General features: G+C 40.5%; 47 protein-coding genes and 1 riboswitch (1 of these 48 running past the window's edge). Of the genes, 13 read left to right on the plus strand and 34 right to left on the minus strand.

All coding sequences use genetic code 11. The features are described from left to right. Positions 1-1427: the 5' portion of a transporter substrate-binding domain-containing protein gene (locus tag A33I_RS11760; protein WP_022628615.1), read on the minus strand. 577 nt of this gene lie to the left of the window's left edge; 1427 of the gene's 2004 nt are visible here — the first part of the coding sequence; the start codon lies at positions 1425-1427; its stop codon lies off the left edge, out of view. A 151-nt stretch (positions 1428-1578) separates the two neighbouring features. On the opposite strand from A33I_RS11760, the gene A33I_RS11765 reads away from it, so the two are divergent. Further along, positions 1579-3336, plus strand: a complete 1758-nt coding sequence (locus A33I_RS11765) for a B12-binding domain-containing radical SAM protein (protein WP_022628616.1) — start codon at positions 1579-1581, stop codon at positions 3334-3336. A gap of 135 nt (positions 3337-3471) precedes the next feature. Next, on the plus strand, positions 3472-4221 hold the full coding sequence (nfsA, locus tag A33I_RS11770) for an oxygen-insensitive NADPH nitroreductase (protein WP_022628617.1): 750 nt from the start codon (positions 3472-3474) through the stop codon (positions 4219-4221). 33 nt (positions 4222-4254) lie between these two features. Here nfsA and A33I_RS11775 read toward each other — a convergent pair whose 3' ends face one another. The 8 genes from A33I_RS11775 to A33I_RS11810 all read right to left on the minus strand — a co-directional run bounded on the left by A33I_RS11775 (position 4255) and on the right by A33I_RS11810 (position 14639). Next, the gene (locus A33I_RS11775) at positions 4255-5310 is read right to left on the minus strand and encodes an EAL domain-containing protein (RefSeq protein WP_022628618.1); all 1056 of its coding nucleotides are present in this window, start codon (positions 5308-5310) and stop codon (positions 4255-4257) included. Positions 5311-5478: 168 nt separating this feature from the next. Then, positions 5479-6477, minus strand: coding sequence for a methylmalonyl Co-A mutase-associated GTPase MeaB (gene meaB, locus A33I_RS11780; RefSeq protein WP_022628619.1), 999 nt, complete (start codon positions 6475-6477; stop codon positions 5479-5481). A 57-nt stretch (positions 6478-6534) separates the two neighbouring features. After that, entirely contained in the window at positions 6535-8700 is a 2166-nt protein-coding gene (gene scpA, locus A33I_RS11785) for a methylmalonyl-CoA mutase (RefSeq protein ID WP_022628620.1), read from the minus strand. Continuing rightward, on the minus strand, positions 8697-10730 hold the full coding sequence (locus tag A33I_RS11790) for a methylmalonyl-CoA mutase family protein (RefSeq protein WP_022628621.1): 2034 nt from the start codon (positions 10728-10730) through the stop codon (positions 8697-8699). The genes scpA and A33I_RS11790 overlap by 4 nt, the downstream gene beginning before the upstream one ends. 69 nt (positions 10731-10799) lie before the next feature. After that, positions 10800-12350 (minus strand): acyl-CoA carboxylase subunit beta, encoded by a 1551-nt coding sequence (locus tag A33I_RS11795; RefSeq protein ID WP_022628622.1) that lies wholly within the window; start codon positions 12348-12350, stop codon positions 10800-10802. 113 nt (positions 12351-12463) lie between these two features. Beyond that, positions 12464-12970 (minus strand): acetyl-CoA carboxylase biotin carboxyl carrier protein, encoded by a 507-nt coding sequence (accB, locus tag A33I_RS11800; RefSeq protein ID WP_022628623.1) that lies wholly within the window; start codon positions 12968-12970, stop codon positions 12464-12466. Positions 12971-12992: 22 nt separating this feature from the next. After that, positions 12993-13631, minus strand: a complete 639-nt coding sequence (locus A33I_RS11805; RefSeq protein WP_012959837.1) for a TetR/AcrR family transcriptional regulator — start codon at positions 13629-13631, stop codon at positions 12993-12995. Positions 13632-13805: 174 nt separating this feature from the next. Further along, the gene (locus A33I_RS11810; protein ID WP_022628624.1) at positions 13806-14639 is read right to left on the minus strand and encodes a dimethylarginine dimethylaminohydrolase family protein; all 834 of its coding nucleotides are present in this window, start codon (positions 14637-14639) and stop codon (positions 13806-13808) included. A 126-nt stretch (positions 14640-14765) separates the two neighbouring features. On the opposite strand from A33I_RS11810, the gene A33I_RS11815 reads away from it, so the two are divergent. Further along, positions 14766-14978 (plus strand): hypothetical protein, encoded by a 213-nt coding sequence (locus A33I_RS11815; RefSeq protein WP_022628625.1) that lies wholly within the window; start codon positions 14766-14768, stop codon positions 14976-14978. 397 nt (positions 14979-15375) lie between these two features. Here the strand turns inward: A33I_RS11815 and A33I_RS20600 are convergent, their stop codons facing one another. Both A33I_RS20600 and A33I_RS11820 read right to left on the minus strand, forming a co-directional pair. After that, the gene (locus tag A33I_RS20600; protein WP_012959840.1) at positions 15376-15516 is read right to left on the minus strand and encodes a lmo0937 family membrane protein; all 141 of its coding nucleotides are present in this window, start codon (positions 15514-15516) and stop codon (positions 15376-15378) included. 136 nt (positions 15517-15652) lie between these two features. Continuing rightward, positions 15653-16852 (minus strand): GTP-binding protein, encoded by a 1200-nt coding sequence (locus tag A33I_RS11820; RefSeq protein ID WP_022628626.1) that lies wholly within the window; start codon positions 16850-16852, stop codon positions 15653-15655. A 129-nt stretch (positions 16853-16981) separates the two neighbouring features. On the opposite strand from A33I_RS11820, the gene A33I_RS11825 reads away from it, so the two are divergent. Continuing rightward, positions 16982-18154 carry an FAD/NAD(P)-binding protein gene (locus A33I_RS11825; RefSeq protein WP_022628627.1) on the plus strand — a complete coding sequence of 391 codons (1173 nt, stop codon included), beginning with the start codon at positions 16982-16984 and terminating at the stop codon, positions 18152-18154. A 50-nt stretch (positions 18155-18204) separates the two neighbouring features. Here A33I_RS11825 and A33I_RS11830 read toward each other — a convergent pair whose 3' ends face one another. Both A33I_RS11830 and A33I_RS11835 read right to left on the minus strand, forming a co-directional pair. Then, a complete protein-coding gene (locus tag A33I_RS11830; RefSeq protein WP_022628628.1) occupies positions 18205-18501 on the minus strand; it encodes an IDEAL domain-containing protein in 297 nt (98 codons plus the stop codon). Positions 18502-18665: 164 nt separating this feature from the next. After that, on the minus strand, positions 18666-19454 hold the full coding sequence (locus A33I_RS11835) for a hypothetical protein (protein WP_022628629.1): 789 nt from the start codon (positions 19452-19454) through the stop codon (positions 18666-18668). Between the two features lie 225 nt (positions 19455-19679). Between A33I_RS11835 and A33I_RS11840 the strand changes: the two genes are divergently transcribed. Next, positions 19680-20045, plus strand: coding sequence for a YhjD family protein (locus tag A33I_RS11840; RefSeq protein ID WP_012959845.1), 366 nt, complete (start codon positions 19680-19682; stop codon positions 20043-20045). Positions 20046-20123: 78 nt separating this feature from the next. On the opposite strand, the gene A33I_RS11845 is transcribed toward A33I_RS11840, so the two are convergent. The 7 genes from A33I_RS11845 to A33I_RS11875 all read right to left on the minus strand — a co-directional run bounded on the left by A33I_RS11845 (position 20124) and on the right by A33I_RS11875 (position 27437). Further along, positions 20124-20402, minus strand: coding sequence for a DUF3006 domain-containing protein (locus A33I_RS11845; RefSeq protein WP_022628630.1), 279 nt, complete (start codon positions 20400-20402; stop codon positions 20124-20126). A gap of 25 nt (positions 20403-20427) precedes the next feature. Continuing rightward, a complete protein-coding gene (locus A33I_RS11850) occupies positions 20428-21507 on the minus strand; it encodes an MBL fold metallo-hydrolase (RefSeq protein ID WP_022628631.1) in 1080 nt (359 codons plus the stop codon). 115 nt (positions 21508-21622) lie between these two features. Next, the gene (locus tag A33I_RS11855) at positions 21623-21982 is read right to left on the minus strand and encodes a response regulator (protein ID WP_012959848.1); all 360 of its coding nucleotides are present in this window, start codon (positions 21980-21982) and stop codon (positions 21623-21625) included. Positions 21983-22029: 47 nt separating this feature from the next. Further along, the gene (locus tag A33I_RS11860) at positions 22030-22476 is read right to left on the minus strand and encodes a chemotaxis protein CheW (protein WP_022628632.1); all 447 of its coding nucleotides are present in this window, start codon (positions 22474-22476) and stop codon (positions 22030-22032) included. 23 nt (positions 22477-22499) lie between these two features. Further along, a complete protein-coding gene (locus A33I_RS11865; protein WP_022628633.1) occupies positions 22500-24587 on the minus strand; it encodes a chemotaxis protein CheA in 2088 nt (695 codons plus the stop codon). A 248-nt stretch (positions 24588-24835) separates the two neighbouring features. Further along, positions 24836-26521, minus strand: a complete 1686-nt coding sequence (locus tag A33I_RS11870) for an EAL domain-containing protein (RefSeq protein WP_161808684.1) — start codon at positions 26519-26521, stop codon at positions 24836-24838. A gap of 100 nt (positions 26522-26621) precedes the next feature. Continuing rightward, positions 26622-27437 (minus strand): HAD family hydrolase, encoded by an 816-nt coding sequence (locus tag A33I_RS11875; protein WP_022628635.1) that lies wholly within the window; start codon positions 27435-27437, stop codon positions 26622-26624. Between the two features lie 231 nt (positions 27438-27668). Here A33I_RS11875 and A33I_RS11880 point away from each other — a divergent pair, with 231 nt between their 5' ends. The 4 genes from A33I_RS11880 (at position 27669) to phnE (A33I_RS11895) (ending at position 31103) form a co-directional block, all read left to right on the plus strand. After that, positions 27669-28637, plus strand: a complete 969-nt coding sequence (locus A33I_RS11880; RefSeq protein ID WP_022628636.1) for a phosphate/phosphite/phosphonate ABC transporter substrate-binding protein — start codon at positions 27669-27671, stop codon at positions 28635-28637. 93 nt (positions 28638-28730) lie between these two features. Further along, positions 28731-29507 carry a phosphonate ABC transporter ATP-binding protein gene (phnC, locus tag A33I_RS11885; RefSeq protein ID WP_022628637.1) on the plus strand — a complete coding sequence of 259 codons (777 nt, stop codon included), beginning with the start codon at positions 28731-28733 and terminating at the stop codon, positions 29505-29507. Then, on the plus strand, positions 29500-30303 hold the full coding sequence (gene phnE / locus A33I_RS11890) for a phosphonate ABC transporter, permease protein PhnE (RefSeq protein WP_022628638.1): 804 nt from the start codon (positions 29500-29502) through the stop codon (positions 30301-30303). The genes phnC and phnE (A33I_RS11890) overlap by 8 nt, the downstream gene beginning before the upstream one ends. Further along, complete coding sequence (gene phnE, locus A33I_RS11895; RefSeq protein ID WP_022628639.1) at positions 30303-31103, plus strand: phosphonate ABC transporter, permease protein PhnE; 801 nt, start codon at positions 30303-30305, stop codon at positions 31101-31103. The genes phnE (A33I_RS11890) and phnE (A33I_RS11895) overlap by 1 nt, the downstream gene beginning before the upstream one ends. A 36-nt stretch (positions 31104-31139) precedes the next feature. Here the strand turns inward: phnE (A33I_RS11895) and A33I_RS11900 are convergent, their stop codons facing one another. The 3 genes from A33I_RS11900 to A33I_RS11910 are packed head-to-tail and all read right to left on the minus strand — an operon-like array spanning position 31140 to position 37893. After that, positions 31140-34547, minus strand: coding sequence for a UvrD-helicase domain-containing protein (locus A33I_RS11900; protein ID WP_022628640.1), 3408 nt, complete (start codon positions 34545-34547; stop codon positions 31140-31142). A 3-nt stretch (positions 34548-34550) separates the two neighbouring features. Next, positions 34551-37424 carry a PD-(D/E)XK nuclease family protein gene (locus tag A33I_RS11905; RefSeq protein ID WP_022628641.1) on the minus strand — a complete coding sequence of 958 codons (2874 nt, stop codon included), beginning with the start codon at positions 37422-37424 and terminating at the stop codon, positions 34551-34553. A gap of 7 nt (positions 37425-37431) precedes the next feature. Continuing rightward, a complete protein-coding gene (locus A33I_RS11910) occupies positions 37432-37893 on the minus strand; it encodes a GNAT family N-acetyltransferase (RefSeq protein WP_022628642.1) in 462 nt (153 codons plus the stop codon). A 123-nt stretch (positions 37894-38016) separates the two neighbouring features. On the opposite strand from A33I_RS11910, the gene A33I_RS11915 reads away from it, so the two are divergent. Further along, positions 38017-38415 carry a nucleoside 2-deoxyribosyltransferase gene (locus tag A33I_RS11915; protein WP_022628643.1) on the plus strand — a complete coding sequence of 133 codons (399 nt, stop codon included), beginning with the start codon at positions 38017-38019 and terminating at the stop codon, positions 38413-38415. A 50-nt stretch (positions 38416-38465) separates the two neighbouring features. Here the strand turns inward: A33I_RS11915 and A33I_RS11920 are convergent, their stop codons facing one another. From A33I_RS11920 to A33I_RS11930, 3 genes are all read right to left on the minus strand, one after another. Continuing rightward, positions 38466-38852 carry a YisL family protein gene (locus tag A33I_RS11920; protein ID WP_235806188.1) on the minus strand — a complete coding sequence of 129 codons (387 nt, stop codon included), beginning with the start codon at positions 38850-38852 and terminating at the stop codon, positions 38466-38468. A gap of 135 nt (positions 38853-38987) precedes the next feature. Continuing rightward, positions 38988-39887, minus strand: a complete 900-nt coding sequence (gene rocF / locus A33I_RS11925) for an arginase (protein ID WP_022628644.1) — start codon at positions 39885-39887, stop codon at positions 38988-38990. Positions 39888-39966: 79 nt separating this feature from the next. Beyond that, entirely contained in the window at positions 39967-41157 is a 1191-nt protein-coding gene (locus A33I_RS11930) for an ornithine--oxo-acid transaminase (protein WP_022628645.1), read from the minus strand. 207 nt (positions 41158-41364) lie between these two features. Here A33I_RS11930 and A33I_RS11935 point away from each other — a divergent pair, with 207 nt between their 5' ends. Next, on the plus strand, positions 41365-42789 hold the full coding sequence (locus A33I_RS11935) for a sigma-54 interaction domain-containing protein (protein WP_022628646.1): 1425 nt from the start codon (positions 41365-41367) through the stop codon (positions 42787-42789). A 30-nt stretch (positions 42790-42819) separates the two neighbouring features. Here A33I_RS11935 and A33I_RS11940 read toward each other — a convergent pair whose 3' ends face one another. The 8 genes from A33I_RS11940 to A33I_RS11975 all read right to left on the minus strand — a co-directional run bounded on the left by A33I_RS11940 (position 42820) and on the right by A33I_RS11975 (position 51997). Beyond that, positions 42820-43737 (minus strand): proline dehydrogenase family protein, encoded by a 918-nt coding sequence (locus A33I_RS11940; RefSeq protein ID WP_031311602.1) that lies wholly within the window; start codon positions 43735-43737, stop codon positions 42820-42822. Positions 43738-43804: 67 nt separating this feature from the next. Continuing rightward, the gene (gene pruA, locus A33I_RS11945) at positions 43805-45349 is read right to left on the minus strand and encodes an L-glutamate gamma-semialdehyde dehydrogenase (RefSeq protein WP_022628648.1); all 1545 of its coding nucleotides are present in this window, start codon (positions 45347-45349) and stop codon (positions 43805-43807) included. Positions 45350-45550: 201 nt separating this feature from the next. Then, positions 45551-46201 carry a phosphate signaling complex protein PhoU gene (phoU, locus tag A33I_RS11950; protein WP_022628649.1) on the minus strand — a complete coding sequence of 217 codons (651 nt, stop codon included), beginning with the start codon at positions 46199-46201 and terminating at the stop codon, positions 45551-45553. 12 nt (positions 46202-46213) lie between these two features. After that, the gene (gene pstB, locus A33I_RS11955) at positions 46214-47047 is read right to left on the minus strand and encodes a phosphate ABC transporter ATP-binding protein PstB (protein WP_022628650.1); all 834 of its coding nucleotides are present in this window, start codon (positions 47045-47047) and stop codon (positions 46214-46216) included. Positions 47048-47063: 16 nt separating this feature from the next. Further along, positions 47064-47984 (minus strand): phosphate ABC transporter permease PstA, encoded by a 921-nt coding sequence (gene pstA / locus A33I_RS11960; RefSeq protein ID WP_022628651.1) that lies wholly within the window; start codon positions 47982-47984, stop codon positions 47064-47066. Between the two features lies 1 nt (position 47985). Next, positions 47986-48942: a phosphate ABC transporter permease subunit PstC gene (pstC, locus tag A33I_RS11965; RefSeq protein WP_012959871.1), complete on the minus strand. Its 957-nt coding sequence runs from the start codon at positions 48940-48942 to the stop codon at positions 47986-47988. Between the two features lie 95 nt (positions 48943-49037). Next, the gene (locus A33I_RS11970) at positions 49038-50033 is read right to left on the minus strand and encodes a PstS family phosphate ABC transporter substrate-binding protein (protein WP_022628652.1); all 996 of its coding nucleotides are present in this window, start codon (positions 50031-50033) and stop codon (positions 49038-49040) included. A gap of 221 nt (positions 50034-50254) precedes the next feature. After that, entirely contained in the window at positions 50255-51997 is a 1743-nt protein-coding gene (locus tag A33I_RS11975; protein WP_022628653.1) for a methyl-accepting chemotaxis protein, read from the minus strand. 203 nt (positions 51998-52200) lie between these two features. Beyond that, positions 52201-52411: riboswitch (cobalamin riboswitch) on the plus strand. A gap of 182 nt (positions 52412-52593) precedes the next feature. Between A33I_RS11975 and metE the strand changes: the two genes are divergently transcribed. Next, positions 52594-54879 (plus strand): 5-methyltetrahydropteroyltriglutamate--homocysteine S-methyltransferase, encoded by a 2286-nt coding sequence (gene metE, locus A33I_RS11980; protein ID WP_022628654.1) that lies wholly within the window; start codon positions 52594-52596, stop codon positions 54877-54879. Further along, on the plus strand, positions 54876-55349 hold the full coding sequence (locus tag A33I_RS11985) for an acyl-CoA thioesterase (protein ID WP_022628655.1): 474 nt from the start codon (positions 54876-54878) through the stop codon (positions 55347-55349). Before metE ends, A33I_RS11985 begins: the two co-directional genes overlap by 4 nt. Positions 55350-55525: the final 176 nt, after the last annotated feature.

Consider the following 55525-nt stretch of genomic DNA (forward strand, 5'->3'; position numbering starts at 1 on the left):
TCCCGTTGAAATCGTTCGTTATGAAGTTTTTTGGGAATCAGTTCTGCAAATGTTTTTATAGAAGTAAGCGGGTTCCGGATTTCATGGGCGATACCAGCTACTACTCTGCTTAGTGCCTGACTTTTTTCTTGTTCAAACACTTGAAGCCTCATCTGCCGCTCTTCTGTTATATCCTCAAACGTTACAATGACCCCAATCATTTCTCTTTGTATATTGAATAAAGGGTAAATATAATACCGTAAATAATAGACGCGGCCATCCTGCCGTCTCCACGTTGTCTCTTTTCCTAGGATGGATTCCTGCTTTTCAAATACTTGATGAAACGCCGCTTGTAACAATTGTGATATAAGCTCTACTGATTGATACGATTTGGTGAGAATACTCTTATCTTCACCTGCAATAGTTAAAGCTTTTGAATTAAGAGAAGTTATCATACCCTCTTCATTCACTGTCACAATTCCCCTTGGTGAGCTGTCTAATATTTGACGTTGGTACTCATCACTATTTTTCGTCTGAGTGATTTGCTCTTGCAATGTTTTATTTAAGTTTTTTAAGACATGTGTTTTTTTATCTACTTCTGCTTGGAGCCTTCTATTCCACCTGATTGCTAAAAACGTAATAATTAATACAACGAGAAGCAGTCCGGCTGTTACTTTTACTGCAAGCCATAAACGGTCGGTTAAGAGGTTTTCATTACCAAACCACTGTTCATGTATTTCGGCATACGTTCCGTTTTGTTTGACGGTTGTGATTGCTCGGTTTAATTCATCGACTAAATCAGGCCGCTCTCTTTGAACAGCCATAGCATAATCAATTGGCAGAAGATAATTTCCGACAATTCGGAATTCAGAGTCCGTACCGCTTTCTTTAAGCAGATAATCAGCGGTTAAGACATTTCCAACAAAAGCCTCCGCACGTCCCATTAATAATAATTGCATCGCTGTTCTTTGATTGCTTGTCACATGATATTGAATCCGTCTAATTGTTCGCAGGAATTCATATTCTGTTGTCTCTTTTTGCAGTGCTGTCTTCACATTTGTCAGCTGCGAAATCCCTTCGATCGTTTCATCTGCTTCTTCCGCTACAACAAGACCGACAGACGTGTTCAGCACCGAATCAGTGTAATTCATTGTCGCTGTTCGCTGCTCATGAAACGAAGCGGATAAAACAATATCAACCTCTTGATTTTCAAGAGCATGATAGGCTTCTTCTTGTGTCATCGGCTCATAAATGAGTTCTTTTCCGAGATAGTGATTTAACTCCTCCATCAAATCAATGAGAAAACCCTCATGCTGAATTCCCTCTAACATATGAAGGGGAGGCAAATTAGGGTCATATGCGATCCTGAGTGCTTCTTCTGCTCTTACGCTTTGGCTCAATAGAAGCATGGCCGCTAGGAGAAATATAAGTAGTTTAGGTGCATTCATCCTGGTGTCTCCTTATGTATTATGCTTGCGATTACGCTTATCCTTTTGACTCGTTGAAAAATGACTCAACACTCATGATTATTTCGCAACATGCCTAGTCGTATGGTATCATACAGTACGTAAGGAAAACAGAGAATTGAGGGATAAACCAATGAAAACCGTCGTTACGACGTTGAATGCCAAATATATCCACACTTGTTTGGCACTTAGATGTTTAAAAGCTTATGCAGAACCTGAATTTCCAATTGAAATGGTTGAATATACGATAAAAGATCCTGTCATGAATATTGTTTCTGATTTGTTTGAACGTAAACCAGATGTGATCGGCTTCAGCTGTTACATTTGGAACATAGAAGAAACACTTAAAGTCATTGAAATGCTTAAAAAGGTCATGCCTGAAGTAAAAATCGTATTAGGCGGACCAGAAGTTTCTTATGACACGAAAGATTGGCTTGAGATGACCCCTGATGCAGACTTTATTGTCGTTGGTGAAGGGGAAGAGACCTTTAAACAGCTGCTTGAAGAATTATCGACAACTGCTAAGTATCACATGGTCTTTGGCCTTGCTTATCGAAAAGGGGAAGAAGTGATCATTAATGCTCCCCGTCCGAAGTTAAAGTTAGAAGAGGTTCCTACTCCTTATCGCTTTGATGAGGATTTAGACGGGTTGTCAAAAAGAGTGACCTATTTTGAAACAAGCCGCGGATGCCCATACAGCTGTCAATTCTGTTTATCTTCTATTGAAGTAGGCGTGCGATATATTGATATAGATCGGGTAAAAAGTGATTTATTGTACTTGATTGAAAACGGGGCTAAGCTGATCAAATTTGTAGACCGCACGTTTAATATAAAAAGAGACTATGCGCTAGAAATCTTCCAATTCCTAATTGATAACCATCAAGGCTGCGTCTTTCAATTTGAAATCACCGCAGATATTATGCGTCCGGAAGTATTATCCTTTTTAAATGAACATGCTCCTAAAGGCATTTTCCGTTTTGAGATCGGTGTTCAGTCAACAAATGATGCGACAAATGAACTTGTACAACGCCGTCAAAACTTCCAAAAGCTCACACGTACTGTAACGATGGTTAAAGAAGGCGGCAAAATTGATCAACATCTAGACTTAATCGCTGGCCTTCCTGAAGAAGATTATAACTCTTTTAGGAATACTTTTAATGATGTATTTGCTCTTCGTGCTGAGGAACTGCAGCTAGGTTTCTTAAAGATGCTAAGAGGTACCGGTCTTCGTCTTCGTGCAGATGACCATAATTATGTGTATATGAACCATGCGCCATATGAAATTTTAAGCAATAATATCCTGCCGTTTTCTGATATTGTGCGTATTAAGCGAGTAGAAGATGTATTAGAGAAGTATTGGAATGCCCACCGGATGGATACAACAGTCGAATACCTTGTTGAAAAAGTATTCGACTCTCCTTTTGACTTCTTTCAAGAGTTTGGTGACTTCTGGGAATCAAAAGGCTGGTCTAGAATCGGCCATCAATTAGAAGACTTATTTACACGTCTTTATCAGTTTTTAGAAGCGAGATCGATGCCTAACCTCGATTTCATTAAAGGGCTCATGATGATTGATTACTTCAAAAACCATAAACATAAACCTCGTAAAACATGGTGGGGCTTTTCTTTACCTAAAGAGCAGCAAAGTGCTATTTTACGCCGCTTAGCAGAAGCACCAGAGCAAGTAAATGAAGAGTTCAGCTCACTTAAATTAAATGAAAAAGAACTTCACAAGCATACAATGATTGAAGTACTGCCATTCTCCTTGAAATCGTACCTAGAAGATGGCACGATTGAAGCGACTGAAGAGCTGTTAATTGCCTATTTTAACCCTAAGGTAGAAAAAAGCTCATTGTATACTGCACCTCTCCATTCAATGGCAGTACATTAATCTCACATAAAAACACTGTAAAAAACCAATGTCTTAGTGGCATTGGTTTTTACGTTTGATTGCTTTTGATTTGGGTTAGCCGTTTATTTATGTAATAATAAAACAATTAACTTATTCGTTCAGGAGGCAGATATAATGAATACAATTATTAACACTCAGTTAAATCATCGTTCTTATCGTTCTTACACTTCAAAAAAAATAGAACCAGAAAAATTAGATGCAGTTATTAAAGCTTCACAAGCTGCCCCTTCATGGATCAATGGCCAGCAAGTATCGATTATTGCTGTTTTTGACGATCAAAGAAAGAAACGCTTGTCTGAGTTAGTTGGCAATCAAGCCTACGTTGCTGAAGCACCTGTTTTTCTCATCTTCTGTGCCGATTTTTATAGAGCTCAACTTGCAGGAGAGGTGCATGGTAAAACGCTCGAAGCCATCGATGATGTCGATGCCCTTCTAGTAGGTGCCACAGATGTTGGACTAGCTATGTCAAATGCCATTACTGCTGCTGAATCTCTTGACCTTGGCACCGTGCCGATCGGAGGCATCCGCAAAAATCCGCTTGAGGTGATTGAATTGCTAGAACTGCCAAAGCATGTCATCCCTATTGCGGGCTTATGCGTAGGGTATCCTAGTGAAGACCCCGGCTTAAAACCTCGTCTCCCAAAAGAAGCGATCTATCATGAGGAAAGCTACCAAACAAATGTAGCGGCATTGATTGAATCATATGATCAGTCTATGAGTGCATACATGCATAAGCGGACGAACGGAGCCCAATCTACCTCGTGGACCGAGCGGGTTTCAAGCTTTTACGAGAAACCTTACTATACGTCTATTGCCCAAATGCTTGAGAAGCAAGGCTTTACATGTAAAAACATTAAAGAATAATGATTAAAGAAAACCCGCAGAGCTCTGCGGGTTTTAATTTGCATATGGGTATACATTTGTAACAGGATTTTTTTGAGGCCTCCCAAAATAGTACCCCTGAGCAAGTGGAATGTTTATGTCCAAACAGAACTCTGCCTCTTCCTTCCTTTCAATTCCTTCTGCAAGTAATGTAATGCCGTACGCGTCTGCCACACTGACTATTTCTTTGATTTTAGCCTGGTTGGTTTCATTTTGATCACAGTAATCGATAATAGCACGATCAATCTTGGCAAAATTAGGCTTAAGTTCTTTTAACACTTCAACTGTTGCGAAACCAGCTCCTAAATCATCTAGAGCCACATGAATTCCCTCACTTTGATAAACCGTAAAAATCTTTTTCAAATGGTTTACATCATGAATCTTTTCTGTCTCCACCACTTCAAACACTAAATCTTCCGGACGAACTTGATGACGTTCTACTGCTTTTAACGTGCTCTTCAGACAGTGAGCAGGATCATAAATTGAAGAAGGCAGAAAATTAATAAATCGTTTCATCCCATTTTCTAACAATTTTGCGCTGATTTCAATTGAAGAGATCCGTGCTTGGCTGTCTAGAATAGATTGTAAACCTGCTTTTTGAGAGAAAGAAAACAGACTGCCTGGATTAAATGATAGATGAGGCGGTGTAGACCTGACTAGAAATTCATACCCGTACACGTCATTCGTTTGTAATTTGATGACAGGCTGAATATGCTGGGTAAATAACCCTTCGTTAATAACTTTGACTAGAGGCCACTGCATAATCCGTTCTCTTAACTGGAGATAGGGTATAAATCGGGCAAAATGTGCCTCCCCGTATGCTGAATATGTCGCTTGCACTTCTTCACTTGAAAGTAACTCTGCATCTAGCTGCTCTATTAATTGAAGCAGCTCTTCTTTGCCAGCATACTCGATATAAAAGATATCATTTTCATTTACTATGTATGTAAACTGCTCATGCTGTAATCTCGTAATGAGCTTCATCATCTTATGTTCTTCCTTCATTCTCACAAGCAACTGTCCTTTATCTGGAAGATTAGGGATATGACCACATCTGGTGCAACTGTTCAAACGAACTCCTCCTCTAATGTATATTGTAAGTACTATACCACCTTTATAGTTATTTAAAACTATTACTATTGTAATATGTTTATTCAGTTTTGACATGTATGATGCACTAGAAAAAGCCATGTTATCTAAACATGGCTTTCACTTTTTAATTACTGCTCCCTGATGAGGCTATTTTTTTGTCATTTCTAACAGCTCTAAAGCTGCTTTAGTAGCTGAAGCCTCACCTGATAAGACTTGGTGCTGCATTTCAGGAAGGCGGCTTTTAATTATCTCCTGTTCATAAAATTGTGCAAGAACTTGCTCCTCAATCAAATCTTTAAACCACCGGAGAGCTTGTTCATTTCTTCTTTTTAAGAAAAGGTCATTCTCTTCCATATGCTCTTTATGTTCTTTTATAACAGACCAGATATGATCGACACCCTCACCTGTCAAAGCAGAAACAGTGTAGGCCTTCGTTGCCCATCCTTCTGTGATCGGCGGCAGCAGGTGAAGCATTCGATTCAATTCCACCCTGGCTTGTTGTGCTGCTTGTTTATTAGGTCCATCGGCTTTATTAATAAACATCGCATCGGCCATTTCCATAATCCCTTTTTTCATTCCTTGGAGCTCATCTCCTGCTCCAGTCAGCATTAATACAAGAAAGAAGTCTACCATTGAACGGACGGCTACTTCGCTTTGACCAACACCGACAGTCTCTACAATAATCACATCATAGCCTGCCGCTTCACATAAAAGAAGCGTTTCGCGGGTCTTTCTAGCTACACCGCCAAGAGTGCCACCTGCAGGGGAAGGTCTGACATAAGCATTAGGGTGGCGCGATAATTGCTCCATTCGAGTTTTATCACCTAAAATACTGCCTCCAGTTAGAGTGCTAGAAGGGTCTACGGCTAATACCGCTACCTTATGTCCCCTCTCACAGAGCATCATTCCGAATGCTTCAATCAGGGTGCTTTTTCCTGCTCCTGGCACACCTGAAAAGCCAATCCGTATCGAGTTTCCTGTATGAGGCATTAACTCTGTTAAGACATCCTGAGCTAATTTCAAATGTTTCTTTGCATTGCTCTCCACTAGGGTAATCGCTCTTGCCAAGAGGGCTCGATTTTGCTCTTTTACACCCTTTACATACTCATCAACTGTTAACTGCTTTCTTTTAGGGGGCTGTGCCATACCTTTTCTCCTCCCTTTTCGAACGAAAAAACTAAATCTAAAAAGAAAGAAGAAGTGTTACTCCACTTCTTCTTCTAAGCCGAGCCGCTCTATTAATTCTTCAAGAATCTGCGCTGCTGCAACCGGGATCACTGTACCAGGTCCGAAAATGGCTGCCGCTCCGTTTTCTTTTAAGAATTCATAGTCTTGAGCAGGAATAACTCCGCCTATAATCACTAAAATATCTTCACGTCCATGTTTCTTTAATTCTTCTACTACTTGTGGCAATAGCGTTTTATGACCGGCAGCAAGTGAACTCATTCCAATGACATGGACATCATTTTCTACTGCTTGCAGAGCGGCTTCTGCTGGTGTCTGGAACAATGGCCCGATATCAACGTCAAATCCCATATCAGCAAATGCAGTGGAAATCACCTTTGCTCCGCGATCATGTCCATCTTGTCCCATCTTTGCAATCATGATTCTCGGCCTGCGTCCTTCTGCTTGCTCAAATTCATCCGTTAATTTGCGGATATTTTCCATCTCTTCATTCTCTCCAAACTCAGAACGGTACACCCCGCTAATTGATCGGATGACCGCTTTATGTCTGCCTACTACTTTCTCATAAGCCATAGAAATCTCACCTAAGCTAGCACGTGCACGAGCAGCATCTACTGCTAATTCTAACAGATTTCCTTCACCTGTTTCTGCAGCTTTGGTGATTGCAGCTAAAGCGGCTTCTACTTTCGCTTCATCACGCTGTGCACGCAGCTTTTCTAAACGGCGGATCTGCGCCTCGCGAACGACTGTATTATCGATATTTAAAATATCTAACGGCTCTTCTGCATCCAGACGATAAGTATTTACCCCAATGATTGTTTCTTTCTTTGAATCAATATGCGCCTGCCTTCTAGCCGCAGCTTCTTCAATTCGCATTTTCGGTAGCCCTGTTTCGATCGCCTTAGCCATCCCGCCAAGCTCTTCAATCTCCTCAATATGAGCCCATGCCTTTTCTAGAAGCTCAGCCGTTAGAGACTCTACATAATAAGAACCTCCCCACGGATCAAGGACGTTAGTTAAACCCGTTTCATCTTGTAAGTAAAGCTGAGTATTACGAGCGATCCTTGCAGAGAAATCCGTAGGTAGGGCAATGGCTTCATCTAATGCGTTCGTATGAAGGGATTGCGTGTGCCCCATTGAGGCTGCCATGGCTTCAATGCAAGTACGCACAACATTATTGTATGGATCTTGCTCTGTTAAGCTCCACCCTGATGTTTGTGAGTGAGTGCGAAGGGCAAGGGATTTATCATTTTTAGGATTAAACGGCTTAATCAGTTTCGCCCAAATTAAACGAGCTGCACGCATTTTCGCCACTTCCATATAATAATTCATGCCGATTGCCCAGAAAAAGGACAGCCTAGGCGCAAATGAATCAATATCAAGCCCTGCTTTTATACCCGTTCTTACATACTCAAGGCCATCAGCTAGTGTGTAGGCAAGCTCGATATCCGCTGTCGCACCAGCTTCCTGCATATGATAACCGGAAATACTAATACTATTAAATTTCGGCATGTACTTTGAAGTATATTCAAAGATATCAGCAATCGCTTTCATAGAAGCTTCTGGAGGATAAATATATGTGTTTCGTACCATATACTCCTTCAAGATATCATTTTGAATCGTACCAGTGAGCTGTTCTGGCTTAACACCCTGCTCTTCTGCTGCAACAATGTAGAATGCCAAGATCGGCAGTACAGCCCCGTTCATCGTCATAGAAACAGACATCTGATCAAGCGGGATCCCGTCAAATAATATTTTCATATCAAGAATAGAATCTACGGCAACGCCGGCTTTACCAACATCGCCAACTACTCGTTCATGGTCACTGTCATAACCACGGTGGGTAGCTAGATCAAAAGCAATCGACAATCCTTTTTGGCCGGCTGCTAGGTTTCTGCGATAAAACGCATTACTTTCCTCTGCTGTTGAGAACCCGGCATATTGTCTAACCGTCCAAGGTCTTGTTTTATACATAGCTGGGTAAGGTCCGCGAAAGAACGGAGCAAGTCCCGCCACATAATTTAAATGCTTCATTCCCTGTGTATCATCTTTGGAGTAGCTAGACTTAACTGCAATCTTCTCCATTGTTTCGATTGTGTCAACTGTTTGTTCCACTTGACTCTCTGTTACTGACCGGCCGTCAAATACAGGAAACGCCATCTTATCAAAGGATGGTTTTGTCATTGTCTGGCCCTCCAATTCCATAGATTCATCAGCTGCTCATAATGATTGGCCCTCATGTGTATATATTCCGTTGCTCCTGCTTCATTTAAGAGGGCTGCTGCTTCATCTTTTTGTTTACCCGTTATATAAATGCGTACATCATGAGAAATCATCTGTTTCAGCTCGCTAATTAGAGCCGGTGCATGCTCTTTTAAATCTTCATCGGTGCCGCATATAACAAAGACATGTTCTTTTGCTAAGTTGCTTGCACTATCTTTAATGGAGTCTGCATTAAATGGTGATTCCACTTCAAAGCCCCCTGCTCTAAAGTATCCCGCAGCAAAATCAGCTCGAGGCTTATATTTTGCTAAAGGCCCGATTCCGATTAATACAGCAGATGCACGCTCTCCTTTTTTCTGCTCAAACTGCTTACTCAAATCTCTCATCTGCTCATAAGGCATAGAGAGTCTTCTAGATTCAACCGGCTCGGAAATTCTAGCCTGCTCATCGCTGTCTTCAACTATCACCTTATACATGGCAGACAGTGAATATCCATCTTTTGCAGCATGTAACCATTCATCAAAAGAAGCAGGCTGTACCTCAAGTGATTTTTCTGCCGTTCTTGTGCGATCAATGGCCCATTCTGCGGCCTCTTTATTTTCATGAAGCAGAGTTTCATCTAAATTAGCATACTGGTTTACTCCAACTACTGTTTGCTTTCTCGTTTCAACATCCTCAAGCCTTGCTTTCCATGTCTCATTAATCCAAGCCTGAGGCAGCCCCTCTGTTAATGCTTGAGACATCCCTCCGCACGCTTCAATCTCTTGAAATTTCTCCCATGCTTTTTTAGCGATCTCATCTGTTAAGTGCTCCACATACCATGCACCGCCTGATGCATCCTGAGTAGCTGCAAGATGACTCTCTTCCATAAGAATTAAGGAAGTGTTCCTTGCAATTCTTCTTGAAAATGAAGTAGACGGCTGAATCGGCTCATCAAACGGGCTTACTTGAATGCTGTCTGCTCCTGCTACTGCTGCACTAAATGCCTCACTTGTCCCGCGCAGCATATTTACATAAGGATCAAGCTTTGCTTTTGTAAAAGCAGATGTCCGTGCATGGATAAACATTTTAGATCCTTCTTCGCTTGCTCCGAACGCTTTCATAATCGCTGCCCATAGTAAACGGGCGCTTCTAATCTTAGCAATTTCTACAAACGACTGGCTTCCAATCGAAAATGAAAAAGCAATCGTACTCCCGGCTTGATCTGCTGAGAGCCCTCGGTTCATTAACTCTGACACATACTCCACGCCCGTTGAAAGAGCGCATGCCAACTCATCCGCAGTTGATGCTCCCCCGTTATGATAGGCATCACTCTGCACTAGAACCGTACGGATGTCTTTTTGCTTATCGATGACCCACTTACTCGCTTCTGCCATATCGTCATAGCTTGCTGATAGACTGAATGAAAGCTCACCATGCTTAGCTAATTCACTTAAAGGATCACAAGCAATGATTCCACTTAATTTTCCTTCATCAATAGAAGCAGCTACTGTAGACAACACCGGACTTAATAAAGCACCCGTATATAGATGCATCGGGTACTTTTCTACATCGATCCCTTCAAAAATCACTTGAAAATCTGCAGCTGACTCTACTTTCACCCCACGGTCATCATCTTTTTTGGGGTTGCCTTTTGCTGCTTCATCAAGCACTAGATGAAGTACATTTTGACCTCTTGCCAGATCATTACGAGCATGTTCATTTAAGACCTCTGGAGTGGCACCGCTTAACTCTTGACTGACTTTCCATTTGTCTCGTTTATGCTCAGTACCTCTCGTAAAAGGGAACTGTCCGGGCTGCTCAGATAAAGCAGCTAGGTTTTCTACATCTTTTTCTTGATACATTGGCTCAGTCGTAATGCCCTCATAAAGATGTGTTAAAAGCTTCTTTTCAAATGGAGCACCCTTTAAGGAACGTTCGGCTGCTTGCCGCCATTCTTCATATGTTGGTATCGGAAATTCGCTAAACTTATCCAGGTCCTTAGGCTTCATAGCGTTCCGGGAGCCTGTTTGAGGCTCACCTGCTCACTCCCTTCTCTTCTTAGGTCTGATCTAATCGATTTATAGAGGAATATTCCCATGCTTTTTCTTTGGAAGTTCTTTCTTCTTGTTACGCAGCATATCTAATGCTTGCGCTAGACTCTTACGTGTATCTCGTGGATCGATGACGTCATCTACCATTCCATTGCTGGCTGCAACATATGGATTGGCAAAACGTTCGCGGTAGTCAGCAATTTTAGCCGCTCGAGTCGCTTCTGGGTCATCGCTTTCATTAATTTCTTTAGCAAAAATAATATTAGCTGCGCCTTCAGGACCCATGACGGCAATTTCGGCATTTGGCCATGCATACACAACATCGGCTCCGATCGCTTTACTATTTAAAGCAACATAAGCGCCTCCAAATGCTTTTCTTAAAATGACCGTAATTTTAGGTACAGTCGCTTCTGAATAAGCATATAAGATTTTTGCCCCATGCCTGATAATACCTCCATGCTCTTGCTGTACTCCTGGAATAAACCCACTTACATCTTCAAATGTGATGAGAGGGATGTTGTAGCAGTCACAAAAACGGATAAAACGTGAGCATTTATCAGAAGAATCAATATCTAACCCGCCCGCCATCATTTTCGGATTGTTTGCAACAATTCCTACGGTCTCTCCTTCAATACGAGCAAAGCCGCAAACAATATTTTTAGCAAACTTAGGCTGAACTTCTAAGAAATCTTCATCATCTACAATTTTTTCGATCACGTGACGAACATCGTACACTTTTGTTCCATCTACAGGTACAATATCAATTAATTCTTCAATTCTCTCATCAAGAGGTTTAGTGTTCTCTGGCTTTTTGACTGGTGTACGCTCTTCATGATTTTGCGGCAAGAATGAAATAAGCTTTCTAACATCCTTTAAAACCTGCTCTTCAGAAGGAGACGTGAAATGTGCATTTCCGCTCACACTTGAATGAACTTTAGCTCCCCCAAGATTCTCGCTGTTAATCTTTGCACCAGTTACACTTTCAATGACCTTTGGACCGGTAATAAACATTTGGCTCGTTTTCTCCACCATAAAAACAAAGTCAGTAATTGCTGGAGAATAAACTGCTCCTCCTGCACAAGGTCCCATAATAACGGAAATTTGAGGCACTACACCTGAGTAAATCGCATTACGGTAGAAGATATGGCCGTACCCATCAAGTGAAAGCACTCCCTCTTGAATACGTGCTCCGCCTGAGTCATTTAACCCAATAATAGGCGCACCGTTTTCAGCTGCAAGATCCATTACCTTAGCAATTTTTCTAGCATGCATCTCACCAAGGGCTCCTCCAAATACAGTGAAGTCCTGGGCAAACAAGAAGATTAAGCGTCCGTCTACTTTACCGTACCCAGTGACAACTCCTTCACCCGGTGCTTCTGCAGATCCGTAATCAAGGCCTCTATGTTCAATAAAAGGATTTAATTCAACAAATGTCCCTTCATCTACTAATAGGTCAATACGTTCTCTTGCTGTCATTTTGCCGCGATCATGCTGGGCATCAATTCTTGCTTCACCGCCGCCTAGCTTCACTTTTTCTCTTCGCTCTTCTAACTCATTGATACGATCAAGCATATCCATACGTCATCTTCCTTCCTATTCCTATGGTTGAACGATCTCTTACTTAATAGATTGACTTACGTTTACTTAGGTTTGATTTATTTAGATTAGTTTATTTAGATTGATTGATTGATTTATTTAGATTGAAGAGCGAACAACGGCTGGCCGTATTCAACAAGCTCCCCGTTTTCTACTAAAATATCAACAATTTTACCGTTCATTTCTGCTTCAAGCTCATTCATAAGCTTCATCGCTTCGACAATACAAACCACTTCCCCTTCTTTCACTTCAGCCCCAACTTCTACATACGGCTTAGAATCAGGCGATGGGGAGGAATAGAACGTACCTACCATTGGTGAAAGGATGTGTTCTACATCTTCTTTTGCAGCATCTTTCGGTGCGGATGCTTCCTCTTTTACTGGTGTTTCTTCTTTTACCGGCGGCGCGGCAGTTACTGTTTTGGCAGCAGGCTGTGCTTCTGGAGCGGATGCTGTAACAGGCTCGGCAGCATCAACTAGCTGTACTCCGCTGTTCTTTTTAAGAGTGATTTGTTCCTTTCCTTCTCCTTTTACGGTTACTTCTGATAAATTAGAACGGTCAAGCGCACGGATAAGTTCTTTGATTTCACTCACTTTATACATGTTGGTCATCTCCTTTGCTTATTTAACAATTTAATGAATCCGGTTTCAAAAAGAACCGTTGATTTTCAGGTTTTTGCAGTGCTTCTGGCGTTAAAACAGAGTGCATTACTAAGTCAGCATAAATTAAGGCAATATCATTTATTGAATATTTACCTGTATCCTTATACCACTTGTACGTCCAGTTCGTCATTCCAAAAATGGCCATAGATGTAATTGGAACTGGTATTTCTTTTCTAAATTCTCCTTGCTGAATGCCTTCTTCTACCACTCGAAACATCATTTTTTTATAACGATCACGCTTCACTTTGATCGTTTGAAAGTAATCTGAGCTCAAATATAGGGACTCTTGGTAAAAAACCGTTACGTGAGGACGATATAATTCAAACATCATAACAAAGGACTTTACGGTCTCGTACAGCCTTTCTGCAGGTGTATTATAGCGTGTGTATGCATCTTCTGCTTTGGTTAAGATGTATGTAATAAACGAGTCATGTATCGTATATAAGAGTTCATCTTTAGACCTGAAGTTATGATAAAATCCACCTTTTGAAGTCCCGCTTTCTTTCACAATCTTATCAACGGTTACAGCATGGAACCCTTGTTCTTCAAATAATAATAAAGCAGCCTCAATAATCCGATCTTTTGTCGGCTTTACACTCATCTCGTTCACTTCACCTCTCTCTGTTATTTTCGACCGACTGGTCAGTCTGTTAACAAAATTGTACGAAACGTTCCGACTATTGTCAATATTGTTTCTGTAATCGCTTGCAAATTTATTTTTATTCACTCTAAAAAACCGCTATTTCCGAGGAAATAGCGGTTTTTTCTACATACATTATTTTCGGTAAAGAGGCAGCGTCACACAGCGAAATGCTCCTCCTGATTTAATTATTTCAGATAAATCTACTTCAATAATCTCGAATCCTGATTCTTTGATTTGAGCATTTGTCGCTTTATTAAGGGGCAAAGCAATCACTTTTTTATTGCCTATACTCAATACGTTTGTCGCTAAAGTAAACTGTTCTTCTTCTGATACTTCGATTAATTGATATCGTTCCTCTAACAATCTCACTGCCTCATCATCAATTGCCTCAGGGTAAATTAATGCCGAATCATTGGAAAGGGGATTAAATACACAATCTAGATGAAGATACTTCTCATCAAACTTTATTAACTGGATCTCATGATTCGGGTGAGATGCTCTGAGCTGGTCGACGGTCAGCCTTGATGTACGGCTGCTGTCCCCAACAAAAATGTGGCTTCCATCTATTATGACGTCACCACCTTCAATCGTTCCTCCTTCTACCTCTGTATAGGAGTACTCATGATCTTCTAGAAATTGTTTTAAAACTTTCTCCTCACCTTGACGAATCGTTCTTTTCAACGCTCCTACATAAATCGTATCATCAATCGTGAAACCAATATCTCTTGTGAAGACCTGTTCTGGATAATCTTTTCTTGCGGGAAGTAAATGGACATCGACCTGCTCTCTCTTTAATGTTGAAACAAGTGCTTCGTGCTGCCTTTTCGCTTTTTCAACATTAATATTCTCTTCTTTGTAATGCTCTTGTGTATCATTAATCGCTTCTTCTATTTTCATATAGTCTGGTTCACAAAGTAAGACGGTTTTTAACGTGTCATATTCTGTTTGGCATCCTTTTTGCTTCATCATTCTCACCTTTTCATCATGATTTTTATTAAAACGTTTACTTTTTATATGTAGGGAGGGCACGTATCTTTTTTCGATCTCATATGATAATGAGGAGAGGGTGTTCGTAAGGAGGCTAGATCGACGATGGAATTTCAAGTCAATCGTATGAAAAAATTAATCGAGCATGATCGCTTTTTAAAGTCCACCTATAATGACCTGTTAGATAAGCAATCGTTAGATAGTCACTTGCATGTAAAGCCGATGAATGAAGAGGAAGCTCTTCAATATGTGTTTAAAGTATATGTACAGTCTGAGCCAATTTTGCTTAATGCATACAATCATTTAACAAACGATTAAGTGTAGATTAGAGAGAAGTGGCTGGGAAAACAAAGGCTCTAACTGAAAATGTGAACAATGTGAGGAGCATACACACCGCTCTTGAAATATACTTCGCTTTTCGCGGGGAGCCAGTGAGCTTCCTCATGCTTTCCCCTGTGGGATCTCACTCCTGCTCTAGTCACCGCAGAAGTCTACGTATATTTCATCCGCTAAGTTATTGCTTTGTATAGAGATGTCGTGGAGTGATCTAGATATCCTTCAACCCATTTACAAAACAATAAAGTCTGGCCCTTTTCGCGTACTTTTCAATTAAGAAAGTACGCGATAAGGGCCTTTTTTTGCTCTAAGTAAGGTTCACTTCTTGTAAAACACTTCTGTCAAATCCTACTCGCTGTTCTTGCCTACGATAGGACCGCTAAGCCCTTCTACCCGTTAACATGCGAACGATAAAGACAATAAGTGCAATCACTAATAAAATGTGAATTAGGTTACCGGCTATCTCAAAGCTAAAGCCCAACAGCCATAGTATTAAAATAATAATGAGGATTGTCCACATACAGTTTCACTCCTTTGTTATCATTTGCTCTTATGTTGTTTGTTCCCTGAATACACATTTTGAAACCTAAAAAAACAAACGGCAGCGATAAACTGCCGTTTGTTTCTTTAATACGATTGAACTTCATGATTGCACTTTATGATTGAACTTCAACAATATCTGTCCATGCTGGAATGGGGTCGTTAAATGTTGTCCAGTCTTGGTTCATTTCTTCCTCTGTTACTAAGCATTGATCAAAATACGCTTCTATTTCCTTTCGATCCAATTCAAGACCTATAAATACTAACTCGGTCATTCGATCTCCATATTCCTTATCCCACCGCTCACGAATCTCAGGCTCTTCTTCAAGGATGATTGCTTTATCCGCATCGATCATAGCATCCACCCATAACCCGGCAGGTTCAAATACCATAGATGGCCCTGCCTGGCTTAATAGAGCGGCAATATTATTTCTTGTCGCAATCCAGGCGATCCCTTTAGCACGCACGATCATACTTGGCCAATCTTGGATAGCATTCATAAGTCTTTCAGGATGAAATGGTTTACGCCTTCTATAGACAAAGCTTGATATACCGTATTCCTCTGTTTCTGGAGTATGTTCTGTTTGAAGCTCTTTTAACCAGCCAGCAGATTGACTGGATTTCTCAAAATCAAACAGACCAGTATTTAAAATATTTTCTGGATCTACTTTTCCTTCTGCAATCCTTAAGAACTTTGCTTGAGGCTGTAACGTACGCAGCACTTGCTCCATCTCATCTAACTCTTCATTGCCTACTAGATCACACTTATTTAATAGCAAGACATCACAAAATTCAATTTGATCAATTAAAAGGTCAACAATTTCACGTTCATCATCATCATTGACGGCTTGTCCTCGATCAAGCAATGATTCTCCTGATTCATAGTCATGCCAGAAGCGATAGGCATCAACAACTGTAACCATTGTATCTAAGCGACAAACTGCTGTCAGATCAATGCCGCTTTCTTCGTCTGCATAGGAAAATGTTTGAGCAACTGGCATAGGCTCGCCGATTCCTGTAGACTCGATCAGAATGTAGTCGTACTTTCCTTCGTTTGCCAGTCTTTCGACTTCAACGAGCAAGTCTTCTCTTAACGTACAACAAATACAGCCATTCGACATTTCTACTAGTTTCTCATCTACACGTGAAACCCCTCCGCCACTTTTCACCATGGACGCATCAATATTTACCTCACTTAAATCATTTACAATAACAGCAACTTTAAGCCCATCTCTATTATGTAAAATATGATTTAAAATTGTTGTTTTCCCTGCTCCTAAATATCCGCTTAACACCGTTACAGGCAGTTTATTCATTCTAATCCACACCCTAATACGTAATAATTACGATTTAAACTTTATCATTTTATGCTTGGCAAATCAATCATTTTTCTGTAAGATTAGAAATTAAATCGTAATTGTTACGTTTTGAAAGGAGAGTCCGTTATGAAAAATTGGGTAATTATCGGTGGTGGTATTCAAGGGATCACGTTAGCCAGCTACCTCTTGGCTAAAAAAGGAGTTCCGATTGAGCAGCTATCCATTATCGACCCGCATGAAGAACCTTTAGCGATGTGGAAACATTGTACAAAACAAGTGGGGATGTCTTATTTGCGCTCTCCTTCTATTCATCATCTGCAGCCAGAACCATTTGGACTAGAGGCCTTTGCGAAGAAAAAAAATCTATATAAGCAACAAGCTTTTGTTCCTCCTTATGACCGGCCAAAGCTCTCATTATTCAACGAGCATTGTGAACATCTAATTAAAGATCATCAAATTAAACAAAGCTGGGTTCAGGGGCGTGTAAACGGCTTAAAGAAGAATACGGATTACTGGATGATTCAATTAGAGAGCGGTGAGGTGATAGCAAGCAGACATGTTGTTCTTGCTATAGGAGTAGGTGAACAGCCTATTTGGCCAGATTTTGCCTATAGCTTAAAAGAAGAAGGAGCGAAAATTGAACATATATTTGATCAGACCAAGTGCATAACCTCCGAAGAAGATCGAGTATTAGTAGCAGGAGGGGGGATCAGCGGTGTTCAAACCGCATTAAAATTAAGTAATGAGTTAAAAAATCCGGTAACCCTTTTGACTAGACATCCATTTCGAGTAAAGCAGTTTGATTCACATCCAGGATGGCTCGGACCAAAATATATGCGGCATTTCTTGAAGAAAAAATCATACGATCAAAGAAGATCGCTGATTAAACAGGCTAGAAACCGCGGTTCGCTTCCGGCTGAGCTGCGCACTATGCTAAGAAGGGCTGAATCAGAAGATCTAGTGCAATCGATAGTGAATGAAATAGCTGAAACGTATTATGATGGGCGTATTCATTTGACCTTTCAAGACGGCACTTCTTGGTACGGCGACAAAGTAATTTTAGCTACAGGCTTTCATCCTAATCCGCCTGGTATGGATTGGCTCACCCAAACGATAGAAGAAGAGCATTTAACTTGTCATACTTGCGGCTATCCAATTGTAGATGATCATACGCTAGAATGGAGTGAAAATCTTTTTGTCTTAGGGGCACTAGCAGAATTATCCTTAGGACCAGTTGCTAGAAATATATCCGGAGCTAGAAGAGGCGCAGAAAGAATAATAGCTGCACATAGCAGCTGACAGCTTGAAAAAGCATCGTATGTATGAGCAGATGCTTTTTCAAGTGTAAACTATTCAAATGTGAGGTGAAGCTCATATCCATTTTCTATAATCATTTTCCCATTTTTATGGTTTTCGATGTGCTCTTTATATGCTAGGGAATGAGCAGAGAACGCTTCTCGATCTCCGCACTCTAGTGCTTGATCGATTGAATTCAGCAATTGAGATTTTTTAAAGTGGTACATTGAATATTCAAGAACGGCCTGGGCGTAAAGAGACTGGACTGTTGATTCTGTACGTTTTTGAAGTGACTTAATAATTTCTAATTGTCGGTAAACGTTGTTATCCATCGCAAAGTGATTATTCATTGCGTATCCCTCCTTAGCTTTCTCTTTGTTCTACTATACCCTTCACTGCTATTTTCAAACCATTCACACATCTTTCTTGAGAAAAAGTTATCCTTTTTAACCTTCCTAAAACTACTAAAAAAACAGGCAGCTTTATTTCTAAGCCTGCCTGTCTCTCCTTAAAATTACATTGATTTTTCCCTTTTTATTTCTTCGCCGCGGGCTTTCCGTTCTTCTTTCGTTAGTTTAGGACATGCATAGCACTTCTTGCCATTTTCCTTAACATAACTCATGCAGCACGCTGCTTTCACTCTAACCGGCTCTACGGGCTCCCACCAGCTGTCCACATAGCGAAAGGTTACATCATATGGATTTCTTTTTAAGCCAAAAACCTCGCAGTCGACCTCTCTTAACGTATGCAGATCGTCATTTATTTGTTTCTTTCTCTCATTATCAGCGGTCACCATCCACGCCTCTTGCTGCTTATAAAATGGATTACATAGAAGCCCAAAAGCCTGCTGAATAGGTAAAGTCGAGGTAAGGGCAACCATTTCTATTACCGGACGAAGATGGTCAAATAATGCTTCATACTTCTCAGTTAACACTTTTTCTCGATCGCCTTCAGGAAGCTTAATGCAGTCGGCTTTAATTAAGGAAAAGCCAACTTCATCTCCCTTTACATAGAAGGCCAAATCTTCGTAGTCAAGCCAGGAGTCATAATGAGATACGGTGTATTGATGAGCTGTACATAAATAAGCGATCCACTTCATCATATTCGCGCCGCCTGCTCTTTCATCAAGCCCTTTGCATGCTGCTGTTCGCTCTTTCATGATCTCCTTCATTACCGCTTCTTTTTGAAGTTCATTTAACTTATAATATGAATCCGCTTCTTTGTTTAATTGATTTATCTTAATAAAGAACGTTGCCTCAAGCTCTTTTTTTAGATCTTGGGTAAATCGTTGCCCATCAGTCATACTAGCAGCTCCCTTCTTTTATGTAGCGCTCTTTCTCTATTACCAATCTTTTTAGATTAATGTTTTCGTTTACACTATATCATAATCGATTCAACGTGATCATGCAGGAGCTGTGCAAAAGAGTTCCTTTTTAATAAGTTTTCTTTTTCCATTATTAACTAGTTGTTTTTTTAAAGTCTTTTGCATATAATAAGAACATAAGTTCGCATAAGGAGGATGGAGATAATGGCGAAGCTGACTAGTGACGAGCATCAAGCCCTTCATCACTATATTTTACTTTTAGTAGCCAGGCAAGTTCTTGAACGCGACTTTTCGTACCTAGAGCAGGCTAATTTAAAATTAGCTCACCCTTATCTCGAACTAACTAAATCCGTTCTTGATCATATCAGTAAAGAACTAAAAGCGATGAAGACTTATTTACACGCCCATCACATTACCATTGACAGCAGAAAACAAGAGGGGTTATTTAGTGAATATTACTACCGTCATAAAGGATATGAAGGCGTAACTAGGGTTTTAAATGCTCATTTAAAAAACCAAGTGCATGATTATGTTACATCCTGCTTTACTACATTTAGAAAGCCTTCTTAATTAAAACACCCTTCTTACTCTCCTGACAAAAAAGAAAGTGAATCACGCAAAGTGACTCACCTTCCTGCTTTTTTAGGTTTATTTTTTCTTGAAACGGCTTTTTTGATTCGCTTTTAGCTGCTTAAGCATATCAGTGACAGGAGATTCGAAAATTCGCTCTTCTTTTTTCATATGCTTATTAATGACCAGACGTGCATGCTCTCTCTCACCTTGCATGTTTACTTCCACTTCAAAGGAATCTCCTTCACATACACCAGGCGGTAGATCACTTAGTGGTATAGTATATTCTTTTTCGCTTTCACCAACAAGCAGCACGGCTGCTTTGTTATCTACAATACGATCAAGTACAGCAATCATTTTATCCCTCCTATACAATCAGCAGTTAGTTCTTCAAACAAGCTAGCTCTTCTTCTATAATTTCAGAGAGTCTCCCATCACCAATTCCATTAATATCTGTTAATTCATGGAGGTTTGTAATAGGTCGCATGTCTATAAGCTGCTGGGCTCTTTCTTCTCCGATATGAACAATCGTTGTTAATTCGCCTATAGAAGCTTCATTTATATTTATACAGCTGTCACTAGGTAAATCCCCATTTAATGCAGACTGCGGATTATTTTCTGTGTGTATTGATATACTGCTGCCGTCGCTGATCATTTGAATCGACCCATGAAGATCTGTTCCATACCACTCAAGATTTAATCTATCAATTCTCTCGATCACTTCCCGGTGAGGATGACCATATTCATTATCTGCTCCTGCAGAGTAAACGGCATACATTGGATCCACCTTACGTAAGAACGCCTCCTCGCTTGAGGTAGAAGACCCATGATGCCCTAACTTGATAACATCGGCCTGAAGGTTCACTCCATTATCCACTAATTCCAACTCAATTTCTTTTTCAATATCAGCCATAAACAGCCACGCTGCCTCACCATGCACCATTCGAAGCCCAATAGCTCCTTCATGAAAATCACCTGTTAATTCAGTGGGATTAATCACTTCAATCGTTAAAGAACCAATTTCAAACTCTTCACCTGCTCGCGGCTCATAATAGTCAGCGCCCGAAGCTGCAATAGCCTGAATCGCTCTTTCAAACGTTCTAGTCGTATGATTGTCACCAGACATCCACACTTCTGCGACCGGAAATTCAGCTAGTACTTGAGCCACTTGGCCGATATGATCAGCATGTGGGTGAGTTCCAACAAACAAGTCAATTTCAGTAACTCCCGCTTCTTTAAGAAGAGAGACCACTTCATCTCTGTCATGTCTGCCTGCATCAATTAAAACCGTCGAGTCTTTCGTTTGCAATAACGTTGCATCTCCTTGATCTACGTCTAGAAACGTAACGATCAGTTCATTTTCGCCAATTTCTATTGTTGCTTTTTCTTCTGAGGTTTGACTTAGCTCACTGCACCCGATAAGAAGCAGCATCAAACAAATCGTAAATAATACCGTTCTCATTTCAATCTCCCTACTCTTTTTTCGCCTGTTTATATCAAAGCTTGATTCATTACAATCATTAATTATACAAGAAAAAAAGAAATCATGGCACGTGGCTATGATTTCTTTTTGACGTTTATCCTAAAACTTTATTAATGGATTCTAGCACACGGTCTGCTTGAAACGGCTTAACAATAAAGTCTTTTGCACCAGACTGAATGGCATCAATAACCATTGATTGCTGTCCCATTGCAGAACACATAATCACTTTTGCAGAAGAATCAGTCTCTCTAATTGCTTTAAGAGCTTCAATTCCATCCATTTCCGGCATAGTGATATCCATTGTGACTAAATCAGGCTTTAATTCTTTATATTGATTGACTGCTTCTGCTCCATTAGCCGCTTCTCCAGCAATCTCAAACCCATTCTTAGATAAGATATCTTTAATCATCATTCGCATAAATGCCGCATCATCTACAATTAATACAGACGCCATCTAATCACCTCTTCACCTTTGCTCTATGTATTTATTATTCTTTCACTTTACGATTCTTGTATCACTTTTTCCAAATTTAAAAGTGTAAATAAACGTTTATTAAGCTTGACTACACCTCGTAAGTATTCAGCTTCAATACCGCCGACCACTTCAGGAGTCGGCTCTATTTTATCAACTGGAATATCAATGACATCGTTTGCCCCATCAACGATAAATCCAATTTCAATATCACCTTTTTGGATCACTAGGATTCTCGTTGCTTCATCTAACCCTTTTTCTTCAATGCCAAATCGCTTTCTAAGGTTAATAATGGGTGTTATGACACCTCTTAAATTCATTACTCCTGTGACAAAGGGATATGTGCTTGGAATTCTAGTAACGGGCTGCATCCGTTCAATCGATTGAATATAATCTACTTCGATGGCATATTCCTCGTCTTTTAATTGAAAAACAATGACTTTCATTTCTGTTTTCGCAGCTGTTTCATTAGACACACGAAGGCCCCCTCACTCGTTCATTACTTAATTAATGCGTTGGTATCTACAATAAGAGCCACTTGGCCATTTCCTAAAATCGTAGCTCCTGAAATGGCAAACACGTTTGTCAGATAGTTTCCTAGAGATTTTAGTACGATATCGTGCTGTCCAATTAATGAATCAACGACAAGCCCCGCTACTTTATCACCTTTATTAATGATAACAAGTGAATAAAAGTCTTCCGTTTGCTGCTCACCAGGAACTTCAAATATATCTTTTAAGAAAACAAGCGGGACCACTTTACCGCGGAAATCAATCACTTTTTGATTGTGAGCGCTGTAAACATCCTGCTTATTAACAATGGCTGTTTCAACAATAGAGGATAACGGAATAGCGTATTTCTCTTCTTGTACTTCTACTAACATGACATCAATAATAGATAGCGTAAGCGGTAGTTGAATAGAGAAAATAGAACCTCTGCCAAGTACGGAATTAACCGTGACAATGCCGCCTAATGATTCAAATGTATTACGAACAACATCAAGCCCCACGCCTCGGCCTGACACATCTGTTATTTTCTCAGCTGTACTAAATCCAGAGGAGAATAACAGTCCAAAGACCTGCTGATCTGTCATCTTTTCTGCTTCTTCTTCTGTTACCACTCCATTAGATAAAGCTTTATTTAAGATTTTTTGACGATCAATACCGGCTCCGTCATCTTCAATTTCAATAAACACATTATTTCCGCTATGGTAGGCCTTTAATTTAACCGTACCTTCTTCTGGTTTTCCATTTGCCACACGAATATCAGGCGTTTCAATTCCATGATCGATTGAGTTTCGCAATAGATGAACTAATGGATCGCCAATTTCATCAATAATTGTTCGATCAAGCTCTGTATCGGCACCAACAATCTCAAGGTTCACTTTCTTGTTTAAGTCTTTTGACAAGCTGCGAACCATACGAGGAAATCGGTTAAAAACTTGTTCAACCGGCATCATTCGCATATTTAGAATGATCTCTTGCAAATCTCCAGAAATTCGTGACATTCTCTCAACGGTTTCATTAAGTTCATTATTTTTTAATTCACTAGCTATTTGCTCAAGTCTTCCGCGGTCGATAACAAGCTCTTCAAATAAATTCATTAGTACATCAAGGCGTTCAATATTCACTCGAATCGTTTTATTTGATTCATGTCCTGCTTTTTTAGTTTCCGCTTTATTTTCAGCTCCTGCTTCGCTTTTTGTCGCGTTCTTTTTATCGTGTTGTTGTTTAGACGGTACTGCTTGCTCTGTCGGTTCAGAGCTGATGTTTTTCTCACGGTCTACGAGCATTTCTTCTTTACTCGCCAAGTCAGCTTTTTCAACCGTCTGCACCATAACATTCGTAATCTCTGAAATTTTTAAGATACGCTGCTGTATTTCCTCTGCCTCAACTTTTGAGACAAGAGTCACCATAAATGTCTCATCAAACTTTTCTTCTTCTAATTGATCAGCACTTGGTGTGGATTTGATCACTTCCCCAACCTGCTCTAATACTTCAAATACCATAAATACCCGCGCTGCTTTCAACATTGCTTGTTCATCTAGTGTCACTTCGATCTGATATGCATAGTACCCTTGTTCAAAAGACTGCTCGAGCACCGTTCTTTCAAACTCATCATACACTTCAGTCAGCTGAACATTAGCAGCAGCTGGAGTTGCTACGGCCGCAGCCGTTTCTTTTTCCGCAAGGGATGCTGCTTCTATGCTCTCACCTTTCTCAATTGCCTCAAGCTTTGAAACAACGGCAGAAACATCACGCTTGCCTTCTCCGCCAGAAGCAATGTCTTGTACCATAGCTTCAAGGTCATCTACTGCCAAAAAAACGACATCCATCACTTCGGACGTAACACTTAATTTTTGATTGCGAATAAGGTCGAGTACATTTTCCATGTTATGAGTTAAGTGTGCTAAATCTTCAAAACCCATTGTTGCTGCCATTCCTTTAAGTGTATGAGCAGAACGAAAAACTTCTCCGACAATAGATAGATCATCCGGAGTTTGTTCTAATTTTAGTAAATGGTCGTTGATCGATTGTAAATGTTCTTGACTCTCATCAAGAAACACATCTAAATACTCTGAATTCATCAAGCTCTTGTTCACCTCAATGGTCACTTAGTCCCTTCATGTTAAGAGGAACCTGCCGACTGCTGTTTCTTTTATCATAGCACATTTTCCTAAAACATGAGTATTTATTCATAGTAAAAAATGAATATCTTTTCTCTATTATCTTAAGACACTTTCTTGTTTATATAGGGCGATAACATGTAATATAACAGGTGTTCAGGTGAAAATTCTGCAAGTAGCCACAGCTTTTTAGTTTAGAAGATATTCCATCAACATAGGTCTTTATACCTTAAATATTGTTCATATTCCTCTGTGGAAAGCGGCTTCGTATAATAATAGCCCTGAACAAGATCACAGCCTTGTTTTTGTAAGAAATCAAGCTGCTCTTTTGTCTCCACTCCTTCTGCAATAACCTTTAACTCCAGGGAACGGCCTAGATGAATGATCATTGATATGATCGCTTCTCCTTCTTTCCCCTTCCCGATCTTCTTGACAAATGACTGATCAATTTTCAATTCATGGACGGGCAGCTGCCCCACATACTGCAAAGAGCTGTATCCAGTCCCAAAATCATCTAAACTGATCCTGACTCCAACTTTAATTAATTGGTTTAAAATATCCAGCGTTCGATCTAAATCAACGGTTACACTTTCTGTAATCTCTAAATCCAAATATTCTGGAGGCAGTTTTGTTTCTTTTAAGATCTTTTCGATGGTATGAACAATATTGTGTTGTAGGAATTGTTTCAAAGAAAGATTGACTGACATCGGTACTTTAGGGTAGCCTTCATTAATCCACTTAGCTTTCTGCCGGCATGCTTCTCTTAAGATCCATTCTCCAATCGGAATAATAAGACCGGTTTCTTCTGCAATCGAGATAAACTCCCCAGGGCTAATCGTCCCTTCTATTGGGTGCTTCCATCTGACAAGAACCTCTTCACCACAAACATCCCCTGAATCTAAACAGAATTGTGGTTGATAATAGAGAGCAAATTCTCCTCGGTCAATTGCTTTCCTTAAATCATTCTCCACATGAAAATACCTAGAGAATTCTTGATACACATCGCGATTATAAACTTCCAGCCGATCCGATCCCTTCGCTTTGGCACGGTACATAGCTGCATCCGCTGAAGTCAGCAAAGATTCTGCATCAATTCCATTTTCAGGAAACAACGCAATTCCTACACTGCCTGTTAAAGTAAATTCAAACCCATCCATAATCAAAGGTTCACGAATAATCGTTAAGAGATCTTCCGTTAATGTAACAGGCTCTTCTTTTACCTTCACATCTGTCATCACTACCACAAATTCATCTCCCCCAAGACGTGCAATCAGAGATTGCTTAGGGAGGTGAGCTTGCAACCGTTCAGCAATATGTTTGAGAACCCGGTCTCCAAATAGATGACCAAGCGTATCATTAACATATTTAAAACGATCAAGATCGATAAACAGAACGGCTAGTTTCTCCTTACTGCTGGCAGCATGATGTAATTTATTCTCTAAATAGTTCATAAAGCAGCGTCTATTCGGAAGGTTAGTCAATGGGTCTTCGTTTGCGAGACGATAGACTTCATCTTGTTGTTCGCTGCACTCAGCTGCTGATTTTTTGATTCCAAGAACAACTGCCCCTGCCGCCTTATGCTCAATGATGGTTGGAATCCAGGTATATACATAAGAGTGGGTGTAATCAACACTACCAGCCTTCTCCGAGTGGGATACGTTCCCACTCATCACCTCATCCCATGCCTTCTCATCATATATATCGGTCAGATGTTCAATTTTTTGATTGATAATTTCCTTACGTGACCATTCATTCATATGTAGCCCTGCTTCATTCACCCTCACACATTCACCCGCTGCATTAATCACAAGCAACAGATAGGGGCTTTGTTCAAATAAAGACATATATTCTTTTTCTAAATCGGAGAACCCGGGTTGTATATCATCGAATTTCATCGTGTTATCCACTCTCTTCTTAGAAATCTTTTCCATCCATTATATACTTCATTATACCATGATCAGAACTCACTAAAAAAAGCCAACCAACAGGTTAGCTTCAATGAAAACAATCTACAACAGACGAGATGACTTTTACATTCCTATGAAAAGAAGGGGGCGTATCCGGGTTTATGTATATTCCATCCATGCCTAGTAAAACAGCGGGAGCCACATCATTAATGTAATTATCACCTATTGATACCGTGCGATCTGGTTCGACTTGATACGCGGCAAGCAGCTGTTTGAACAACCGGCTCGTCTCAGCTGGCTTTTTAGCTGAAGGAATCACTTCTTTGAACATATCTGTTAATTGTAGTTCATGTAATAGACGGTTGACGTCATCGATATCGCTATTTGTCACAAGAACGACCGAAGTTGCAGCGGCAAGTCTTTCAAGTGAGTCTTTTAACCCCGGCAGCGGATCGAGAGTGAAAGCATCAGTCACCATAAATTCTTTTGTTGCTACATAACTTGAATAGCAATCTTCTACTCCGTAATGCTTCGCACATACAAAAGGAAGCCACCAGCCATCTCCTATTGCAATCATCGACTCAAAATCAAAAATAAGCTTTTCTTGATAAAGATCCCGTGTTTCTTGTTCTGATAAAAGAGAGCCATCCCATCTTAAGGCCTCCGCTACAAGGAGAGTCATAGGATCGATTGTTAAAACAAGATCCTTCTCTACATCATAGGCTTTCCCAATCGTAACGGGGTGCTCCCCTTCTTTCATCTTCTCGTAATCAGAAGCAAACTCTTTTTGTTGATCCTCTTTTACTTTTTGTTTTAAGTGATTCGCATAATACTCAAAATGTTCCCCTCCTTCATATAACGTTCCGTCTAAATCAAAAATAATCAAATCATACCGTTCTAGCACAGACATTCTCCTTCCAAAAAAATTAAACACATATAGTCATCGTATCATTGATCACACGCTGTTCTTTTACAGTTTTCTACAAAAAACTTAAAGATATTGTTAAAGATGTAAATTTGTAAAGCCACTATAAACAATGTGTAAAAATACGGCGCAATGTGTAGATTTGTCATTACCTATCCCCCATAATCACAGCTGTAAGACAAACAAATACATACGAGGTGGGGAAAAGAAATGAAAAAAATGATGACGGCTTTACTCATGATGCTGCTCGCATTAATGCTCGCTGCTTGTGGGGAGAGTAATGAGGAAACAACAGCAACCCAAGATCCAGAGCCACAAGAGGAAGATACAGAAGTTGAAGAGGATGATGCAGCTGCTGAAGGCCTGCCTGATGAACTGATTATGGGCTTTGTACCTTCACAAGATTCAGACAAGATTGCCGACACAGTAGCACCACTAGCTGATCGTCTATCTGAAGAATTAGGCATTCCAGTATCGGGACAAGTAATGACTAACTATACGGCACTAGTTGAAGCAATGGGAAATGATCGAGTTCATATCGGCTTTATCCCAGCTTTCGGTTATGTTCTTGCGACTGAGCGTTATGACAACGTGGAAGCTATTCTAAAATCTGTTCGCCATGGCTCTTCTACTTACCGAGCACAATATACTGTTCGTGCAGATTCTGGCATTGAGTCAATCGAAGATCTTGAAGGAAAAGTATGGGCATTCCCGGATAATGTTTCAACAAGCGGATACTTATTCCCTGCTGCTCAATTAATGGATGAGTACGGTGTAGAGGCTGTAGAAGATTATTTCAGCGACTTAATCCAAGCAGGTTCACATGATAATGCCATGATTATGGTTCTTGAAGGCGATGCTGATGTTGCGACTACATTTGAAGATGCACGTACAGCGATTGAAGGCGATTATCCTGAAGCAATGGATGAGCTGGTGCAGCTTGATTTTACAGCTGATATTCCTAATGATACGATCAGCGCTAACACAAACATGCCAGCTGACTTTATCGAGCAGATTCGTGCAGCTTTCTTATCATTCAATGATGACGAGGAAATGCTTACGATTATGGATGAAGTGTATAACTGGACAGGCATCGATGAAGCAGCAGACAGCGACTACGATGTGGTCCGCAGCACTTATGAAAAGTTCAAAGATGACGGAGCGATTTCTTTAGATTAACAGGGTGTACAAATAACCTTTAACATGACGAAGGAGGAGGGATGTTTCTCCTCCTTTTTATTTGTCAGGTTTACATCAGGAAGGGGTACGATCATGATTGAATTTAAACAGACATCTCTTGTTTACCCAAATGGTACACAAGGCTTAAAAAATATTAATCTCAAAATTAATGAAGGAGAGTTTGTGGTCATTGTTGGATTATCCGGTGCAGGAAAGTCAACTCTTATACGGAGCATGAACCGCCTTGTCACACCTACAGAGGGAGAGCTTCTTATTGATAATGAGAACATCCTGTCATTTAATCAACGGAAGCTTCGTGAACTTCGCACAAAAGTAGGGATGATCTTTCAAAACTACAATCTCGTTAAACGCTCGACTGTGATGAAAAATGTCATTTCAGGCCGCCTTGGTCATACGGGAACTCTAAAAAGCTTGTTAAGCCTTTATTCACAAGAAGATCTTTCACTTGCTCACCGCAGTCTAAAACGTGTGAACATCGCTGAAAAAATGCATCAGCGCGCCGATCAACTTAGCGGCGGCCAGCAGCAGCGCGTGGCAATCGCCAGGGTTCTTACGCAGCAGCCTAAAATCATTCTGGCCGATGAACCAGTAGCTAGTCTTGACCCCCCTACATCTCATCAGGTGATGACGTATCTTAGAAAAGTAAACCAAGAAGACAAAATTACAACGATCGTTAATTTACATTTTATCGATATGGCGATGGAGTATGCTGACCGCATTATCGGCATGCGTGCTGGTGAAGTTGTGTTTGATGGTCCTGCGAGTGAAGTAACGGAAGAAACCTTTGAAGAGATATATGGACGAAAGATCAGAGAGGATGACCTTGTAGGAGGTCAAGAAAATGAATAACGGATCAAATAACGAAACTTCTATTGCTCTCTATTCTGCAAACGTCAAACGTCAAATGTCGGTTATTCTCCTTGCTATTATTGGTTTATATATTTATACCTCGATTGCAACAGAATCGTCTCTCATAGATTTTATTGACGGCTGGTCAGGATTTGAGCGAGTAGCAAAGGACCTCTTCCCTCCCAATTGGAGTTATGCACCGCAAGTATGGGAATACCTTGCAGAGACTATTCAAATGGCAATCATTGCTACCACCTTTGCGGCGCTCGCGAGCATCCCTATCTTTCTTTTGTCCGCTGCTAACTTGTTTCCTAGCAAATGGGTTCACCAGCCTGTCCGCTTTATCATGAATGTTTTGCGTACAATCCCGGATATTCTATTAGCAGTTATTTTTGTGGGGATCTTTGGAGTAGGGGTCTTCCCCGGGATTATGGCGCTTTTTATTTTTTCATTAGGAATTCTAGCAAAGTTAATGTATGAAACGATTGAAGCCATTGACCTTAATCCGCTTGAAGCCATTCGTGCATCAGGAGGGAACACGCTGCAAGTGATTTGGTATGCTGTCATGCCGCAAGTACTGCCTCAATTTGTTTCATTTGGTTTGTATGTATTTGAAGTTAATGTGAGAGCTTCTGTCGTCCTCGGATTTGTCGGGGCAGGCGGTGTGGGGCTGCTTCTTCAACAGCAAGTGAGTTTCTTCAATTATCCGCGTGTGATGACGATTATTCTCATCATCTTTATTGCTGTTGTTATCATTGATTACATCAGTAATAAAATAAGGGAGAGACTTGTCTAATGGAACATAAGCTGACACTCAAGAAACGAAGAACGAAGAAACAATGGATTGGATTTAGTCTTATTACAGCTTCAGTTATTGCTCTTTATATGTGGACCTTTATAGGAATTGATATTAGATGGGCACGGGTATTCAGCGAGCGTTCGATTGATAATTTCAGCCGGGTCATACCCCAGCTGTTCTCACCCGATTGGTCGGCTTTTGGAAAAGTAATGGAGCTGATGTGGCAAACGCTGCAAATGGCCTATACCGGAACTTTGCTTGCAGCTATATTAGCCATTCCCTTTGGTTTCTTTGCTGCGAGTAATATGGTCAAAAGCAAACTATTAAATACCTTTTCAAAATGGCTGCTAGATGCCATTCGTGCCTTCCCGGAGCTGGTTCTTGCGTTAATGTTTGTTGCAGCAATCGGACCCTCTCCTTTTGCAGGGGTTTTAGCAATTGCCATTGGTTCGATCGGAATGCTCGGCAAATTATATTGTGAAGTCATTGAATCAATTGATATGAATGTAGTCGAAGCTCTTGAAGCAAATGGGGCAAATAAACTTCAAGTCCTCTTCTATGGGATTATCCCTCAAATCATTCCGGAGTTTTTATCGTATGCCATTTACCGGTTTGAAATTGATGTTCGTGCTTCGACGATTTTAGGTATTATCGGGGCAGGCGGTATTGGAACATTAATTACCATTGCTACACAAAATCGTAACTGGGACGAAGTTGGAATGATTCTTGTTGTTATCATTGTGGTCGTAACAATCATTGACTCTTTAAGTGCCATGATTAGAAAACGAATTGTATAAAAAATGCGGACAAGCCACTCGCTTGTCCGCTTTCTTCTACATTACATAGTCTGTAAGATCTGCATTTGATTTACGTAAATGAACCAATCTTTGAATCGCTTTTTTTATCGATTCTTCTTTTTCTTCCTCTACACGAATGGTGTGCAGCGGCTGTTCCTTATCTCTTAACACATAGAGGGACATAGTAGAGATGTGATGTCCTGTCTCTTGTTCATAGGCCATTTTGTAAAGGTATAATTGGACATCATACACTGCAAGCCATTCACTGCCCGATTGCTTGATTCGATTCGTTTTAAAATCGATGATATGCAAGCACCCATCTTTTTCAACGATTTTATCAATCTCTCCAATAACTTCAGCTCCGGCGATTTCTGTTGCAAATGACCATTCATTTTTAACAGGAGTACCTAGTTCCTTTTGCTGAGCTTCATTGTATGTTTCCATTAATTCAGTCACTTCTTGTTCATAGGAGTCTTTAACAGAAGCTGTGTCATTAAGCTCATCCACATAGTTCATCGCTTCTGTGATTGCTTCTTCTGCTCTAAAGCCATAATCCCTTAGTTCGCAAGCGCGGTGAACGAGCGTCCCGACAACTGCAGGGTCTACGTGCGACACTCGCGTTTCTTGATCTGCAGCCACATCACTTCTTAATCGCCGAGACTCATTTACTCCTAACACGTACTTCTCATAGTATTCTTCAGGTTGGTGAATAAACGTCATGATCTCAGACACTGACAGAGGATAGAGAACTTCTTTTTTCTCCGCTAGCTCCGTTCCCTTATACACACGCTTCTCTGCATGATGCGGGAGCTGCTTAGAGATCTCATTTACGACCGTTATATAGTCTTCTAATGGACCACAGTCCCTTGCCTCTTCAAGAAGATGAAGCCAGGATTTTTTTGCACCATCCCCGTTCCCAATCATGACTAAGTAATCTTTTGCACGTGTCGCTGCCACATAGAACAGGCGTTTAGACTCTTCTTCTGCTTCAAGACCTGCTGACTCCTTAACAAGTTCAAAGCCAGGAGTGACAAGCTTTTTAGGACGGACTTCAAGGTTATCTGTCTCTTCTTCTAAGCTCCAGACCACACCCAGCTTTGCATCAAAGCGAACCGAACCCTTATCTCCTTGTACAGAACGCTCTAATTGCGGCAGATATACAATTGGAAACTCCAATCCCTTTGAGGCATGGATTGTCATAATATTAACTGCATCTCCCTCTGTGCGCTCCATTTCCGCTTCGCCCTCTTTATCATTTAAGGCCATTCTCTCATCAATAAAATGAATAATCTCCTCTAAGCTTCTTAAGTGTGATTGCTCAATCATCTGAATTAATTTTTCTACATTTTTCACCTTTTGGAGGCCGTTTGATTGAATAAGCAAACTATGCACAAGCCCTGTTTCTTTGATCATCCTATCAAAGGTTTCACCAGGCGATCCTTTAATAGAGAATGGTACATAGTTCAGGAGCCACTCTTTCAATTTAAGGGCAGCATCCAAAACTTGTTGAGGGGGAAGATCGTCTGAATCAACTAGACCCGTTTTGGGCGGTGATTCAGATAGTTGATACAGATAATCCGCAAAGCTTTGTGTCGCTTCTTTTTGTTTTGCAATCGTGACAAAATCATTCATCGTAAGGCCAATAAGCGGGCTTCTTAATAGAGATAACACATACACATCTTCAAACGGCCTGTTCATCCATCGCAACAGGGTAATGAAATCAATAATTTCCTGCCGCTCATAAAACCCAATTCCCCCATACACTGTATAGGGAATGTTTTGCTTACTAAACGCACGCTCGAGCTTTAATAAATCTGTACGAGCAGGTATGAGTACCGCCATGTCTTTGAATGCTGGTGCTTGCCAGCTCTCCCCTTTAAAGACACGCGGCTGTTGTGATGTGATCATCTCATTGATCCGGTGAGCGAGCGCTTCGTACGGGTCCGCTTCCTCTTCTGTTTCTTCCTTGTTAAGAAGCAGTAATTCCATTTGCTTTTGACCAGGTTGCTCTGCCTCTCTATTGGCACTTAGAGCTGCATACCGGGTTTGGTAGCTTTCTGTAATGTGATCAGTCATTGCACTTTGGAATAAGGCATTCACTCCATCAATAATCGGTTTACACGTTCGATAATTAATATTCATTTCAATGGCTTCAGCATTTTCTTGTTCGACAGCAGCTTGTTCAAGCTCATTCATCAATCTTACATTCGCCCCGCGGAAACGATAGATCGATTGTTTCGTGTCACCGACAATGAAGCGGTACGAAGGATTAATCCGCTCAAGCATCTCAAGCTGCAGACGGTTCGTATCTTGGAATTCATCTACAAGCATATGGCGAAACTGCTTTTGACAAGCCTCTTGTATCTCCTTATTAAGGAGGAGCGACACCGCTTTTTGCTGGAGATCACTAAAATCTACTACTCCCCTAAGCTCCTTTTCTCTCTTATAAGCGAGATGAAAGTCACCCAGTAGATCTAAAAAATGCCCTAAAAGCAAGCTGGTGGTTTCATCCATCTCCACTTCTCCGCCAATCGCCTTCCAGTCATCCTTTAATGGCTTCCAGTGCTCTTCAAACAGCTGAAATAGGGCTGGGATCGCTTCTTCCCACTTTTTATCAGTACGTTTAGGCATTACTCCGATCAGCCAATCCATATACTCATTCGGACGAGACGTGGAAGGCGGTGATAAAAAGGCTTCTTGAAGTCTCTCAACATGTCCGGCTTGAGCTTTAGTTAACCCTTCTGCCGGCGGAAATTGAGGGAGCAGATCAAGTGCAGCCCTATGGAATGCTTCAACTTTTTTTCTTTGCTTTTCTTTCACGGCTTCTATCTGAGCATGCAGCATGTCTTCTGCTTGCAATTGGAGCACAGCATCTTCTCCTATCACGAGCTCTGATATAGATGCATGAATGTCTTCCATTGTAGAGATAAATTGATCTTTGCTCATATAAGAAAAGAACTCTTTCGCTGAAGCTGTAAATTCAACATCCTGCAAATGCTTTTTTAAGACGTCTCTTTTTAACTGCTTGGCTTCCACCTCATCAATAATTCGTATTTTAGGGGGGAGCTTTGCTGCCATCGCATACTGACCTAGCAGCTGCTGACAAAAGCTGTGAAATGTAGATATGTGTGCTCTTTCCACTAATTCTTTTTGTTCTCTCCAAAACGCTGCCTCAGCTTCCGTCTGTGCTAAAGCCTCTTTCTCACTAATACGTTTACGAACACGATCCTTCATTTCACGCGCTGCTTTTTCGGTAAACGTTATTGCTGCAACTTCTTCAATCGTAGCAGCTATATTTGAAGCGGGCTCATGAAATGCTTTTTCAAGCAAGTACATGATCCGCTCTGTTAATACGCGCGTCTTACCAGAACCTGCCCCTGCCGCGATGACCACAAGAGATTGCTCATTGGTAATGGCGGATGTTTGTGCTATATTAAATTCCATTTATTAAAGCCCCTCCTTTTGATCTTCTGTCACTCGACAGACTGATTTATAGGGACAATAAGACGAACAATCGAGCGGTCTCACTGAAAACTCCGTATGCGTACCCTTCCATAAGGTCTGCACTTTATTTCTTAATTCGTATACTTCCATAAATTCATCTCCTCCAAGATCATCCTCTTTGTTTTTGCAAGAGTAATGAACAAGGAATTTAGAGCTTTTTCCAATTTGATCTGAACGCCAAATACCATTACCTGCACGCTTCTCCGGCTCTCGCAGTGAAATATACGAGGCCCCGTGAGCACGAATGACAGCGTCAGAGGTACTTAATTTTTCTTTAAGAGCTCTAGCATACAGAGGCAATTGAAGCTTCAGCCCGCTTCGCACTTCCTCTTCAAGCTTCACCTGTGCAAATCCTGTTTTATAGTCATAAATCGTGAATCCTCCCTGATCAAGATCAACACGATCAACTTTACCGGTCAAATGAAGCGTTGTACCTTCATCTAATTCAAGCTCTAAACGAAGGGCCGTTTCAAGCGAATGAATCTTCATTTCACTAAGATGAGGATTGTCCCAGAAATGCTTTCGCTCTGCCTGCCACCATCTGTTGATCTTCCGCCACCACTTTTCTTTCTCAAGAAGTAAATCAAGCCTGGAGATCTCAAGGGCGGTTGATTCAATTTGTTCCCATAACTCTTCAAATTTCTCTTCCAAAAGAACTGGGACCTCATTTTTTATTTCTTCTGTACACTCTCCAAACGGAACCCCAATCAAATCTAGCTCTTTATAGATCGACTCTATCAACGTATGAATCATCTGGCCGATATCGATGGGAGAGATCCGCTCTTGTATACTCTTTACTTCCCCTACCTGAAGCACCCTCTCTAAGCCATGTTTGAATGGACACCTAGCGTAACTTTCAAGCTCTGTAATCGATACAGTATTCTTCATGAGAGATTCTTGATGAGCTTCTTCTACCTTCTCCTCGCCCTCACTTAAGTACTGATGCCTTTCTGAAAGCTGTACGAGTTCAGCGACCGGTTCTGAAACCTTCATACCAAGCCCCATATGATAGGCGGTCTTTTCTATTTGATCCTCTTTGGAAAAGCTTATTGAATGCTTCATACGACCTTCAAACGTGCACTCTCTTCCATCTTTTTGCACCCACTGTTCGATAAACGGGGAAGGAAGATGCGGATGATTAGGGTCGAGCCCTTTTGTGTACGTACATACAATCGATTTCGCTGCTAGCAGTAATTGCCTAAAATAAGCTTGTTGCTTGTTTCTGAAATGCTCTTGCGTCGGGAGTGCTCCTTCAACAGGAAGATTATATAGATCCTTTTCATGAACATATCCGCCAAGCTGATGAACAGCAGGAAAAGCCCCTTCATTCATTCCAATGACATACATTTTCTGCCCTTCGAATAAGCCAATATCACGCCATGTGTGAACTTGAATCCCCCTTCTTGAGCCTCTAGCTGTAAACAACTCTGTTCTTTTTGCAAGCTCTAATACCCAATCAGCGAATACATCAAGTGTCATATGAAGATCAGTTAAATGTTTTGTTTCGAGCTTTTCGGCATAATCACGCACTGCTTCAGTCAGTCGTTCGATGGTCTTAAGTTCAAATACGATGTCTTTTAATTCACTTGTCCTAGTTTCCTGACCTTGCCTCTGTCTCCATTTCTCCTCTAATTCGAGGCCGTTGACAGCTTGAACGAGCTGCTTTAGATAATGGTAGAAGCTTGACGACTTCCGCCAATTGAACTCTTTAATCCTTTGATAGAGTTCTCTTGATTCCTGATGAATAATGTCACCTGTAGTTAGGAATGCTTCTTTCCCCTTTACATAATCTATTCCTTTTAAGCCATGAAGACTGAAGATTTGATCGATCAATGGCAATAGCTCAAAACGATTAGTTTTAGAATAATCCCAGGTGAGCAGCTTATGAATAAATTGAAAGGATATGGAGCAATCAAGTGATTTTTTTTTCGGCACATTTAAAGGAATTTTATATTGTTCGGCGTAATATCGCAGTAAGGAAGCTCCATCTTTTTCATCTACCACGATAATCCCCGTTTCCTCATATAAAAGTGGCGACATTCTAATTTCTTCTAAAACAGCACGTATCTCTTCATTTTTTGTGCTTGCAGCGATCACATTTACATCCTCTGCTGGCTCGGCAGAAAGATCTGTTTCTGCATGCATCTGAAACCCTAACGCCGTTAATTCTTTTTGCGTTTGTTGAATGATAGCGAACTCCTGATCCATTGGCAGATAGATCGTAACCGGTATACCAGCTAAAACAAGAGCTTTTAGCATAATAAATTGCAGCGGTCCAAAATCAATGAAGCCATCAATATAAACTCTGGCTACACTTGACTTTTGATTGTCTAGAAGTTCTACTGCTCTTAATACGGTGTTCTCAGGGTCGTACATTTTTTGGTTATGAACCGTTTGCTCTTCATATTGCTTAAAGAGCGGCTTAAACTCTTCTAGAGACCGAGGAGCATCTTCTAACCCCAGCCCTAGACGTTTGATTTGGCCGTATGTGTCAGCAAGTCCACGAACCTTGCTTTGATTTTGATTAAATGAACAGTATCTTTCATCGGTTTTCATCATATTTTGGAAAAATAACGCTCGTTCATGTTCATCGAGGTAAATAGGCTCCCCTTCTGCCTCATTAACAATAAACGCCGCCAGATCATCAAATGTCGTATAGCGAACACCAGGCTGTCTTTTCCTAGCTTCTTTAAGCCAGCTCCCTGATGGCAAGAGATAAAATACGGAACCTTTCTCCTCCTGCTGTTTCGCACAAGCTTCTTTTAAACGGTCAATCTTAGCAACATCTTTAAAAGACGTTAGTTTAATTATTCGCACGTTCACTTCACTCCTCTCTATGGCGGGCAGATCTCATCATATCAATATGTGGAATACCGTCTTCATCATATACGTCAGAGATTGAATAAAAACCAAACGACTGATAAAAGCGAAGCAGGTACTCTTGAGCCTGAATCTTAATATTAGCTCCCTCTGCAAGCTGTTCTAAGCGAGTGATCGATTGCATCAGCAGCTCTTTTCCATATCCAAAAGAACGCACATCCCGGCGCACAATCACTCTCCCAATTGAAGCTTCTTCGCCGTAGGAATCACCGGGCTTAAACAGACGACTGTATGCTGTAAGACGGCCATCTACGTAGCCTAATAAGTGAAGCGCAGCTTGATCCTTATTATCAAGCTCCTTATAGGGGCAATTTTGTTCTACAACAAACACATCAATTCGTAGTTGAATCAATTCATATAGTTCATTAATTGTCAGCTCATTAAATGTCTTTAACATCCATTCCATACGTAACACTCCTGCCTGTATACAATCCTGTTATCAGTTTACCATTCATCTTGTTGATCCTGTAGTCTCAGGCAGGTATTTACGTGGTAGAATAATAGAAAAAATGGGTTAAGGAGGGAAACGATGAAGTTTTATGTTGCTTCAAGTTTCAGTAATAGCGCAGCCGTTCAACATGTTAGTGAAAAGTTAAAAAAGGAAGGTTTTATTCATACATATGATTGGACTAGAAATGGCCGGGCAAAAACAAAAGAGGATTTAATCTCAATTGGCCAGAATGAAAGAGACGGTGTGAGCGAGGCAGACCTTGTCATCGTTTTGCTGCCGGGGGGAAAAGGAACTCATATTGAACTGGGTATGGCAATCAGCCTAGAAAAGCGCATCTATCTCTATTCTCCAGATGATCAAATAAATGATTTAGAGGTTACGAGCACCTTCTATCATCTGCCAGAGGTCACTCAATGCATCGGGAGCATTAATCAGTTGATCGATCAGGTTGTTGCTGATCAAAAGTCCTATCATTAATTTGCACATCAAAAAACACACAGTCTGAGCGGACTGTGTGTTTTTTTGGATTAAAATGAAATGACTCCATACCCAAGCAATACAACTAATACAAGGGTAATAATAAGAATCGCCCAGTACATTGTCGCTTGTGAACCAAGTGTGCCCTTCTTTGTGCGAACAAGGATCATTTCCATTGCGTAAATTAAGAAAAAGGCAAGTGCTCCCTTTACTACATACATAAGCGGGAATCCTAAATTGATCAGCATGCCGATTCCTGTAACAAGCATAATAATATAGAACAAACGTAGAACCATATGTACGATTTTTGCACCTTTTGCTTTACCTGATTTCATTAAGAAATAACAGATAAAAAACAGTATAACTAAAATGGCCCAAGAACCGATATGAGATTGATAAAGCGCATTATACATCCTATTCACCTCTTTTCCTTCCATCACTCGTTCCCATTATAATCTAAAAAAGAAAGAATGAAAAAGGATTCCTCATAAAACTAAAGAATGTTTGCTGAATTGCCATAAGATGACCGAAAACCTAAAGAAGAGAGCTCATCACTCTTTCCTACCTAATCGTTATAAAAGTTTTTCACCGAATAATGAACCCATTAAGGCAACGGCCACTTCTGCTGTTTTATTACGCTCATCTAAAATGGGATTCACTTCTACAAATTCCGTAGAGGTCAAAATGCCAGCCTCAGCGAGCATTTCCATTGCAAGGTGACTTTCTCTGTACGAAATCCCGCCAAGTACAGGGGTACCGACACCAGGGGCATCGTTTGGATCAAGCCCGTCTAAATCGAGGCTTAAATGAACACCGTCCGTATTCTTCTTCACATACTCGATGGCTTCTTCCATAACTCTTGTCATACCGATTCGGTCAATTTCATGCATCGTAAAAATCTTAATCCCTTTTTCTTGAATTAATTCCTTCTCCCCCTCATCTAATGAACGGGCTCCGATAATGACAATATGCTCAGGCTTAATTTTAGGTGCAAATCCTCCAATTGAAGTGAGAGATTCATCCCCAAAACCTAAACTTACTGCGAGAGGCATTCCGTGAATATTGCCTGAAGGAGAGGTTTCTCCTGTATTCAGATCTCCATGCGCATCATACCAGATCACGCCAAGATTTTTGCGCTCTTTTGTCACTCCTGCGAGTGTACCGATGGCAATACTATGATCACCGCCTAAAACAAGAGGATAATATCCTTCCTCTTCGATTGCTTCTACTTGCATGCGCAAAAGGTCATTTGCTTTTATTACTTGGGATAGGTTTTTAAGTCCAGGGGAGAATTCTTCTTCTGTTCTACGCTCAATGGTAATATCACCAAAGTCTTTCACTTCATGCCCTAAAGCTTCAAGTCTTGAAATGAGCCCTGCATATCGTATCGCACTTGGCCCCATATCAACCCCGCGTCGGTTTTGTCCTAAATCCATAGGTACCCCAATGACACCAATTTTTAAATGCTGCATAAAAAACGCCCCTTTTTCCTATTTTCGTAGTATGTATGTATAAGCAGAGTGAATGTATCACTCTGCTCTTAGCCTGAACTTATGCAAATACTTGCTTAATCTTAGATAAAGCAAACTCTAAATCTTCTTCAGAAATAATGAGCGGCGGTGCAAGACGAATTACGTTCTCATGTGTCTCTTTGCATAATAATCCTAGTTCTTTCAGCTTCTCACAATACTCACGAGCAGGGACATGAAGTTCGATTCCAATAAATAACCCTCGGCCGCGAATTTCTTTTATATCAGCATGAGGAATTTTACGAAGTTCCTCCATCACATACTCTCCAAGATCATGAGAACGTTTCACAAGATTTTCTTCTTCGATGACTTCTAGTGCTGCAATAGAAACGGCACATGCAAGAGGATTTCCACCAAATGTTGATCCATGTGACCCTGGCTCAAATACACCTAATACATCACGATTTGCACACACGACAGAAATAGGCATTACTCCGCCGCCTAGTGCTTTTCCTAAAATATACATATCAGGCTCTACTTCTTCCCAGTCACATGCAAATAGTTTACCAGAACGAGCTAGACCTGATTGAATTTCATCGGCAATAAATAATACATTTTGTTCCGTACAAATCTCGCGTACCTCTTTTAAGAAGCCATCTTTAGGAATAATGATTCCTGCTTCGCCTTGAATCGGCTCTACTAAGAACGCAGCTGTATTTGGCGTAATCGCTTCTCTTAAAGCATTCGCGTCACCATAAGGAATAATTTTAATTCCTGGCAGCATCGGCCCGAAGCCGCGCTTGTATGCCTCACTTGATGATAGCGAAACTGCTGTCATTGTCCGGCCATGAAAGTTATTTTCACAGACAATAATTTCTGCTTGATTATCTGCTACACCTTTTACATCATAAGCCCAGCGGCGTGCTGTTTTCACAGCTGTCTCAACAGCCTCAGCCCCAGTATTCATCGGCAGGACCATCTCTTTATTCGTAAGGCTCGCTACTTTCTCATAAAAAGGAGCCAATTGATCATTGTGAAACGCACGTGAAGTTAATGTAATACGGTCCGCTTGATCCTTTAGTGCTTGAATGATTTTTGGATGGCGATGTCCTTGATTTACCGCAGAATAGGCACTAAGCATATCGATATAACGATTACCTTCTGGATCTTCTACCCAAACTCCTTCTGCTTTTGAAATAACGATCGGAAGCGGGTGATAATTTTTTGCCCCAAATTGCTCTGTTTTTTCAATAATAGTTGATGTTTTTGTCATGATACACATCTCCTCTCAAAATTTCGCGAAATATCTCTATAAAACCTAATGCAAGAATAATGCCAATATCTTAAGGGTAATAGTACGGGACTTTCTCCTCATTCCACAGCTAAACAGGTGCAAACACTACTAAAAAGTTTGCGCTTTTCTGCAAATTTTTTTGCACTTTTGTCCTGCCTTTCATATACTTACAGTAGGAGGTGCCATATGAACCGTGTTAGTCCCGAACAACTTGAGCAAACTGTAGACATTCTTACACAAGTGTTAGATACCATTGATGTCGGTGTTCATATCGTTAATTCTCATGGGGAAACCATTATGTACAATAAAAAAATGACAGAAATTGAGTCTATGCCCCCGCATGAGGTATTACATAAAAATTTATTAGATGTATTTCTCTTTAAAGAAGAGCAAACCAGCACGCTCCTGCAAGCATTACATAAAGGTCAGCATTCCTATAATATTAAGCAGCAATATTATAATAATAAAGGGTTTCCAATAACGGCTGTGAATGACACTCACCCACTTAAAGATAAAAACGGGGAGATCATTGGTGCATTTGAGTTATCAAAAGATATCACCCGTCTAGAAGTATTAATGAAAGATCAATTGCACAAATCCGATCAAACCCGCTATACGTTCTCTAAGATTATCGGCCAGAGTGAAGCAATCTCACAAATCATTCACGAAGCAAAGCGTGCGACGCGGACGAGTTCTTCTGTTCTGTTAACAGGCGAGACTGGCACAGGCAAAGAAATTTTTGCTCAAAGCATCCATAATGGCAGTGAACGGGCTGGCGGTCCGTTTATTTCTCAAAACTGTGCAGCCCTTCCTGATAATCTTATTGAAGGTATTTTATTCGGTACAAAGAAAGGTGCTTTTACAGGAGCCGTTGAACACCCTGGCTTATTTGAGCAAGCAGAAGGTGGAACCCTTCTTTTAGATGAAATCAATTCATTAAACCTGCCCCTGCAGGCAAAGTTATTACGAGCAATTCAAGAGAAAACCATTAGACGGGTTGGCGATACGAAAGATACTCCGGTTGATGTGCGGATCATCTCAACGATGAATGAAGATCCGTTTGAAGCCGTATCAAACGGCCGCCTCAGAAAAGACCTGTTTTACAGGCTCGGTGTTGTCTCCCTGTACATCCCGCCGCTTAAAGATCGTTACGGGGATATCCCCTTACTGGTCGAACATTTTTTAGCTAAATTTAATAAACGATTTCAAATGCAGGTTGATTGGATTTCAGCAGATGTTCTTGAATTATTTGAGCAGTATGAATGGCCTGGCAACGTGCGTGAATTAGAGCATGTGATTGAATCGGCGATGAACATTATGTCAACAGAGCGTCAAATGGAGCTTTATCATTTGCCTATGCATATTAGAAGAAGGTTCACTGCACAAACAGAGCCCACAGAAGGGGAAGCCGAACATGTGAGTGAACCTAAGGAAACATTCTTACACAAGCCGCTTAAAGAACATCTTGCCGAAGTAGAAAATTACTATATTAAACAGGCATTAACTGTACATAAAGGCAACATCTCCCAAGCAGCTAAAGCGCTTGGAATCAGCCGCCAAAACCTTCAGTACCGATTAAAGAAAATAACGTTATCTGAAGAGGAATTATAAATACTAGAGCGACTATTCAATAGTCGCTCTTTATTTAGATAATAGACCTCTTAAGACGAAGCTGACGTTCTGCGGTCTTTCTGCCAGACGTCTCATGTAATAGCCATACCAATCCGTCCCATAAGGAACATAAACACGCATCGTGTATCCTTCTTTTGCAATCGTCTCCTGCAGTTCTTTTCTGAACCCGTAGAGCATCTGGAATTCAAATTGCGTCTTAGGAATCCCCTCTTCTGCACAAAACGTTTTCACCTTATCAATAATCATATGATCATGAGTTGCGATTGCTGTATAACTGCCGCTAAGTAAGTGCTGCTTAATGATTGCTAGGTAGTTGTCATCAATCTCTTTTTTATCTTGAATGGCAATTTGACTAGGTTCTTTGTAAGCCCCTTTTACAAGTCTTAAGTTAACACCTTGAAGATCAGTGACATCTTGGCTTGCACGGTATAGATAGGCTTGAATGACCGTTCCTACTGAATGTGGAAATTCTTCGCGCAGCTCGTTTAATAAATCAAGCGTTTGCTGACAATGAGCAGAATCTTCCATATCAATACGAACAAAATTTCCTAGCTCCTCTGCCTTCCCTACGATTTTTCTCATATTCTGATAGCAAAGCTCTCGCTCTACATCAAGACCTAGCTGAGTGAGCTTTAATGATAAATTGCATTTCACACCCGTATCTGAAATCGCTTTCAAAGTTTGCAAACAATAATCTGCAGATTCTAATGCTTCCTCACGTGTTGTAATAAATTCACCTACATGGTCGACTGTTGCTACGAGCCCTTTATCATTAAGTTCTCTCACTGCAATCATTGCATCATTAATTGTTACCCCCGCGATAACCTGCTTTGCCCCCATCTTAAGTCCCCAACGCTTAGCTCCACGGTTTAGCACTTTATTTTTTGACAAATACAGAAACATGGGTTTAAGTACCATGCTAACCACATCTCCATTCTTCATATTCATAAGGTAGGAGGCACGGCAAAGCCTGCCGTGCACTCACTGTATCATTTTATAACGACTCAGAAATCGTCTTTGCTTGTAAGAAAAGTTGTAAATAGTCTGGACCACCTGCTTTAGAGTCCGTACCAGACATGTTAAATCCGCCAAATGGGTGATAGCCGACAATTGCACCTGTACAACCGCGGTTAATATACATATTTCCTACATGGAAGTCTGTTTTTGCCTTTTCAACATGCTGGCGGTTGCGTGTAATAACAGCACCTGTTAATCCATATTCCGTGTTATTAGCAATGTCTAGAGCCTCATCAAAGTCCTTCGCTTTAGAGAAAGCAACAACCGGTCCGAAAATCTCTTCTTGCATCAGGCGGGCATCTGCTTCCACATCAGCCACAATGGTTGGTTGGATGAAGTAACCTTTAGAAGAGTCACCTGTTCCACCTGCTACAATACGGCCCTCTTCCTTGCCGATCTCAATGTAGCTCATAATTTTATCAAATGCCGCTTGATCATTTACCGGCCCCATATTTGTATCGTTAATGGTTTCACCAACTGATAATTCCTTTGTAAGGGCAATCGATTTTTCAAGAACCTCATCATATACATCTTCCACAATGACTGCCCGTGAGCATGCTGAACATTTTTGACCTGAGAATCCGAATGCAGAAGCGACAATCGATTTTGCAGCAAGATCTAGATCAGCATCTTTATCTACAACGATCGTGTCTTTTCCACCCATCTCAGCAACTACACGCTTCAACCAATACTGTCCTTTATTTACTTTTGCAGCACGCTCATAAATACGTTCTCCTACTTCACGTGAACCAGTAAAGCTGATCATACGAGTTTTCGGGTGATCGACGATGTAGTCACCAATTTCAGATCCGCTTCCTGGAATGTAGTTGATGACACCTGCAGGCATTCCCGCTTCTTCAAGCACTTCCATAAATTTCGCAGCGACTACAGGGGTTGTACTAGCCGGCTTAAGAAGAACTGTGTTTCCTGTTACTGCTGCTGCAACTGTTGTTCCTGCCATAATCGCAAAAGCAAAGTTCCAAGGGGAAATAACAACAGCCACACCTAGTGGAATATATCCGTACTGATTGTTCTCGCCGACACGGCTTAAGACAGGGATACCATTTTTAAGTTCAATCATTTGGCGGCCATAATACTCTAAGAAGTCAATCGCCTCTGCTGTATCTGCATCTGCCTCATTCCAAGGCTTACCTGCCTCATATACAAGATATGCTGAAAATTCATGTTTGCGACGGCGGATGATCGCTGCTGCTTTAAATAAAATTTCAGCACGAGCTTCGGGATCCCAGCGCTTCCAATCTTCAAATGTTGTTAGGGCTGCTTGCATAGCCTGTTCTGCATGATCTCTTGTTGCTTTTGAAACTCTCCCTACTACTTGTTCTTTCTTAGCAGGATTTTCTGATGTGATTTTATCATCCGTATAAACAAGTTCGCCGCCAATACGAAGCGGAAAATCTTGACCTAGTTCTGCTTCAACTTTCTTTAAAGCCGCCTGGAATTCTTTACGGTTTTCCTCTACCGTAAAATCTGTAAATGGTTCGTGTTTGTAAGGTACTGACATGTATAACCACTCCTTTAAGTCTAGTCACCCTATTTATAGTGCAAAAACTGTGCCAATTATGAATCTTCCTGAAGTAAGCGTTATTATTAGGCTTGTCTCTAGAGCAGTATGCAAAAAATGTTGCAGGTGCAAACTTTTCATCAAAAAGGCGCAATATTTTTTGCACGAAAAAAGCCTGTGCACATGCACAGACTTCTTTCTTTAATTTAAATCAAAATGCTTGCCATTCACTTCATAGACAACCCATTCCGAGATATTCGTTGCGTAATCAGCAATCCGTTCAATATAACGTCCGATGAATGCCAGCTGTGTAATTTGATCCACTTCAACACTTGCATCCTCTACTTTAAATAATTCACGAATCAAGTCACCATACTGTGTATCTACCTTATCATCAGTTAACGCTATCTTTTGGGCCATTAAAATATCAGACTTCTCATAAGCCTCTAATGACTTAGTAATCATATCTTCTGCAATTAAAAACATAGCAAGAAGCTGTTCTTTATATACTGGCAGACTATATTTATTCATTCGGATCGACTGTTTAGCCATATCCACAACAAGATCTGCTACTCGCTCTAAATCACTTGAAATTTTCAATGCTACAATTAATTTTCTTAAATCTGTCGCTACGGGCTGCTGCTTAGAAATAAGAAGGGTGACTTTATCATGCATATCAAGTTCTAATTGATTAATTGCTGAATCCTCTGCAATAAGCGCCTCCATCTGGGCCTTATTATCAGATTCAAAAGCTTCCTTCATTTCGGCAATAACCTCTTCTACTCTATTGCCCATTGTTAATAGTTCTTGCTTCACATAATCTAACTGAGAGTGAAACGTTCTAATCGTCATATGACATCATCCTTAACCGAATCGACCGGTAATATAGTCTTCAGTACGCTTATCAGATGGATTTGAAAAGATCGTATCCGTTTTGTCATACTCAACAACTTCTCCGTTTAAAAAGAATGCCGTTCGATCCGAGATACGAGCTGCTTGCTGCATATTGTGAGTGACAATGACAATCGAATATTCCTTCTTCAGTTCCTGGATTAATTCCTCTACTTTTAATGTCGATTTTGGATCGAGTGCTGAGGTTGGCTCATCCATTAAAATCACATCAGGTTCAATAGCGAGACAGCGCGCAATACATAGACGTTGCTGCTGACCACCAGACAGCCCATACGCATTCTCGCTTAAACGATCTTTTACCTCATCCCAAATCGCGGCGCCACGAAGACTGCGCTCAACAATTTCATCTAATACTTTCTTATTTTTAATCCCGTGAATTCTTGGACCGTACGCCACATTGTCATAGATTGATTTCGGAAATGGATTCGGCTTTTGAAATACCATTCCTACTCTTGTACGCAAGTCTTCTACTTTAAATGATTTGTCTAAAATATTTTGGCCGCGGTATTCAATATCACCCGAAATTTTAACAGTCGGTACGAGCTGTACCATGCGGTTTAACGTTTTAATGTAGGTTGATTTCCCGCAGCCAGAAGGTCCGATAATAGCTGTTACTTCTTTTTCATATACTTCTAGATTAATATTTCTTAGCGCGTGATCTTTGCCATACCAAAGGTTCAAGTTCTTCGTGTCATACACTACTTTTTTCTCTGCTGGAACGGTTTCGACCCTTGAATTAGATTTAATTTCAACACTTACCTTCTTTTCTGCTGTTAACATCCCCATCAGTAATGCCCCCCTATTAAAACCTTTGTTGAAACTTATTTCGAATAATGATCGCTGTTGAATTAAGAATAAATAACACAATCAAGAGGACGATAATGGTTGCGGCTGCAAGATTTGCATACTCTGCTACAAGAGCTGCATCAATCGTCCAGTAATAGATCTGAACCGGAAGAATAGTGAATCGGTCCATTAAACCTCCTGGAAACGGGATAAGAAGCGCCGGAATTCCGATAACAATCAATGGAGCTGTTTCCCCGATCGCTCGTGATAAAGAAAGAATCGCACCGGTTAAAATACCAGGTAGTGCTGCCGGAAGAATGACATTTTTGATCGTCTGCCATTTTGTAGCTCCCATTCCGTATGAAGCTTCACTTAAATGATTAGGAACGGCACGGATCGCTTCTTGACTCGCTACTACGACAATTGGAAGAACGAGTAAGGACATTGTTAATCCCCCTGCAAGGACAACCCCGCCTAAATCTAGTGCACGAACAAAGATTGTCATCCCTAAAATCCCAAATACGATCGAAGGTACGCCGGCCAAGTTGGAAATATTCGCTTGAATAAAGGAATGGATCTTGCCTTTTTTTGCATACGCTTCAAGGTAAATAGCGGTCCCAACGCCAAGCAGCATCGTGACTGGAGCAACGACTGCCATTAACCATAACGTACCAAGAATAGCTCCCATAATCCCCGCACGATCTGGATTATTTGAGAGACGTCCAGTCAAAAAGTCTACATTAATCCATCCGATCCCTTGCGAAAACACTCTGAAGATAAGAATCGCTAATACTACTAACCCGAACATTGTTGAAGCAAAGAACAATCCTTTTGCCAAGTTATTCTTTATTAATCTTTTGTTCATCCGTTTTTGAACGGTATTTTGATCAATGTACTTTGGTGTTGTATTCGTTTGTGTTGTCGTATCAATGTTCATATTAATATTCCTCCCTAAAGCGGCGAGAGATATATCTTGCTAGAAGATTCATTAAGAAAGTAAAAACAAATAATGTCATTGCTACAGCATATAAGCTGTAATATATAGTCGAACCAGCAGGAGCGTCTCCTCCAGTTACTTCAACAATGTATGCAGTCATAGTCTGCATCGATTGAGTGATGTCAAAAGTAAAGTTTTTGGTACTTCCACTTGCAATCGTTACAATCATCGTTTCTCCAATTGCACGTGAAATACCAAGAACGAATGAAGCAATGATGCCTGAGATCGCAGCAGGAATAACGACTTTCCCTGTTACTTCAAGTCTAGTCGCACCTAATGCTAGTGCCCCTTCACGCATGGCACGCGGCACAGAACTCATCGCATCCTCTGATAATGAGGCAACCATTGGAATAATCATGATCCCCATGACAATACCTGGGCTTAGTATATTTGTTGCCTGCAGCCCTGGAATAATATCTCTTAAAATCGGTGTAACAAACGTAAAAGCAAAAAAACCATAAACGATTGTTGGAATACCTGCTAAGATTTCTAGCATTGGTTTTAATGTTCTTCTTACTTTATCTGAAGCATATTCACTTAAGAAAATAGCTGTCATTAATCCAATTGGAATCGCCACAAACATCGCGATGACAGACGAAATAATGGTCCCTGTTAATAAAGGCAGAACTCCAAATTGCGGATCTTGACTTAACGGCCTTAATACTGTTCCTGTAAAGAAATCAACGATTGGAACACGTTGAAAAAATTCGAACGTCTCACTCAATAGCGTATACAAAATTCCCACTGTGGTAAGGATTGAAATGCTCGCAATCACAAAAAGTAATTTAGGCATTACTTTTTCAATGAGATTGTTAAGATTTCTTGAGCTCTTTTTTTGTTCAATCATTTTTCTTACATTCACAGCGTTCCCCTTATTCATTTCGCTGTTTACATCCATTGCACGTGGCACCCCTTTTGGCTTGTAACCATATACTTTACATGTAAGTGGATGAGAACTCACAAGCTCCCATCCACCCATGCAGTACAATCAAATTAATTTAGATCATCTAAGAAACTGTTATACTCTTCAATTTCACTTTCTGGCAGTGGAGCAAATCCAGTCTCACCAGCAAATTCATTAACATTGTTTACAACGTATCTAGCAAAATCTAGTACTTGCGGCTTTTCTTTAGCCATATCAACGTTTAAGTAAGTGAATACCGGACGAGTGAATGGCGCATAGTCACCATCTTCAGCAATTGTGTCAAGTGATGGCTCAACTGGACCCTCACCGAAATCAACGTTTACTGCTTGAATTTGATCTTGGTTATTTACATAGTAGCCAAATCCGAAGAATGCAATGGCATTTTTATCTTCTGCTACTAGATTTACTAAAGTTGAGTATTCTTGCTGAAGGTTAACACCATCTACTAAGTCACCTTTATCAAGAATGTTCTCATAGAAGAACTCATATGTTCCGTGGTTTTCATTTGGACCCATTGGCTTAATTTCTTCATCTGGAAATTCAGGTCGAATATCAGACCACTTCTCTACGCCGCCATCAGCACTGAAGATGCTGATTAACTCTTCTTGATTCAGCTCTTTTGCCCAGTCATTTTCAGGGTGAATAACAAATGTAAGACCATCTAATGCTACTTTAAATTCTTGTACTTCAATTCCATTTGCTTCTGCTTCTTCTAACTCTTCATCTTTAATTTCACGAGATGCATCATTAAAGTCTGTACCGTTTGGAACTAAGAATTTACCAAAACCAGCACTTGTACCAGAGCGGCTTACTTCAACTGATACGTTAGGTTGTTCATTAATCATGTATTCTTCAGCAAGTACTGACATTAATGGATAAACCGTACCTGAACCATCAACGACTACGCTTCCGTCAAGATCTTCTGCTGCTTCCGCTGCATTATCTTCTGTCGTATCCTCTGAACCTGTGTTATCTGTCTCAGCCGGTTCATTAGATCCCCCGCCACAAGCTGCGACAACAACCATTAGTGCTGCCATTACTAAGAGCATTAAAAATTTCTTCACTTCATTGTCCTCCCTTTTCTCTAGGAAAAATAGTTGCGTAAGTGGTTCTCCCTCTCACAATTGCTAGTATAGATGGGTAATATTAAGCAGGTATGATTGCTGTGTAAAGGTTTTGTAAACCGGTGTAAAAATGGAGTGAAATATGCCTAACCTTGCTAGATAAAAAAGCACAAAAAGCCTCTCTATTAATACATAGAGAGACTTTTTGACCAGAGACCGGCCTACTTTATATGAAATTTCATTAAGAGATCAGAAAGAGATTGTGAGAGATTAGTTAATTGCAGTCCGATCGCATGAGTAGATTTCAATTGTTCAATCTGCTCCTTGCTAGATTCTAACATCACCTCAGAGCTCGCTGATGTTTCCTGTGATACGGAGGCAAAACTAACAGCTGCGGCTTCTAGTTCTGGTACCATTTCTTTTAACTCACTTAATTTCAGCTGCATCCCATTAATCGTACTGCTTACCCCATTAATGCCTCCCATTAATTCATCAAATGAATCTCTTGATTGATTCGCCTTCCCGAGATTGATTCTAGTTTTTTCCAGCATATGTGTAAATTCTTCATTTGCTTCAATTGTAACTGTGTCCATTGTATCGATTGCTTGTGTAATTTCTACCGCTGCACCTGATGATTGCTCGGCAAGTTTACGCACCTCATTAGCAACCACAGCAAACCCCTTGCCAGATTCTCCAGCTCTCGCTGCTTCAATCGTTGCATTTAAAGCAAGAAGCTTTGTTTGTTCAGCAATCCCTTGAATTAATCCAACTAGCTGTGAAATTGAAACGGAGTACTCTCTTACCTGCTTGACCGTTGTTGTTAGATGTCTGAAATCTGCTTCAAATGTTTGAATCGTTGAAATCAATTCTATCATCGTTTTCTCACCCTTATAGGCAGACTCGTTCATCTGTTTTGAGCGGTCTACAACCATATCCATGTTACTAGTTAAAGCATTCACCTTTTCTCTCATGTCTTTAAAGTGATACACACTAACCTCAGAGCTTGACGCGGTTTGCAGGGCTCCTTCTTTCACTACATGGATCGACTCTACTAGTTCAACGCTTGTTTCTAAAGATTCCTTTGAAGAAAAGGTTAACTTATCACCTGTTACTGCTAAATTTTTTGTGGTATCTGTTAACTCAACTAATAACTCTCGCATATGTACAATCATCGCATGGTAGCTTTTATGTAGAGACTGTATTTCTGGTAAAGTCGTTTGTATTGGATCAGGTTCTCTAAATTGACCATTTCTTACAGCTCTCATTGTTTCTCGTAAATCTGTCAGAGGCTTAGTAATAGATCGAACGAAAAGCAAAATAAATATGGTAGAGATAAATACACTAATCACAACTACAAGCAGATTAAAATAAGCCATGTCAACTACCGCACCCATATAAGAGGCTTCAGGAACGGCTAAGGCAAAGATTCCGCCGATTTCATTTATTGTCTGAAATGAAATTGAATACTTGGATCCATCTATTTCTACATGGATGACTCCTTGATCTCTTTGTTCTATTTTGCTTATCACTTCACCAGGGATAGGCGGCAAAGTGTCTTGACTTACTTGAAACGGGACAGCTTCTTGATTAATGACAGAAAAAAATTCAGCACTAATTCCGTCCTCTTCAAGTTTATCCTGCTGTGATCTAATATTTGATTCTAGCTGCTGCATAAAATACTCTTCATCACTCACATAGAGGAATTGAAGATTTTGAGCAATCACTTCCATTAAGTCCACTTCGCGCATCAGCCTGTTTTCAATAGAGTTGACTGTCATCTCTTTTGCTTTTAAATAAGAAGCAAACCCTCCTATTGATAAAGATACTGTTAGCAGCAATATAAATAATAGAAGTAATCTGCTCCTCATGGAGAACTTCTCTAAAAACTTGCTGTTTTGTCTTGTTCTCTCTGTTTTTTGTTTGTTCGATCCACTCTTTTTCTTATTTAATCGTTTCCTAAACACAACCAAACCCCCACCCAAACTAAGTCTTTTATACCAGATGAATTATACCAATGTATTATTAAGCGATTGTAAAGACTGGGTAAATATAGCATGTAGTATTTTTGGATGTGACTAATATCAGGGTAGAGATTTCTTTTAGAAAATTCTTGATTAATAAAATAATCTAAGTTAGGATATAGTCTAAGTATTTGATTAATTTAATTTTATAAGTACATGCAAGAGGTGGTTTAGAGTTTGCCTTCTAAACCTTAAAAGGGAAGTCCGGTGAGAATCCGGCACGGTCGCGCCACTGTAAGAGCGAGCTGCTTATCATTGCCACTATTCATCATTTAGTGATCTTAGCTAAGTTGAATGGGAAGGGATAAGCAAGCGATGAACTTGAGTCAGGAGACCTGCCTTTTGTACGCACTAGTACCTACGCGTTTATTAGGGAGGAGTGATCGATATGTTTTGGCCGATGGTTTACGATCATCCAGGTTGAGTCTATGTATGTGATCTCTCTTTCAATCATGAAAGAGAGTTTTTTTATTTGCTGATTTAACACATCAGCTAAGTTCAACACATCAATAAAGACGACAATCTGGAGGGATTTAACGATGAATATAGTGACATCAAACACAGGCTATCCACGCATTGGGGAAAATAGAGAATGGAAACATATATTAGAAAAGTATTGGACAAAGAAAATAACAAGAGTGGCATTTGAACTTGAAATGAAACAGCTTCGCATTAATTATTTAAAAAAACAGCGAAGTAAAGGTATTGAACTTATTCCAATCGGTGATTTTAGCTACTATGATCAAGTTCTTGATACAGCTGTAATGTTCGGGCTTATCCCAGAGAGGTTTCAATCGATGGAAGAAGCTTCTCTTGAACAATATTTTGCAATTGCCCGCGGAACGGATGAACATGTTGCTTCTGAAATGACCAAATGGTTTAACACGAACTACCACTATATTGTTCCAGAATTACAAGACGCAACACCAAAACTAACGCATAATAGACTGTTAGATTTATTTAACGAAGCCAGATATGAGCTGGGCATTAAAGGGAAGCCAGTCATCTTAGGTCCGGTTACATTAATCGCCTTATCAAAAGGATACGAAAACAGTGAATTTAAAGAAAAAGTAGCTGAACTTATCCCTCATTACATCAAAGCGTTCCAAGAATTAGCCGAAGCGGGAGCCGAATGGATCCAAATTGATGAACCGATTCTTGTTCAAGATATCGACCAGCCTACAATTGAGGTTTTTCAAGAAGTGTATAGTCGCTTTAATAAGGAGCTGCCAGAGGTAAAACTTCTTTTACAGACATATTACGGCTCGGTTGAACGCTATGAAGAAGTGATTCAATTACCTGTAGATGGTATCGGACTTGATTTCGTCCACGATAAAGGATCCAACCTAGAGAAATTAAGATCCTCTGGGTTTCCTAGTGATAAGCTGTTAGCATGCGGAGTCATTGATGGCCGCAGCATTTGGAAAAGCAACCTGTTAGATAAACAAGATCAAGTAGCAAAAATTACATCCTACATCCAGCCAAGCCAATTGATCATTCAGCCTTCATGCTCATTGCTTCATGTACCTGTTACGACGGCTAATGAGAAGTCGCTGCCAGAGCAATTAGTTGACGCTCTTGCCTTTGCTGATGAAAAGCTAAAGGAAGTAGTCTTGCTTAGTGGGTCACTCAAATCTCCTGAGAAAAAAGATGAACTACGAGCTTACAGTTGTGCTATCACTGAGTTTCATAAAGATACAGGCAGAGTTCATACAGATGTGCAAAGAAAGCTTTCTCAATTAAACGAATTAACAGCAACAAGAACTTCTTTTGAAGTAAGAAAAGAACAACAGAAGAAAAAGTGGCAGCTTCCTCCCCTGCCTACTACAACCATCGGAAGCTTTCCACAAACGAAAGAAGTAAGAGCTGCCCGCTTAAAGTTTAAAAAAGGCTCTTTGTCTGAGGCCGATTATGAAACATTTATTCAAGAAGAAATCCAAAAGTGGGTAAACATTCAAGAAGAACTTCAGCTTGATGTTTTTGTTCATGGAGAATTTGAACGCACAGATATGGTCGAATTTTTCGGTCAACGCTTAAATGGTATGGAAGTCACTACAAACGGCTGGGTGCAATCTTATGGTTCTCGTTGTGTTAAGCCACCTATTATTGCGGCCGATATCTCTTTTGACCAACCGATGACATTAAAGGAAACTCTGTATGCGAAGTCATTGACTACAAAGCCAATGAAAGGGATGCTGACCGGACCCGTTACGATTTTAAATTGGTCGTTTGAACGAGATGACATCTCACTTAGAGAAATGCTCAATCAGCTTGCCTTAGCCATACAAGAAGAAATCCGTCAGCTAGAAGCAAACGGTATCGAAATGATCCAAGTAGATGAGCCTGCACTGCGCGAGGGGCTGCCACTCAAAGAAGATGAAAGAGCTGATTATTTAGCAAATGCTACTTATGCATTTAGGCTCGCCACAAGCAGCGTAGAGCCTACGACTCAAATTCATACACATATGTGTTATTCCGAGTTTGATGAAATTATTGAAACGATTGATGCACTTGATGCCGATGTCATTTCAATCGAAGCTTCAAGGAGCCACGGAGAAATGATCCATACATTTGAACGGTATGAATATCAAAAGGATATCGGTCTTGGGGTGTATGATATTCACAGTCCGCGTATCCCTAGTAAAATAGAAATGAAAAGAAATCTTGAGAGGGCGCTTCGTGTACTTAATCACGAACAATTCTGGGTTAATCCTGATTGCGGCTTAAAAACAAGAACAACAGAAGAAACGATTGATGCTTTAAAAGTTATGGTAAAAGCGGCTGAAGAAGTACGTACGAATTTACAGGTGGGGACCTCAAAATGACGACATCACACCCTACTAGTTATTCGAGAACGATTCAAACAAGACTCGTTCTTCCGCCCGACACGAATCACCTTAAGACGATCTTTGGAGGACAAGTTCTTTCCTATATAGATGAAATTGCGGCAATCACCGCGATGAAACATGCAGGAAGTGTTGTTGTGACAGCTTCAATCGACTCCGTTGACTTCCTCTCATCAGCTACAGTCGGTGATGTATTAGAGCTTGAATCCTTTATTACTTCAACAGGCCGTACATCAATGGAAGTGTTCGTAAAAGTACATTCTACTAACCTTTTAACAGGAGTGAAAACGTTAACGACCAAGTCCTTTTTGACCATGGTGGCTGTAGATGACCAGAAGAAACCCTTGCCTGTCGCTAGCATCCTTCCTGAAACGGATGAGGAGAAACAGCTCTTCAAAACAGCAGCTGCAAGAAAAGATAATCGATTGAAACGAGCAATGCTTCATTAAATGAAGAGAGGCATAGAGAGGAAGAGTTAGATTAGAATTGCGAACGGAATGATATGAGATTGGATATTAGCCGCTCCTGAAATATACTACGCTTTCCGCAGGGAGCAATTTAGTAATGGTTTAAAAGCTATTAAACATTAAGTGTCTCAAAGAAGGGTTATAGCATAGTCTTCGCT

This window comes from Alkalihalophilus marmarensis DSM 21297, assembly GCF_000474275.2.
Taxonomy (GTDB): domain Bacteria; phylum Bacillota; class Bacilli; order Bacillales; family Bacillaceae_D; genus Alkalihalophilus; species Alkalihalophilus marmarensis.

Excerpts from the sequence above, each read along its gene's own strand:
- A33I_RS11810 (WP_022628624.1), bottom strand. The coding sequence starts at position 14,639 with ATGAAGCAAAAAGGATGCCAAACAGAATATGACACGTTAAAAACCGTC.
- A33I_RS11935 (WP_022628646.1), top strand. The coding sequence starts at position 41,365 with ATGAACCGTGTTAGTCCCGAACAACTTGAGCAAACTGTAGACATTCTT.
- A33I_RS11900 (WP_022628640.1), bottom strand. The coding sequence starts at position 34,547 with ATGGAATTTAATATAGCACAAACATCCGCCATTACCAATGAGCAATCT.
- A33I_RS11795 (WP_022628622.1), bottom strand. The coding sequence starts at position 12,350 with ATGGATATGCTTGATCGTATCAATGAGTTAGAAGAGCGAAGAGAAAAA.
- A33I_RS11835 (WP_022628629.1), bottom strand. The coding sequence starts at position 19,454 with ATGACTGATGGGCAACGATTTACCCAAGATCTAAAAAAAGAGCTTGAG.
- A33I_RS11765 (WP_022628616.1), top strand. The coding sequence starts at position 1,579 with ATGAAAACCGTCGTTACGACGTTGAATGCCAAATATATCCACACTTGT.
- scpA (WP_022628620.1), bottom strand. The coding sequence starts at position 8,700 with ATGACAAAACCATCCTTTGATAAGATGGCGTTTCCTGTATTTGACGGC.
- pstA (WP_022628651.1), bottom strand. The coding sequence starts at position 47,984 with ATGAACATTGATACGACAACACAAACGAATACAACACCAAAGTACATT.
- accB (WP_022628623.1), bottom strand. The coding sequence starts at position 12,970 with ATGTATAAAGTGAGTGAAATCAAAGAACTTATCCGTGCGCTTGACCGT.
- rocF (WP_022628644.1), bottom strand. The coding sequence starts at position 39,887 with ATGCAGCATTTAAAAATTGGTGTCATTGGGGTACCTATGGATTTAGGA.
- A33I_RS11855 (WP_012959848.1), bottom strand. The coding sequence starts at position 21,982 with ATGGCGTCTGTATTAATTGTAGATGATGCGGCATTTATGCGAATGATG.
- A33I_RS11825 (WP_022628627.1), top strand. The coding sequence starts at position 16,982 with ATGAAAAATTGGGTAATTATCGGTGGTGGTATTCAAGGGATCACGTTA.
- A33I_RS11930 (WP_022628645.1), bottom strand. The coding sequence starts at position 41,157 with ATGACAAAAACATCAACTATTATTGAAAAAACAGAGCAATTTGGGGCA.
- pstB (WP_022628650.1), bottom strand. The coding sequence starts at position 47,047 with ATGGGGATGTTAACAGCAGAAAAGAAGGTAAGTGTTGAAATTAAATCT.
- A33I_RS20600 (WP_012959840.1), bottom strand. The coding sequence starts at position 15,516 with ATGTGGACAATCCTCATTATTATTTTAATACTATGGCTGTTGGGCTTT.
- pruA (WP_022628648.1), bottom strand. The coding sequence starts at position 45,349 with ATGTCAGTACCTTACAAACACGAACCATTTACAGATTTTACGGTAGAG.
- A33I_RS11915 (WP_022628643.1), top strand. The coding sequence starts at position 38,017 with ATGAAGTTTTATGTTGCTTCAAGTTTCAGTAATAGCGCAGCCGTTCAA.
- A33I_RS11865 (WP_022628633.1), bottom strand. The coding sequence starts at position 24,587 with ATGAATTCAGAGTATTTAGATGTGTTTCTTGATGAGAGTCAAGAACAT.
- A33I_RS11880 (WP_022628636.1), top strand. The coding sequence starts at position 27,669 with ATGAAAAAAATGATGACGGCTTTACTCATGATGCTGCTCGCATTAATG.
- A33I_RS11815 (WP_022628625.1), top strand. The coding sequence starts at position 14,766 with ATGGAATTTCAAGTCAATCGTATGAAAAAATTAATCGAGCATGATCGC.
- meaB (WP_022628619.1), bottom strand. The coding sequence starts at position 6,477 with ATGGCACAGCCCCCTAAAAGAAAGCAGTTAACAGTTGATGAGTATGTA.
- phnE (WP_022628639.1), top strand. The coding sequence starts at position 30,303 with ATGGAACATAAGCTGACACTCAAGAAACGAAGAACGAAGAAACAATGG.
- A33I_RS11910 (WP_022628642.1), bottom strand. The coding sequence starts at position 37,893 with ATGGAATGGATGTTAAAGACATTTAATGAGCTGACAATTAATGAACTA.
- A33I_RS11790 (WP_022628621.1), bottom strand. The coding sequence starts at position 10,730 with ATGAAGCCTAAGGACCTGGATAAGTTTAGCGAATTTCCGATACCAACA.
- A33I_RS11920 (WP_235806188.1), bottom strand. The coding sequence starts at position 38,852 with ATGGAAGGAAAAGAGGTGAATAGGATGTATAATGCGCTTTATCAATCT.
- phnE (WP_022628638.1), top strand. The coding sequence starts at position 29,500 with ATGAATAACGGATCAAATAACGAAACTTCTATTGCTCTCTATTCTGCA.
- A33I_RS11850 (WP_022628631.1), bottom strand. The coding sequence starts at position 21,507 with ATGAGAACGGTATTATTTACGATTTGTTTGATGCTGCTTCTTATCGGG.
- A33I_RS11805 (WP_012959837.1), bottom strand. The coding sequence starts at position 13,631 with ATGAGTGTAAAGCCGACAAAAGATCGGATTATTGAGGCTGCTTTATTA.
- metE (WP_022628654.1), top strand. The coding sequence starts at position 52,594 with ATGAATATAGTGACATCAAACACAGGCTATCCACGCATTGGGGAAAAT.
- A33I_RS11870 (WP_161808684.1), bottom strand. The coding sequence starts at position 26,521 with ATGAAATTCGATGATATACAACCCGGGTTCTCCGATTTAGAAAAAGAA.
- nfsA (WP_022628617.1), top strand. The coding sequence starts at position 3,472 with ATGAATACAATTATTAACACTCAGTTAAATCATCGTTCTTATCGTTCT.
- A33I_RS11985 (WP_022628655.1), top strand. The coding sequence starts at position 54,876 with ATGACGACATCACACCCTACTAGTTATTCGAGAACGATTCAAACAAGA.
- phnC (WP_022628637.1), top strand. The coding sequence starts at position 28,731 with ATGATTGAATTTAAACAGACATCTCTTGTTTACCCAAATGGTACACAA.
- A33I_RS11830 (WP_022628628.1), bottom strand. The coding sequence starts at position 18,501 with ATGAATAATCACTTTGCGATGGATAACAACGTTTACCGACAATTAGAA.
- A33I_RS11820 (WP_022628626.1), bottom strand. The coding sequence starts at position 16,852 with ATGAATAAACTGCCTGTAACGGTGTTAAGCGGATATTTAGGAGCAGGG.
- phoU (WP_022628649.1), bottom strand. The coding sequence starts at position 46,201 with ATGACGATTAGAACGTTTCACTCTCAGTTAGATTATGTGAAGCAAGAA.
- A33I_RS11845 (WP_022628630.1), bottom strand. The coding sequence starts at position 20,402 with ATGATTGCTGTACTTGATCGTATTGTAGATAACAAAGCAGCCGTGCTG.
- pstC (WP_012959871.1), bottom strand. The coding sequence starts at position 48,942 with ATGGATGTAAACAGCGAAATGAATAAGGGGAACGCTGTGAATGTAAGA.
- A33I_RS11840 (WP_012959845.1), top strand. The coding sequence starts at position 19,680 with ATGGCGAAGCTGACTAGTGACGAGCATCAAGCCCTTCATCACTATATT.